This window comes from Streptomyces sp. NPDC046862 (assembly GCF_040704615.1).
Classification (GTDB): Bacteria; Actinomycetota; Actinomycetes; order Streptomycetales; family Streptomycetaceae; genus Streptomyces.
In genome coordinates, this window is record NZ_JBEYXP010000026.1 from 1 (window position 1) to 57,671 (window position 57,671).

General features: G+C 72.8%; 25 protein-coding genes (1 of these 25 running past the window's edge). 19 read left to right on the top strand and 6 right to left on the bottom strand.

Going from position 1 to position 57,671, the window contains the following annotated elements; genetic code table 11:
• The 10 genes from AB0959_RS27180 to AB0959_RS27225 form a co-directional block, all read left to right on the top strand.
• Positions 1–9,098: SDR family NAD(P)-dependent oxidoreductase (locus AB0959_RS27180; protein WP_366829194.1), on the top strand; the 9,098-nt coding region annotated here is incomplete at its 5' end.
• A gap of 323 nt (positions 9,099–9,421) precedes the next feature.
• Complete coding sequence (locus AB0959_RS27185) at positions 9,422–10,483, top strand: ABC transporter substrate-binding protein (protein WP_366829195.1); 1,062 nt, start codon at positions 9,422–9,424, stop codon at positions 10,481–10,483.
• A gap of 11 nt (positions 10,484–10,494) precedes the next feature.
• Positions 10,495–12,129 carry a sugar ABC transporter ATP-binding protein gene (locus tag AB0959_RS27190; RefSeq protein WP_366829196.1) on the top strand — a complete coding sequence of 545 codons (1,635 nt, stop codon included), beginning with the start codon at positions 10,495–10,497 and terminating at the stop codon, positions 12,127–12,129.
• Positions 12,122–13,075: an ABC transporter permease gene (locus tag AB0959_RS27195; protein WP_366829198.1), complete on the top strand. Its 954-nt coding sequence runs from the start codon at positions 12,122–12,124 to the stop codon at positions 13,073–13,075. The genes AB0959_RS27190 and AB0959_RS27195 overlap by 8 nt, the downstream gene beginning before the upstream one ends.
• Complete coding sequence (locus AB0959_RS27200) at positions 13,072–14,019, top strand: ABC transporter permease (protein WP_366829199.1); 948 nt, start codon at positions 13,072–13,074, stop codon at positions 14,017–14,019. Before AB0959_RS27195 ends, AB0959_RS27200 begins: the two co-directional genes overlap by 4 nt.
• Positions 14,016–15,224 (top strand): M20 family metallopeptidase, encoded by a 1,209-nt coding sequence (locus AB0959_RS27205; protein WP_366829200.1) that lies wholly within the window; start codon positions 14,016–14,018, stop codon positions 15,222–15,224. Before AB0959_RS27200 ends, AB0959_RS27205 begins: the two co-directional genes overlap by 4 nt.
• Positions 15,215–15,952 (top strand): MBL fold metallo-hydrolase, encoded by a 738-nt coding sequence (locus AB0959_RS27210; RefSeq protein WP_366829201.1) that lies wholly within the window; start codon positions 15,215–15,217, stop codon positions 15,950–15,952. The genes AB0959_RS27205 and AB0959_RS27210 overlap by 10 nt, the downstream gene beginning before the upstream one ends.
• A gap of 36 nt (positions 15,953–15,988) precedes the next feature.
• The gene (locus tag AB0959_RS27215; RefSeq protein WP_366829202.1) at positions 15,989–16,807 is read left to right on the top strand and encodes an IclR family transcriptional regulator; all 819 of its coding nucleotides are present in this window, start codon (positions 15,989–15,991) and stop codon (positions 16,805–16,807) included.
• 55 nt (positions 16,808–16,862) lie between these two features.
• Positions 16,863–18,128: a hypothetical protein gene (locus AB0959_RS27220; RefSeq protein WP_366829203.1), complete on the top strand. Its 1,266-nt coding sequence runs from the start codon at positions 16,863–16,865 to the stop codon at positions 18,126–18,128.
• Between the two features lie 134 nt (positions 18,129–18,262).
• On the top strand, positions 18,263–19,921 hold the full coding sequence (locus AB0959_RS27225; protein WP_366829204.1) for an alpha/beta hydrolase: 1,659 nt from the start codon (positions 18,263–18,265) through the stop codon (positions 19,919–19,921).
• Between the two features lie 2 nt (positions 19,922–19,923).
• Here the strand turns inward: AB0959_RS27225 and AB0959_RS27230 are convergent, their stop codons facing one another.
• The 4 genes from AB0959_RS27230 to AB0959_RS27245 form a co-directional block, all read right to left on the bottom strand.
• A complete protein-coding gene (locus AB0959_RS27230; protein WP_366829205.1) occupies positions 19,924–21,873 on the bottom strand; it encodes an amino acid transporter in 1,950 nt (649 codons plus the stop codon).
• Positions 21,874–22,206: 333 nt separating this feature from the next.
• Positions 22,207–23,085 carry a geranyl diphosphate 2-C-methyltransferase gene (locus tag AB0959_RS27235; protein WP_366829206.1) on the bottom strand — a complete coding sequence of 293 codons (879 nt, stop codon included), beginning with the start codon at positions 23,083–23,085 and terminating at the stop codon, positions 22,207–22,209.
• A gap of 45 nt (positions 23,086–23,130) precedes the next feature.
• Entirely contained in the window at positions 23,131–24,354 is a 1,224-nt protein-coding gene (locus tag AB0959_RS27240; protein ID WP_366829311.1) for a family 2 encapsulin nanocompartment cargo protein terpene cyclase, read from the bottom strand.
• A 236-nt stretch (positions 24,355–24,590) separates the two neighbouring features.
• Complete coding sequence (locus tag AB0959_RS27245) at positions 24,591–26,009, bottom strand: family 2B encapsulin nanocompartment shell protein (RefSeq protein ID WP_366829207.1); 1,419 nt, start codon at positions 26,007–26,009, stop codon at positions 24,591–24,593.
• 736 nt (positions 26,010–26,745) lie between these two features.
• Here AB0959_RS27245 and AB0959_RS27250 point away from each other — a divergent pair.
• The 7 genes from AB0959_RS27250 to AB0959_RS27280 all read left to right on the top strand — a co-directional run bounded on the left by AB0959_RS27250 (position 26,746) and on the right by AB0959_RS27280 (position 36,529).
• Positions 26,746–28,257, top strand: a complete 1,512-nt coding sequence (locus tag AB0959_RS27250; protein ID WP_366829208.1) for a Y4yA family PLP-dependent enzyme — start codon at positions 26,746–26,748, stop codon at positions 28,255–28,257.
• Entirely contained in the window at positions 28,254–29,582 is a 1,329-nt protein-coding gene (locus AB0959_RS27255; protein WP_366829209.1) for a pyridoxal-phosphate dependent enzyme, read from the top strand. The genes AB0959_RS27250 and AB0959_RS27255 overlap by 4 nt, the downstream gene beginning before the upstream one ends.
• A gap of 2 nt (positions 29,583–29,584) precedes the next feature.
• A complete protein-coding gene (locus AB0959_RS27260; protein ID WP_366829210.1) occupies positions 29,585–30,820 on the top strand; it encodes an aminotransferase class V-fold PLP-dependent enzyme in 1,236 nt (411 codons plus the stop codon).
• 129 nt (positions 30,821–30,949) lie between these two features.
• Positions 30,950–31,720: a class I SAM-dependent methyltransferase gene (locus AB0959_RS27265; RefSeq protein ID WP_366829211.1), complete on the top strand. Its 771-nt coding sequence runs from the start codon at positions 30,950–30,952 to the stop codon at positions 31,718–31,720.
• Positions 31,721–31,824: 104 nt separating this feature from the next.
• The gene (locus AB0959_RS27270; RefSeq protein WP_366829212.1) at positions 31,825–33,558 is read left to right on the top strand and encodes an ABC transporter ATP-binding protein; all 1,734 of its coding nucleotides are present in this window, start codon (positions 31,825–31,827) and stop codon (positions 33,556–33,558) included.
• Positions 33,555–35,375: an ABC transporter ATP-binding protein gene (locus AB0959_RS27275; protein ID WP_366829213.1), complete on the top strand. Its 1,821-nt coding sequence runs from the start codon at positions 33,555–33,557 to the stop codon at positions 35,373–35,375. The genes AB0959_RS27270 and AB0959_RS27275 overlap by 4 nt, the downstream gene beginning before the upstream one ends.
• 83 nt (positions 35,376–35,458) lie before the next feature.
• Positions 35,459–36,529 carry an iron-siderophore ABC transporter substrate-binding protein gene (locus tag AB0959_RS27280; RefSeq protein WP_366829214.1) on the top strand — a complete coding sequence of 357 codons (1,071 nt, stop codon included), beginning with the start codon at positions 35,459–35,461 and terminating at the stop codon, positions 36,527–36,529.
• Between the two features lie 117 nt (positions 36,530–36,646).
• On the opposite strand, the gene AB0959_RS27285 is transcribed toward AB0959_RS27280, so the two are convergent.
• On the bottom strand, positions 36,647–36,856 hold the full coding sequence (locus AB0959_RS27285; RefSeq protein ID WP_366829215.1) for an MbtH family protein: 210 nt from the start codon (positions 36,854–36,856) through the stop codon (positions 36,647–36,649).
• 54 nt (positions 36,857–36,910) lie between these two features.
• Positions 36,911–55,849, bottom strand: a complete 18,939-nt coding sequence (locus tag AB0959_RS27290; RefSeq protein ID WP_366829216.1) for an amino acid adenylation domain-containing protein — start codon at positions 55,847–55,849, stop codon at positions 36,911–36,913.
• Positions 55,850–56,020: 171 nt separating this feature from the next.
• On the opposite strand from AB0959_RS27290, the gene AB0959_RS27295 reads away from it, so the two are divergent.
• Positions 56,021–57,061, top strand: coding sequence for an iron chelate uptake ABC transporter family permease subunit (locus AB0959_RS27295; protein WP_366829217.1), 1,041 nt, complete (start codon positions 56,021–56,023; stop codon positions 57,059–57,061).
• 4 nt (positions 57,062–57,065) lie between these two features.
• Positions 57,066–57,671, top strand: the 5' portion of a protein-coding gene (locus AB0959_RS27300; RefSeq protein WP_366829218.1) for an iron ABC transporter permease. It continues 519 nt past the right edge of the window; the window shows 606 of its 1,125 coding nt (coding positions 1–606); it begins with the start codon at positions 57,066–57,068; its stop codon lies beyond the right edge, outside the window.

The following is a 57,671-nucleotide window of genomic DNA, read 5'->3' on the forward strand; positions in this document are numbered from 1 at the left end:
GGCACTCCCAGGGCGAGATCGCCGCCGCGGTGGTCGCGGGCGCGCTGTCGCTCGCGGACGGCGCGAAGGTGGTGGCGCTGCGGTCGAAGGCGATCCTGGCGCTGTCCGGCAAGGGCGGCATGGTGTCGGTGCCACTGCCCGCCGATGAGGCTCAGAACACTCTCGAACGCTGGCACGGCCGGATCGACCTCGCTGCGGTGAACGGTCCGTCCTCGGTCGTCGTCGCGGGTGAGGCGGACGCGCTGGAGGAACTGCTCGCGTGGGCCGGGGAACAGGGCGTACGGGCCAAGCGCATCGCTGTCGACTACGCCTCCCACTCCGCCCAGATCGACGGCCTGCGGGAGGAGTTGGCGGAGCTCCTGGCGGACGTCGTGCCGATGCCGTCACAGGTGGCGTTCCACTCGTCCGTGACCGGCGGCCGGCTGGAGACGGCCGGGCTGGACGGGGCGTACTGGTTCCGCAACCTGCGGCAGCCGGTGGAGTTCGAGTCGGCGACGAGGGCGCTGCTGGAGCAGGGACACGGGCTGTTCGTCGAGGTCAGCCCGCACCCCGTCCTCACCGGCGCGGTGCAGGACACGGCGGAGTCGGCCGGGCGGGAGGTCGCCGTCACCGGGACCCTGAGGCGGGCCGAGGGGGGCCGGGAGCGGCTGCTGCTCTCGCTCGGTGAGGCGTACGTCCACGGAGCCGCCGTCGACTGGAAGGAATGGTTCGCCGGTACCGGTGCCCGCGCCGTGGATCTGCCGACGTACGCCTTCCAGCACCAGCGCTTCTGGATGGAGATGCCCGTCGGTTCAGGAGCCGCGTCCGCCGCCGGCCGGGTCGTCGACGCCTGGCGCTATCGCGTGACCTGGCGGCGCATCACGCCCTCCGCCCGCGCGGCCGAGGGCGCGGTGCTGCAAGGGAGGTGGCTGCTGGTCGTACCCGAGGCGGACGGAGGAGACGAGTCCGCAGCAGGAGACGGGGCTGCCGCAGGAGACGCCCTCGCAGGAGAAGACGAGGTCGCGACGGCCCTGCGCGCTGCCGGCGCCGAAGTGGACGTCACCACGGGCAGCGTGCCCGCGGCCTCCGGCGCGTACGCGGGTGTCGTCTCCCTCCTGGAAACCCCCGCCGACGCCCTGACCCTGGCCCGGAATCTGCGCGCGGCGGGGATCCGGGCCCCGCTGTGGTGGCTGACGCGAGGCGGTGCCGCCGTGGCCACCGGCGACGCCGTCCGGTCGCGGGCCACCCAGCTGTGGGGCCTCGGCCAGGTGCTGGGCCTGGAGCACCCCGACTGGTGGGGCGGGATCGTGGACCTGCCACGAGCCTGGAGCGAGAGCACCGGCACCGTGCTGACGGCGCTGTTGTCCGGCGCCGCCCCGGGCGAGGACCAGTTGGCGATCCGGGGACCCGTCGCCTACGCGCGGCGGCTCGTACGCGCCCCCCTCACCGACCGCGGCCCGGTCCGGCCGTGGAAGCCGCGCGGAACCGTTCTCATCACCGGAGGCACCGGAGGCATAGCCGCCCACCTGGCCCGTTGGCTGGCCGCCGAGGGAGCCGAGCACCTCCTGCTGGTCAGCCGCCGCGGCGACCGGGCGCCCGGAGCCGACGGGCTTGCGGAGGAACTGCGAGCACTCGGAGCCGAGGTGACGTTCGCGGCCTGCGACGTCGCCGACCGGGACGCCTTGGCCGCCGTACTGGCCGGCGTACCGGAGCCATGGCCCCTGACCGCCGTCGTCCATGCCGCGAGCTCCACCAGCTACGGCCCGGCGCTCGACGTCGAGCCGCGGGAACTGGCGGACGGCATGGCGGCCAAGGTGGAGGGCGCCCGTCACCTCGACGAACTCACCGCGCACCTGGACCTGGACGCGTTCGTGCTCTTCTCGTCCGGCGCGGCCGTCTGGGGCAGCGCCGGCAACGCCACGTACGCCGCCGCGAACGCCTTCCTCGACGGACTCGCCCACGAACGGCGAACCCGTGGACTCACCGCGACCTCCCTCGCCTGGGGCGGCTGGGCCGACGGCGGCATGCTGGAGGGTTTCGCGGCACTCGCCGGCCAGCTGGACCGGATGGGTGTACGGCAGATGCGGCCCGACCTCGCCATCGGGGTCATGCGGGAGGCGATCGAGCACGGCGAGATCACCCTCACCGTCAGCGACATGGACTGGGAGCGGTTCGCGCCGGTGTACGCGCTGTCCCGGCGCCGCCCCCTGATCGAGGAGATCCCCGAGGCGGCCCGCGCCCTGCGCGGCGACAGGGCGGGCGACGACCGGGACAGTGGTGACGGCAGCGCCGCCGACAGGCTCAGGACCACCCTCGCCTCACTCCCCGCCTCCGACCAGCGCGCCCACCTGCTGGATCTGGTCCGGACACGGGCCGGCGCCGTGATCGGCCACTCGGACGCGGCGCAGATCGCGGCCAACCGGCCTTTCAAGGACCTCGGTTTCGACTCGCTCACGGCGACCGAACTCCGCAACCGACTGAACGCCGCCACCGGCCTGCGCCTGCCCGCCACCCTCGTCTTCGACCAGCCCACCCCCACCGCCCTCGCCACCCACCTGCACGACGAACTGCTCGGCGGCTCGGAAGCGGCGTGGCCCGCACGGCCGGCGACCCCGCAGCCGGTGGACGACGACCCGCTCGTCGTGGTCGGCATGGCCTGCCGCTACCCGGGCGGCGTCCGCGGCCCCGAGGACCTGTGGCGACTCGTCACCGAGGGCCGGGACGAGATGGCGGACTTCCCCACCGACCGCGGCTGGGACGCCCTCGCCCTCTACGACCCAGGACGGCAGACCGCCCTCTCCGGGCAGGGCGCCTTCCTCTACGACGCGGGCGACTTCGACGCCGAGTTCTTCGGCATCTCGCCGCGCGAGGCGCTCTCCATGGACCCCCAGCAGCGCCTGCTGCTGGAGGTGTCGTGGGAGGCGATCGAGCGGACCGGCCTCGACCCGCTGTCGCTGCGCGGCAGCCGCACGGGCGTCTTCGTCGGCGGCACCCCTCAGGAGTACGGTGCCCTGCTCATGAACTCCGCCTCCTTGGCGAGCGGTTACGCCCTGACCAGCTCGTCCGGCAGCGTCATGTCCGGCCGTGTCGCGTACGTGCTCGGGCTGGAGGGCCCGGCGGTCACCGTGGACACCGCCTGCTCCTCCTCCCTGGTCTCCCTGCACCTGGCAGGGCAGGCGCTGCGCGCGGGGGAGTGCGACCTGGCCCTCGCGGGAGGCGTCACCGTCATGGCCACTCCGGGGGCGTTCGCCGAGTTCGCCAACCAGGGCGGCCTCTCCTCCGACGGCCGCTGCAAGGCGTTCGCCGACTCGGCCGACGGTACGGGCTGGGGTGAGGGCGTCGGTGTCGTCGTACTGGAGCGGCTGTCGGACGCGAGGCGGGGCGGGCACCGTGTGCTCGCGGTCGTCCGAGGGTCGGCCGTGAACCAGGACGGCGCGTCCAACGGCCTCACCGCGCCCAACGGCCCCTCCCAGCAGCGCGTGATCCGTGCCGCCCTGGACGCCGCCGGGCTGAGGGCCCCGGACGTCGACGCGGTCGAGGCACACGGTACCGGTACCCGGCTCGGGGACCCCATCGAGGCGCAGGCACTGCTGGCGACATACGGCCGTGACCGCGCCGCGGACACCGCCCTGTGGCTGGGCTCGGTCAAGTCCAACATCGGGCACACGCAGTACGCCGCCGGGGTCGCCGGCGTCATCAAGACGGTGATGGCGCTGCGCCACGGGGTGCTGCCGCGCACCCTGCACGTCGACGAACCCACCCGCCAGGTCGACTGGTCCGCCGGTGCGGTCCGGCTGCTGACGCGGAACCAGCCGTGGCCGGAGACCGGGCGGCCGCGCCGGGCGGGCGTGTCGTCGTTCGGCATCAGCGGGACCAACGCCCACCTGATCCTGGAACAGGCCCCGGAGCAGTCGGCGATCCATACCCGGAACCAGGCCACCGTGCCGGACGCGGATCCCGAACCCTTGGCCACCGCGCTCCCGGCGGACCGTACTCGGGACCAGGCCCCCGTGCCGGAGACGGACTCCGGAGCCGAGGCCGCGACGCCCCCGGCGACCGTGCCCTGGCTGCTGACCGGCCACACCGAAGCGGCCCTGCGCGACCAGGCCGCCCGGCTCCTCGCGGCCCTGCGCGACCGGCAGGACGACACCTCCCTCGACCCGCGCACCGCACCCCGCGACCTCGCGTTCTCGCTGGCCACCACCCGCAGCGCGCTCACGCACCGCGCGGCCGTCGTCGCCGACACCCTGCCCGCCCTGCTGTCGGGGCTGGAGTCCCTCGCGGAGGGCGCCCCGGCCGCCGACGTGATCTGGGGGACCAGCCGTGAGGCACCGCTCGCCCTGGTCTTTCCCGGCCAGGGATCCCAGCGACCGGGCATGGGGCGCGAACTGTACGAGCGTCACCCGGTGTTCGCGGCCGCCTTCGACGAGGTGTGTGCCGCCTTCGACGGGCTGCTGCCCCGTCCCCTGCGCGACGTCGTCCTCGCCGAGGCGGCCCCCGGGCCGTCCGCGGCAGCCGACCGCACGGAACTGGACCGCACCGAGTTCACCCAGCCCGCGCTCTTCGCCGTGGAGGTGGCGCTGTACCGGCTGCTGGAAAGCTGGGGCATACGGCCCGACGTCCTGATCGGCCACTCCGTCGGAGAGCTCGTCGCCGCCCACATCGCCGGGGTCTGGTCGCTCGCCGACGCCTGCCGCGTGGTCGCCGCGCGCGGCCGGCTCATGCAGGCCCTGCCGGCCGGCGGTGCCATGCTGGCCGCGCAGGCCCCCGAGACCGAGGTGGTCGGTGTGCTCGCCGCCCACTCGGACCACAGCGTCGGCATCGCCGCCGTCAACGGGCCGTCCTCGGTGGTCGTCTCCGGCCCGGAGAGCGCGATCCTGGAGGCCGCGGCCGAGTTCGTCGGGCGCGGCTACCGCACGAAGACGCTGGCCGTCAGCCACGCCTTCCACTCCCCGCTCATGGAGCCCATGCTGTCCGACTTCGCCGCGGCCCTGGCCCGCGTCGAGTTCCACGAGCCCACCCTCACCGTCATCTCCAACGTCACCGGAACCCCTGCATCCCCGGACCAGCTGTGTGCCCCCGGCTACTGGGTGCGGCACGTGCGGGACACCGTCCGGTTCGCCGACGGCGTCCGCACCCTGCTCGACCGTGGTGTGCGCACCTTCCTGGAGGCCGGTCCCGGCGGCGCGCTGACCTCGATGGCCGAGGAGACCGCGCTCGAACACACCGGGGACGACGTGACCTGCCTCGCCGCCCTGCGCGGCGGCGACCGCGGGGAGGCCGACGCCCTCGCCGCGGCGGTCGCGCGGCTCGCCGTGGAGGGCACGGCCGTCGACTGGGACGCGTACTACGCGGGCACCGGAGCCGACACGGTCCCGCTGCCCACCTACGCCTTCCAGCACCGCCGTTTCTGGCTGCGTGTCCTCGGCGGCGGCGGGGGCGGCGGCACGGACGCGTCGTCCGTCGGTCTGAGCACGTCCGGCCACCCGCTCCTCGGCGCCCTCACCACACTGCCCGGCTCCGGGGGAGTGCTCCTCACGGGCCGTCTGGACCTCACCGGCCACCCCTGGCTGGCGGACCACGCGCTGGGCGGCACGCCCCTGCTGCCCGGCACGGCCTTCGTGGAACTGGCCCTGCACGCCGGCGGTCACGTGGGCTGCGACCGGCTCGACGAACTGGTCATCCACGCACCGCTGCCCTTGCCGCGGGCCGGCCAGGGGGGCACAGCCCTCCATGTGTCCTTGGCCGCCGAGGACGACAGCGGACGACGGCCCTTCACGGTCCACGCCCGGCCCGAGGACAGGCCCGCCGCCGGCCCCGACCAGCCGTGGATCCTGCACGCCGCCGGGGTGCTCGCCCCGGACGACCGTGCCGAGGCGCCGGCCACCTCTTCCGCCCCCTGGCCGCCGGCCTCCGGGCAGCCCGTCCCCCTGGACGACTTCTACGCCACGACCGCCGCGGCCGGCCTTGAGTACGGCCCCGCCTTCCACGGTCTGACCGACCTGTGGCAGACGGACGGCGAACTGCACGCGCGGGTCGTGCTGCCCACCGGAACGGATCCGGGCGACTCCACGGACACCGGCGCGGACGATCCCACCGACGGTTACGCGGTCCACCCCGCCCTGCTCGACGCTGCCCTCCAGCCCCTCGCGCTCGGCATCCTGGGCGCGGACGGGCCCGACGGCGCCGCCGTTCCCGCGGGACTGCCCTTCTCCTGGGCGGGCGTACGGCTGCACGCGACCGGGGCGACAGAGCTCCACGCCCGGCTCGCACCGACGCGGGACGGGGCGGTCTCCGTGCGGCTCACCACCCCCGCCGGGCAACCAGTCCTGACCGTCGACGAGTTGACCCTGCGCATGCCCACGGCGGCCCCGGCCCTCACCGCCGCCCCGCCGCAGCCGGGTCCTCTGCACCGGCTGGAGTGGCCGACCGTCCCGCTCACCGTCCCTCCCGGGCCGGAAGGCGGGGACTGGGGCGTGCTCGGCCTCGATCCGCGGGAACTACGGCCCCGGCTGGCCGCCGCCACCGGCCGGGCCGTCGTCCCGTACCTGGACCGCCAGTCCCTCACCGACACCCTCGACAGCGGTGCCCAAGGGCCCGCCGCCGTCGTCGCGTTCTGCGACACGGCCGAGACAGTCGAGACGGCGGAGGCCGCGGGGGTCGCCGGGACCGCCGGGCCGGCCGGGACGCCCACGCGTAACGACCAGGCCGCAGAGGCCCGCGCGCTCACCCACCAGGCACTCGACGTCCTGGGCCCCTGGCTCGCCGACTCCCGGCTGATCGATGTCCCGCTGGTCCTCGTCACGCACGGTGCGGTCGTCGCCCGCCCGGGCGACGAGGGACCGCGGCCGGCCTCCGCCGCCGTATGGGGACTGGCACGAGCCGCGCAGGCCGAACACCCGGGCCGGGTGGTCCTGCTCGACCTGGACGGCACCGACGCCTCGCTCGCGGCCGTGCCGAGCGCCCTGGCCACGGGCGAACCGCAACTCGCCCTGCGTTCCGGAACCGCCCACATACCACGGCTCACGCAGGTGCACGCGCCCCCCGCGGACGATCCCGAGACGTCCGCGGTTCCTGAGGGACCCGCCGACTCTCGCGGGCGGTTCGACGCTCATGGAACCGTCCTCGTCACCGGAGCCACCGGCGCCCTGGGCGCCCTGGTGGCCCGTCACCTGGTGGCCCGTCACGGCGTACGGCACCTGCTGCTGGCCGGACGGCGCGGACCGGACGCCCCCGGCGCGGACGCCCTGGCCGCCGAGCTCACGGAGGCCGGCGCACGGGTCACGCTCGCCGCGTGCGACGTGGCCGACCGCGAGGCCCTCGCCCGGCTGCTCGCGGGCGTTCCCGCCGAACATCCCCTCACCGGGGTCGTCCACCTGGCCGGGGTCGTGGACGACGGACTGATCGGGGACCTCACCCCCGAACGGCTCGACACGGTCCTGCGTCCCAAGGCCGACGCGGCCTGGCACCTGCACGAACTGACGGCCGGACAGGACCTGGGCGCCTTCGTGCTGTTCTCGTCCGCCGCCGGCGTGCTGGGCAGCCCGGGACAGGTCAACTACGCTGCCGCCAACACCTTCCTGGACGCCCTGGCACAGCACCGCCGCTCCCTCGGGCTGCCCGCGGTCTCCCTCGCGTGGGGCCCTTGGCACGGCATCGGGGGCATGGCCGACGCCCTCGACACCGCCGAGCGGGCCCGGCCGGCGGGCAGTGGGCTACTCCCCTTCACCGCCGAATCAGGACCGGCCGCGCTCGACCAGGCCCTCGCGATGCCGGACGAGGCGTTGTCCGTCCTGCTCCTCCTCGACCCCCGGGCCGCCGACGCGACGCCCGCGGAGCGGGTCCCCGCCGTCCTGCGCGGGCTGATCCGGGGCACCGCCTCTCGCCGCACCGTCAGGACCGTCGTCCGGTCCGACGACGGAGCGGCGGGGCTGGCCGGGCTGGACCCCGCCGCGCGCGAGACCGCCCTGCTGGACCTGGTGTGCGCCGAGGCGTCCCGCGTGCTCGGGCACGGTGACACCGTGGGCGTGGACGCCGACCGGGCCTTCGGCGAGCTGGGATTCGACTCGCTCACCTCCGTCGAACTGCGCAACCGGCTCGCCGCCGCCACCGGCCTGAGGCTCCAGCCCACTCTGGTCTTCGACCACCCGACCCCGGGTGCGCTGGCCACGGCGCTGAACCAGCAGATCACCACCCCCACCGCCGGGGCCGCGCGGAACACGAACCCGGCCGCGGCCGGACCGGCCGAGCCCACCGCGCTCGTCGCGGACGCGGTCGAGAAGCTCTACCGCCACGCCCTCGGCGCCGGACGATACGACCAGGCCGCCAAGGTCCTCATGAACTCGGCGGGCCTGCGCCCCGCGTTCACCTCGGCCGACGAGGTCGGCAAGGCGCCGGGACTGGTGAAACTCGGGGAGGGAAAGGCAAAGGGCCACGGCGATGCCCTTCCGGCCCTCATCGGCCTGCCGTCCACCTCCGTATGGGCCAGCGACCAGGAGTTCGTCAGCCTCGCCCGGCCGTTGCGCGGACTGCGCGACACCTACTCCCTGATGATGCCGGGGTTCACCGGCGGCCAACTCGTCGCGGGCAGCGTCGAAGCGGCCGTCGACCACGCGGCCCGCACCGTCGCTCGCGGCACGGACGGCGCCCCGTTCGCGTTGGCGGGACGGTCCTCCGGGGGATCACTCGCGTACGCGGTGGCCACCCGCCTGGAGGAACTCGGAACCCCCGCCGTCGGCGTGATCATGCTGGACGCCTATCTGGCCGGCACCCCCCAGACCGACTACATCGTCCACGTCATGGAGTCGCGCTCCCTCGAACGGGAGGCCGAGTTCGGGCGGATGACCGGCCTGCGGCTCACCGCGATGGCGTCGTACTTCTCCCTGTTCGAGACATGGCAGCCGCGTCCCATCGCCACCCCCGCGCTGCTGGTCCGGGCCACCGAACTGATCCCGGCCGACCCCGAACACCCGCAGGACGTCCCCGGCGAGTGGCAGACCGTCTGGCCCGTGCCCCTGACCGTCGTGGACGTCCCCGGTGATCACCACTCCATGATCGAGGAACACGGGGAGGTGACCGCGCGCACCGTGCACGACTGGCTCAGGAGCCTGGGTGGTTGACGGCCTGCCCGGACTGATCGCCCGTGGCGCGGGGCACGTTACGGTAACGGTTCCGTGCCGTCCCGATGACGCCGAAACCCGCCGCGGAAGTCCGCATGAGCTGCCGTGTTGTGCAATGCGAAATTCTGTGGTGCAGACGTGGTGCGCGGCCACGCGCGCCTCTACGTTGCCCTCTCAACAGGCCGGTCCTCACCGGACGAAGCGCCCCCCACCCCGACCAGTGATGTCGGGGCGCGGCTTCGGTGAACAGTCCGCTTGCTACGCACCGTCGCCCGGGCCACGTGCCCGGCCCGGGCGCCTCACGAGGGAACCGAGGAGCAACGATGAACACACGCCCCGTACGTGGTGTGGTGGCAGTGGCAGCATGCGTGTGCGCGCTGATGGCTGTCAGCGCGTGCGACGTCCAGTCCGACAGCGACACCGCCAAGAGCGGCGAGAGCGCCTCGGCCGCGAAGGACCTCAAGGTCGGCTGGTCGACCATCTACCTGACTCCCTCGTGGATGCAGCAGACCCTCAAGATGCTGCAGACCGACGTCACCAAGCTGAAGTCGGCGGGCAAGGTCTCCTCGTTCAAGACCTTCAACGCCAACGGCGACACCTCGCAGCAGATCTCGCAGATCCGGGCGATGATCCAGCAGAAGTACGACGTGATCCTCGTGGACGCCGGCTCCGCCACCGCGCTCAACCCGGCGCTCGAACAGGCCGTGGCCGCGGGCATCACCGTCGTGGCGTTCGACTCGCTGCCGACCAGCAAGAAGGTCGTGCGGGTCGGCACGGACCAGAAGGCCTGGGGCGCGATGATGGCCACGTGGCTGGCCAAGAAGCTGGACGGCAAGGGCAGCATCATCGCCATGAACGGCCCGGCCGGCGTGGCCGTCAGCGAGGACCGCTGGGCCGGTGCCGACGCGGTCTTCAAGAAGTACCCGGACATCAAGATCGTCAGCAACGTGCACAGCGAGTACAACATCGCCCCCGCCGCCCAGTCCTTCGCCTCCGCGTACTCCGCCAACCCGGACATCGACGGTGTGTTCTCGCAAGGAGGCGCGCTGTCCGCCGCCGCGCTGCAGACCCTGATCAAGCAGGACAAGAAGCTCGTCCCCATCACCGGTGAGAACTACAACGGCTTTTTGAAGATGTGGAAGTCCAAGCAGAAGGCCGGCTTCTCCTCCATCGCCACCGCCCAGCCCAACTACCTCGGTGTGATCGCCCTGGAGGCGGCCATAGCGAAGGAGGAGGGCGTGAAGGTGCCGCAGGACGTCACCGTCCCGCTGCCCGAGATCACCGACGCCAACCTCTCCGAGTACGTGAAGACGGACCAGCCGGACGACTCGTACCCGATCAACGACATTCCGCAGTCCCAGATCGACAAGCTCATCGGTAAGTGAGACACGTGACCATGGCACCGCTGCTGAGCGTGGAACAGGTGTCGAAGTCGTTCGCGGGGAACCAGGTGCTCAAGGAGGTGAGCTTCACGGTCGAGCCCGGCGAGGTGCTGGCGCTCGTCGGCGAGAACGGCGCCGGCAAGTCGACCGTGCTCTCCCTCGTCACCGGGCTCCTCGCGCCCGACTCCGGCCGGGTCGTCCACGACGGCGCTCCCGTACCCCGGGCGTGGTCGCCGCACCGCGCCCGGGCGGCCGGGATCGGCTCCGTACACCAGGAGTTGAGCCTCAACCCGCACCAGAGCGTCGCGGAGAACGTCTTCCTCGGCGCCTGGCCCAGCCGGCGCGGACTGGTGCGGACCCGGGACCTCGTCGCGCGGGCCCGGCCGCTGCTGGAGCGGGTCGGCCTCGACGTCGACCCGCGCACCCGGGCCGGACGCCTGCCGCTGGGCCGCCAGCAACTGGTCGAACTGGCCAAGGCGCTGGCGGGCGAGCCCCGCCTCCTCATCCTCGACGAGGCCACCTCGGCACTCGACGAGGACCAGGTGGGCGCCGTCTTCCGTGTCGTGCGCGAACTGCGCGACCAGGGCGGCTCCGTGATCCTCGTCAGCCACCGCATGGCCGAACTCTTCGAGGTCAGCGACCGGTTGACGGTCCTGAAGGACGGGGCCGTCATGGCGACCCGGGAGCGGGAGCGGACGGACCACGACGACATCGTGCGCCTGATGGTGGGCCGGGAACTGTCGGACCTGTTCCCCGGGAAGGCCGCCGCCGACCCGGTGGCCGACCCCGTCGCCCCCCTCCTCCAGGCACGCGACCTGACCGTCCCCCGCTCGTGCTCCTCCGTCGACCTGGACCTCGTACCCGGCCGCATCCTCGGCCTCGGAGGACTGCAGGGCCAGGGCCAACGCGAAGTGCTGCGCGCCCTGTTCGGCCTGGCCCGGCACACGGGGCGGATCACGCTCGACGGGCGGCCGGTACGGATCTCCTCTCCCCGTGACGCGATCCGGCACCGCATCGCGTACGTCCCCGAGGACCGCAAGACCGAGGGCGTGCACACCGCGCGCAGCGTGCGCGACAACCTCGCGCTGCCCAGTCTGCGCACTTTGGCCCCCGCGGGCCGCCTCACCACCGTCTCGCGCTCGGCCGAGACGCGGCTGGTCGCCGACCTGACCGAGCGGCTGCGCGTCAAGGCCGCCTCACCGGCGCAGGAGGCACGCCGGCTCTCCGGCGGCAACCAGCAGAAGGTGGCCCTGGCCAAGTGGCTGCCCACCGAGCCCCGCGTCCTCCTGCTCGCCGAACCCACCCGCGGCATCGACATCGGCACCAAACGCGAGATCTACCACCTCCTGCGCCGCCTCGCCGACGACGGGCTGGCGGTCCTCGTCACCTCCGGAGACACCATGGAACTCGTCGGCCTCTGCGACGAGGTGGCCGTCCTGTACGAGGGCAGGATCGTCGACCGCCTTACCGGCCCGGCCCTGACGGAAGAGCGCCTCGTACGGGCCTCGGTGATGGGCACGGCGACGGACACCGATGAGCGGCCCGACGAGCAGAGCATTGACAAAACGGTTCTGCTCGCGGAGGAACTCGCCCACGAAACCGACGACAGCGACCGTCCCGACCCCTCCGGGAGCGTGACCCATGCGTGAGCGGATCACCGTCGCGGCCCGGGCCAACACGGATCTCCTCGGGCTGCTCGCCCTGTTGCTGGTGCTGCTCGTCGCCTACCAGCACTACGACTCCAGCCTTCTCACCCCGGCCTCCGTCACCATCCTGTCCGCGCAGTTCCTGCCCCTGATCCTGGCCGCCGCGGGGCAGACCACCGTGATGCTGCTCGGCGGGATCGACCTCTCACTGGGAGCCGTGCTCGGCCTCGCCATGGCCGTCTTCGCCACCTACGAGGCGCAGGGCGCCGGAGACGTGGTGACGGCCATGGTGCTCGCCCTGTGCGTGGCCGTCGCGGCCGGCGCCGTCAACGGAACCCTGGTGGCGTACGCCGGTCTGCCCCCGATCGTCGTGACGCTCGCCGCCTCGTTCCTGTGGAGCGGTGTCACGCTTGTCGTCCTGCCGCAGCCCGGCGGACACGTCCCTGGCGGACTCGTGGAGGCGTACAACAACGGCTGGTACGGCATCGCCCTGCCCGCGGTCGCCGTCGCCTTCACCCTCGCCCTCTGGAAACTCCTGCGCACCACCCGCCACGGCCTCGCCCTCTACGCCGTGGGCGGCAACGAACACGGCGCCTACGCCAGCGGACTCCACACCCGAGGGGTGAAGATCGGCGGATACGCGCTGGCGGGCGTGTTCACCGGGCTCGCCGGGATCGGGCTCGCCATCCAGACCGGTTCGGCGGATCCGACGATCGGCACGCCCTACACGCTCAACTCCATCGCCGCCTCCGTCCTCGGCGGCATCAGCTTCTTCGGCGGCGTCGGGAAGATGCGCGGCACGGTCCTGGGCGCGCTCGTCATCGGCCTGCTCACCAACCTGCTGCTGTTCACCGGGATCTCGCCCTTCTACCAGCTCGTCGTGCAGGGAGTGATCCTCGTGGTGGCGCTCGCCCTGAAGACGTACCTCACGAGGGAGGCGGCCGAATGAGCGGCCTTGTGTCAGTGGCCGCGCTGCGCGGCAGCCGGCCCGTCTGGGCGTTCGGCGTGCTCGCGGTCACCTGGCTCGCGGCGATCCTCTTCGCCCACGGCTTCGACAGTGTCTCCAACTTCCGCTACCTCGTGCAGACGGCGTCGTTCCTCGGCATCGTCGCCGTCGGCCAGACCCTGGTCGTCATGATGAGCGGCATCGACCTGTCGGTGTCCGGTGTCGTCGCCCTGTCCGCGGTCGTCTGCGCCAAGGTCGCCTCCGGTACGGGAGGCGGCGCGGCCGGCATCACGGCGGCCCTCGGCTTGTGCGCGCTCGTCGGGGCCGTGAACGCGGCCGGCGTGGTGTGGCTGCGGGTGCCGCCGATGGTGATGACCCTCGCCACCGGCACGATCCTCTCCGGCGCGTTGCTCGTGTACACGGACGGATCGCCCAGCTCGGCGCATGTGCCGCTGCTGGATTCGCTCGCCAACGACCGGCTGCTGGGCGTCCCTTGGGCGTTCGTGCTGTGGCTGGGTGTCACGGCCGTCGCCTTCTGGCTGCTGCACCTGTCCCGGACCGGCCGGTACGCGTTCGCGCTCGGCGCCGGGCACGGCGCCGCCCGCGCCTCCGGCGTACCGCTCGGCGCCACGGCGTTCACCGCGTACGTCTCCTGCGCCCTGCTCGCCGGAGTGGCGGGACTGGTACTGCTCGGCTTCACCGGCACCAGCTCGCTGACCATGGGCAACCCCTACCAACTGCTGTCCATCGCCTCCGTCGTGCTCGGCGGCACCTCCATCCTCGGCGGCCGCGGCCACCTCCTCGGCACGGTCGGCGGCGCCCTGCTGCTCACCCTCCTCACCGCGCTGCTGACCTCCTGGAACCTCTCGGAGGGCGTACGCCAGGTCGTCCTCGGCATCCTGATCATCGGCCTGCTGCTGGTCTACGCGAGGGAGCGTCGCACATGAAGGACCAGGTTGCCCCGCTCCTCCGTGACCTCGTACGGATCCCCAGCGTCAACCCCCGGGGCGCCGCCGGTGACGGGGGCGAGACGGCGGTCGCGGAGTACGTACGCGACTGGCTGGCGCGGCACGGCGTCCACGCCGAGCTGCACGAGGTGCTGCCGGGGCGGTGCAACGTGGTCGCCGTGGTACCCGGCCGCAGCGCGGCGGCCGTGCTCCTCGAAACCCATCTCGACACGGTGGAGACGGACGGCATGACCGTGCCGCCGTACGACGGCGAGGTCCGCGGCGGGAGGCTGTACGGGCGGGGCGCCTGTGACGCCAAGGGGCCACTGGCCGTGTTCATGCTGGCCGCCGCCGAACTCGCCCGTGGCGAGCCGCCGCCGTACACGGTCGTCCTGGCCGGGGTCGTCGACGAGGAGCACGCCTACCGTGGCGTCCTGCACCTGCTGGACGCTCTGGGCGACCGCCCGGTCGCCGGCGCGCTGGTCGGTGAGCCCACCGGGCTGGTCCCGGCCACCGCCCACAAGGGCGTCGTGCGCTACACCGTGCGCACCCGCGGGCGGGCCGGGCACAGTTCGCGCCCCGAGGACGCGGTCAACGCCATCTCGCTGATGGCCCCCGTCCTCGCCCACCTCGCCGTCACACCCCCGGCCGTCGCCCCGCACCCGCTCCTGGGCCCCGCCACCCGCACGGTCACCCGCATCCGGGGCGGCACCGGGCCCAACACCATCCCCGGCACCTGTGAGGCGGACGTCGACCGCCGTACGCTCCCCGGTGAGGACCCGGACGCCGTCTGGCAGCAGGACCACGCCGAACTCGCCGCGCTCGGCGCCGAACTGGATCCTCCCTTCACCGTCGACCCGGCCCTGGACACCCCGCCCGGCACCCCCGTCGTCACCGCCCTGCGCCGCGCGCTCACCGCCCAGGGCCGCCCGTCCGCCGTCCAGGGCATGCCCTTCGGCACGGACGCCAGCAAACTGGCCCGCGCCGGCATCCCCTCGGTGGTGTTCGGCCCCGGCTCCGTCGCGGACGCCCACGCCGCCGCGGAATCGGTGGAGTTGGCGGAGGTGGAGTTGGCTGCGAAGATCGTCGTCGCAACGGTCCGGGGGACGGCGGAGCGGCTCGACGAGGGCGAGAGCGGCCAGGCGGCCGGACAGGGAACGCATCGTGACCGCCCCGGGGAACCAACGGAGCCATCGTGCAGCTGACCGACCATGTCACCCTCGTCGCCAGCGGCGCCGCCGGGTTCGATCTCAGCGACCCGCTGGACTGCCATGTCTACCTCGTACGCGGCAGCCGCCGCAGTGTCCTCGTGGACGCCGGGGCGGGGCGGTCGGTCCACACCATCCTGCGCAACGTGGCCGACGCGGCCACCGAGCCGGACCACCTCCTCCTCACCCACGGCCACGCCGACCACGCGGGCGGGGCGGCGGCCCTCGCCGAGCACCTGCCAGGACTGCGCGTGCTGGCCGGAGCGGAGGCCGTGCGCTGGATCGCCGAAGGGGACGAGCGGGGCCTCAGCGTGGACAAGGGCAGGGCGGCCGGGGTCTACCCGGACGACTACGCCTTCCCGCCCTGCCCTCGCGTCGAGCCCGTCGCCGACGGCACCGAGATCGACCTCGGCGGCCAAGTCGTCCTCCAGGCCGTCGCCACCCCCGGTCACGCCGACGGCCACATCTGCTACCACCTGCGCACGCCCGCCTACCGGGCCCTCTTCTCCGGCGACTGTGTCTTCACCGGAGGGCGCATCTCCCTGCAGAATCTGCACGACTGCCGTGTGCCCGAGTACGCGGACAGCCTCACCCGGCTGGCCGCGCTTGACGTCGACGCGCTCTTCCCCGGCCACCACGAGGTGTCCCTCGCCCGGGCCGGGCGGCACCTGGACGCGGCCCGCGACACGGTCGCCCGCGGTCTGATGCCGAGGAGCACAACGTGATGGCCAGGAGCACCACCTGATGGCGAGGAGCACGACATGACCGCACCGCCCCGCCGCAACCAGGCCTCCTCGCTGCGCCGCGCCCTCAGCGTCCTCGAGTACATCCGCGACCACGCCGGCACCGGCCGCGGGGTGTCCCTGACCCGGATCGCGGAGGACCTCGGCATCAACAAGAGCACGGTGCTGCGGCTCGCCACGCCCCTCATGGAGAGCGACCTGCTCTTCCGCGACCGCGAGACCGGCTGGTTCCGCCTCGGCCACGGCACCCTGCGGCTCGGCCAGTCCTACCTCTCCTCCCTCGACCTGCGCACCGTCGCCGCGGAACCGCTCCGCCTCCTCCAGCACGCGGTGGGGGAGACCTGCCACCTGGTGGTGTACGAACCGCCGGACGTCGTCTACATCGACAAGGTCGAGAACGAGACCAGCGTCCGCATGGCCTCCCGCATCGGCAGCCGGATCCCCGCCTACCGCACCGCCGTCGGCAAGGCCATCCTCGCCTGGCACGGTGAGGAGGCGTTCCGCGCCGCCGTGGCCGCCGGGATGCCGCCGGTCACCCCGCACACGGTGACCGACCCCGACCGTCTGCGCGCCGAACTCGAGCGCGTCCGCCGCCAGGGCTACGCCATCGACGACCGCGAGAACGAGCCGGAGGTACGGTGCGTGGCCGCGCCCGTCTTCGACCACACCGACGCGGCCGTCGGCGCCCTCAGCGTCTCGGGCCTCACCACCCGGATGACTCCGGCCCGGGTCCGCGAGGTCGGCCCCATGGTCGTCCGCACCGGTCTGGAGATCTCCCACGTCCTCGGCTCTCCCCGGGCCCGGGACGTCGTCCAGCACCGTGCGGCAGGCCGCTGAAGCCCAACCCCCTCCGAGCACCACACGAGTACGACTGGACCGCGACAGGAGCGCCATGTCCACCAACCCCCGGACCGCGCCGCCGACCGCGCCGCCGTCCACGTCCTCCGTCTACACCTTCGTCGAGGACCTGCGCGCGGAGGGTGTGGAGCCCGTTCTCGACCGGGTTCTCGGAACGTACGGCTGCGACACGCTCACCGTCGCCGCCGCGTACCACCGGGCCCGTGACGTCACCCCGCACGGCCCCGCCCGGGTCACCCTGCGCCGGGACGGCACCCATGTCCCGCCTCCCGCCGACCTGTTCCAGGGCGCTCGCCTGGTCCCGCCGGCACAGCCCGGAGCGGAACGCGAACCCCTCCGCGAACTGCGCCTGCGCACGGCCGAACGAGGCGCCGCCCTGCACGGCTGGACGGTCTTCCTGCACAACACCACCCTCGGCCTCGCCCACCCCGACGTCACCCAGGAGAACTGCTTCGGCGACCGGGCCGCCCCCGCCGACCTGTGCCCCGCCCACCCGGACGTACGGGCGTACGCCGTCGCGCTGGCCCGATCCGTGGCCCGCCAGGGCGTGGACGCGGTGGTGGCCGAATCGCTGCACTTCGGCACGTTCGGCCACGGCTACCACCACGAGCGCAGCTTCGTGCCCCTCGGCCCGGTCGAGGAGTTCCTGCTGGGCCTGTGCTTCTGCCCGTACTGCGTCGGGCGCGCCGAGACCGCCGGGGTCGACGCCGCGGCCGCGCGCGCCGCGGCCACGCTCACCGTGGGTCGGCTGCTCGACGGCGCGGACCCCCGGCCCGGCACCCTCACCCTCGCCGAACTGGCCGAGAAGGCGGGGGAGCCGGTCGCCGCGTACGCACGCGCCCGCCGTGACACGGTCACCTCGCTCGCCGCGACCGTGGCCGACGCCGTGGCGGCCGAGGGCTCCCGGCTGGTCTTCCTGGATCTGACGGGTGCGGTCAAGGGCTACGCGGACGGCCGCCCGGCCGGCGCGCTCGCGGCCGACGAGGCCTGGCGGATCGGAGTCGACCCGGCGGCGGTCGGCGCCGTCGTCCCCGCCTACGGCCTGCTCGCCTACGCCCGCGACCCCGCACGCGTCGCGGCCGACACCGCCGCCTACCGGACCGCCCTGCCGGACGACTGCACGCTACGGGCCGTACTGCGGCCGGGAGCCCCCGACACCGACTCCGCCGACGGATTGGCCGAGAAGACGGCGGCGGCCACCGGGCCCGGCGGCGCGGACGCCGTCGACTTCTACCACTACGGCCTCGTCCCCTTCCCGGTGCTCGAGCGCATCCCCACGGCCCTGAAGGCACGCCGCTGACACCGCGTCGTACCAGTGGATCTCCGGCCGGACCAACCGGTCCGGCCGCCTCCTGGTCCGGGGGACAACCCCACGTCCTCCCCTGGGGCGTCCCGGATTGCCGGGCCGGCGGGGCGACGGAAGGCTGGTGAGCCATGACGATCTTTCATCCGGCTCCGTCCAGCGCCGCCCGGCCTCCCGAGTTATCGCCCCTCGCCCGGCCGTCCACCGCCAGACGCGGAGGCTTCCGCCGCGCCACACGCACCCTCGCGGCCGGCGCGCTCGCCGCCGCCATGGTGGTCACCGCGAGCCCCGCCCTCGCCCAGCCGTCACCCGAGCGGACAGTGGGCCATACGACGGCCGTGACCGGCGACGACCCCGCCTCCCTGCGCCGCTTCACCGAACAGCGCCCCCGCTGGACGGCGTGCGACCACAAGGAACTGGACGAGGCCGGAGCCCGATGCGCCACGATCCGCGTGCCGCTGGACTACCGGCACCCCGAGGGACGCACCCTCACCATCGGCTTCTCGCGCATCAAGGCCACCGACACCAGGAACCGCATCGGGCTGATGATGCACAACTCCGGCGGCCCCGGCGGGATCACACTCGACATGCCGCTGATGGACGCGCCCGCGATGGGCAAGGAGCTGGCCGCCCGCTACGACCTGATCGGCATGGACCCGCGCGGCGTCGGCCGCAGCAGTCCGCTGCGCTGCGGTACCTCCGGGCACTGGCTGCGCTCCGCCGGGTACGACGACGAAGGGTTCCGGGCCCAGGCGCGCTACGAGGCGGACCTCGTGAAGAGCTGTCAGCGAACGTACGGCAAGGATCTGTCGTACCTGGGGCACTTCACCACCCGGAACACCGCCCGTGACATGGACCTGCTCCGGGCGGTGCTGGGCGAGCGGAAGACCTCGTACTTCGGCGTCTCGTACGGCACCTACCTCGGAGCGGTCTACGCGCGGATGTTCCCGAGCCGTGTCGACCGGCTGCTGCTGGACAGCGCGATCGACCCGGCCCGGTGGCACGTCCCGTTGATCCGCGACGTGACCGTGGCCAATGAGGAGTACCTCGACGCGGTGGCGGCGTGGGCGGCCAGCCGCCACGGCACCTACGGCCTCGGAGACACGGCCGCGAAGGTCCGGGCGACCGTCGAGAGCGTCGCCCGGCAGGCCGCCCGCACCCCGCTCGAGGTGGGCCCGTACACCGCCGACGGCCAGCAGGTGCCGATGGCGCTGGGGATGACCATGGCGGACGACCGGGAGTTCGCACGGACCGCCGAGACCATCCGGGTCTTGTACGACGCGGCGCGCGGACGCACCGTCGAGCCGACGGAGACGCTTCAGGCGGCCCTCGGCGCGCCGGACGACGAGGCGGAGGTCCAGAACTCCCTCCAGATGGCCCTGCAGTGCGCGGACCGGGCCGCACCGCGCGACCTGTCCTGGTACCGGCGCAACGTCGAGCGCAGCCGGGCCACGGCGCCGCTCTTCGGCCCGGTGTTCAACGGTGTGCATCCGTGCGCGTTCTGGCCCGGCAAGCCGGTCGAGCCGCCCATGACCGACGGCAACGACGTGCCCGGCCTGATCGTCCAGGCCACCGGTGACACGCGCACCAGCTACGCCAACGGCCAGGGTCTCCACCGGAAGATGCCGAACTCGCGCCTGATCACCTTGAAGGCGCAGGTGCACGGCGTCTACGGCCTGTACCCCAACCGCTGCGTCTACCAGCAGGTCAACGACTACCTCCGCACGGGCGAACTGCCCGCACGGGACACGGTCTGCGAGAAGGACCCGGTGGCCGCCACCGGCCGCTGACCTCAGCCGACATGGACGCGAGGCCGGCGCGAGCGGTCGGGCTCGGCCTCGCGGAGGACCTCCCGGGTGACGGGTGCGACCTCGCCCTGACCGAAGAGGAAGAACCGGAGGAAGTTGGCGAAGGGGCTGCCCTCGGTCCACTCGAAGTAGATGTGCGGGATCTGGCCGGTGGTGTCCCGGACGTGCAGGAGCAGGGCCCCCAGTCCGTTCGGGATCGAGGAGCACTCCAGGGTCAGGATCCGGTAGCGGCCGTGCAGGACCTCGCCCCGCACGGTGAGGCCCGCCTCGAACTCCGACGGGTCCGTGACCGTGACCTCGACGAAAACGAAGTCCTCCGCCGTCGGGACGTCGTTGTCGTGACGGATCTGCTCGATCTTCTCGCGGTACTCGGCGAGATCGCGGTTGTCCGGCTCGTTGGCGATGAACCGGATCCTGCGGCTGGCGACGTCCCGGACGAAGCGCTGGGCCATGTCGTCCAGCTCGACGCTGGTGACACGGAGCTCGAAGGCGCGGGCGAGCCGGGAGAGCAGGGAGACCAGGATGATGCCGGCGATGAAGCAGGCGCCGATCTTCACACCGTCGGGACGCTCGATGACGTTGAGGACCGTGGTGTAGAGGAACACTGCGGAGATGACCGCGAAGCCGATGGTCCAGCCCCGCTGCCGGGCCTTGCGCGCGGCGATGGTCACGGCGATGGCCGCCGAGGAGATCAGGACCAGTACACCGGTGGCGTAGGCGCCGCCCTGGGCGTCCACGTTCGCGTCGAAGATCCAGGTGACGAGGAAGCCGATCAGGGTGAAGACGATCACCATGGGGCGGACGGCGCGGGCCCAGTGCGGGGCCATGCCGTAGCGGGGCAGATAGCGCGGCATCAGGTTCAGCAGCCCGGCCATCGCGGAGGCGCCGGCGAACCAGAGGATGGCGATCGTCGAGATGTCGTAGACGGTGCCGAACGTGTTGCCCAGGTACTCGTGCGCGAGGTACGCGAGGGCACGGCCGTTGGCGTCGCCGCCCGATTTGAACTCCTTCTCCGGGATGAGCAGGGTGGTGATGAAGCTCGTGGTGATCAGGAACACGCTCATGATCACGGCGGCGGCGGTCAGGAGCTTCTTGGTGTCGCGGATCCGTCCGGTCGGTTTCTGCTCCGTGTCGGCGGGATCGCCCTGGACGTGCGGCATCACGGCCACGCCGGTCTCGAACCCGGACAGGCCCAGCGCCAGCTTCGGGAAGACCAGCAGGGCCACCCCGACCATTGCAAAAACGTTTCCGTGCTCGGCGGTCAGGGCGGAGGACCAGTCCGTGACCACATGCCCCGCGCTCGCCACGTGCCACAGGCCCGTCACCACGACGACCGCGTTGAGTACGAGGTAGACGCCCACCAGGACCACGGCGACCCCGATCGCCTCCAGGAAGCCCTTGAGGAACACCGCGCCCAGCAGCGCCACCAGTACCAGGGTGATCAGCATCTGCTTGTCGTGCAGGGCGTCGGTCAGATGGGGGTTCTCCACCAGGTGCGTGGAGGCGTCGGCCGCCGACAGGGTGATGGTGATCAGGAAGTCGGTCGCGGCGAACCCGAGGAGGGTGAGGACGAACAGCTTGCCCTTCCAGAACGTGAGCAGCCGTTCCAGCATCGAGATCGAGCCCTGCCCGTGCGGACTCTCCTCGGCCACCCGCCGGTAGACGGGCAGGGCGCCCGCCAGGGTGACGATCACCAGCACGATGGTGGCCACGGGCGAGAGCAGGCCGGCGGCGAGGGCGGCGATGCCCGGCTGGTAGCCCAGGGTGGAGAAGTAGTCGACACCGGTCAGGCACATCACGCGCCACCACCGCTGGCCCTTGTGCGCGGCCTCGGGCTGGGCGTGCGGTCCCTGCTGGTTCCCCGCCATGTCGGAGAGGCCTTCCAGCATCCACGTCCGCAACCGGCTCGGCGGCGGGTGTTCGGTGGTGGCCATCGACGTGCTCTCCTGAGGTGCGGCTCGGTGACGGGTACGGCCGTCACGCGGACGGCGCCCCCAGCGTAAGCGGAGAGTGACGCATGGGCCTGCGGATGAGGCCCTCGATGGCGTCAAGCTTGCGTTAAGACTGCGCGATCGCATACCGACGGCTGCCCAGGGCAGGTACGTTCAGGCACAAACCCCGGCGAATCGATCCGGCCGGGAACCCGGGCCGCGCCGTCACCCGGCAGAGCCGGATACGCAGCGTCATGCCGTCCGCCGTGACGTCGCCGTCCCGGTGCCACCCGGAACGACTCCGCTCACGGCGGACGCGTGACGCCGCCCGGCGGGTCAGACGCGGTCGGCCACGATCAGCAGGTACTGGAAGCTGCCGTTCCCGTAGGCGTCCAGGAAGGTGTCCTCGATGCCCGTGACCAGGTGGTCGGCCTGCTTGCGCAGCTCCCAGTAGGGGACCGTCGCCGCGGTCAGGTCCTCGACGTGGACCGGCACGAGGCGGTTGCGGGCCATGGCGCGGAAGTACTCGGAGCGTGGGTGGATGTCGCAGATGTAGTGCGCGTTGATGAGGGACACCTCGCGCGAGGCGCGCCCGTAGGTGTCGTTGTAGCAGCCGGTGATCGTCACATAGCGGCCCCCTCGGCGCAGCAGCCGGGCGTGCTCGGCGAACAGCAGGTCCAGCTCCACGTACATGGTCGACTCGTTGTTCCAGGACGCCGCGTAAGCGCCGGACTCCAGGCCCGTGTCGAGCATGTTGCGGTGGTGGTAGCGCACCCGGCCGTCGATGCCGCGCTTGCGGGCCTGCTCATTGGCGAAGTCCGCCTGCTTCCGGGAGATCGTGACGCCGTCGGCGTGGCAGCCGTACCGCAGATGGGCCACCACGCTGCCGCCGCCGCGCCCGCAGCCGGCGTCGAAGACACGGTCGGTGGAGGAGAGCGGGCCGAGGTGGGAGGCGAGCAGCTCGGCCTGGGCCTGCTCCAGGCGGTGCAGTTCGGCGGTGATGCGCTGCCCGCGTGCCGCCGGGTCGGTGTCGCCGTCGAGGACGGACCAGTCGACGTCCCCGACGCCGTAGTGGTGGTGGTACAGGTCGTCGATCTTGCCGAGTTCGAGGTTGACCGGGTTCTCCTCGGCGTTCCAGTAGTCCGCGACGCGGGTCTGGTACGTGGACTGGGCCGGGATCTGAGCGGCCGCCGGGGTGGCGTCGATGATGGTCAACAGTGGCTCCTCATGGGGCGATGGGACGTCGGTCATGGCCGCGCGTTACCAGTAGTCGGGCAGGTGGTAGCGGTGGGTGTTGGTGGCGTGCCACTCGTGGTTGCCGGCCACCCAGGCGGCGAGACCACCGGCGTAGCGCTCGATCAGGGGTGAGGTGGCGGACAGGGCCGCGGACTCCTCCTCGAACGCCGCCATGATCCGGTTGTGGATCTCGACGGCTTTCAGATACGCGGCCTTGAGCCCGCACCGCTCGTTGGCGGCGATCACCTGGGGCAGGTTCAGGTGATCGGGGTCGCCGGCCAGTTCCTTGGTGAAGGAGTACAGGTCGTTGACGATCGTGGTGGCGTTGCAGGCGAGGGTGGTGATCCGCTGGATCTCGGGCCGGGCGTAGAGCGCCTCGGGCAGTTCGTAGCCCTCCACGGCGTCGACGAGCGACAGACAGGGACGGAAGTTGTTGAACTGCCGCATGACCAGGTACTCCCAGACCGGCGGCACGTAGCGGATCTCGGACCAGGCGGCCTCGGCGAGATAGCCCATGTGCAGGCGGGCGATGTCGTGCACGAAGCGGTCGGTCTGGCTGGGGGTGGCGAAGGCGGCGTAGTCCCGCAGCGCGAAGTGGTACGAGCGCAGCGGCCCGTCGGCCCGCATTCCGTGCCGCCACTCCTCCTCCAGCTCGGGAGTGCCGTGGTACGGGTCGAGCGCCGCCTGGGCCATGATCAGCCGCCCGCCCAGCCCGCGCCGCGCCGCGCCCCTGCCCTCGTCCTCCTCGCAGTAGCAGCTGTCGACGAGGTTCTCGGCGAGCAGCAACTCACCGGCCACCGTGAGGCGTTCGAGGTCGGCTGCGCCCGGATGCTGCAGAACGACGGCCCGGCCGAACTGGAATCCCGAGAAGTCCCCCGTCCAGGCGGGCGGGAACAGGTCCAGCCCGCGGGCCCACGCCTCCAGCCGCCGGTCGATCTCCGCGGCCTTCGCGGGGTCGGCGGGGACCGCGGGCCGGTACCGCAGCCCCGGAATGGGCCCGCCGCGCCGACCTCGCGCCGAGCCTGCGGGGTGGGGCGGCCCGGGCAGCCGGAAGGGTGGGGGTGCGTCCGGGACTGGTGGCGACGGGACCTCTGAGCCGGGTGCCGGTCCTGGCTGGGCGAGGGTGGGCGGCCCGGGCGGCCGGAAGGACGCCGACGCGGTCCGGGCGAGGCCGCCCGGAGGGGGAACCCGGAACGGTGCCGGTGCCGGTGCCTCCGGCTGCGGAGGCGCGCTCGAAGCCCGCGGCAGTGGTGCCCCGGGGCCGGGAGCCGGGGTGGGGCGGGTGAGGCTGGGCGGCCCGGGGAGACGGAAGGGTGGCGGTGTGTCCGGTGGTGGTGCTGCGTCCGAGGACGCCGGCGACGGTGTGTCCGAGGACGGCGGTGACGGAGCCTCGGAGCCGGTAGCCGGGACGGATGGCGCGGACGACACGCATGGCGCAGACGACACGGAGGGCGCGGACGTTGCGGACGGCACGGACGGTGCGCTCATTCGGCGGTCCACCCGACCTGCACGTTCTCCAGGATCCCCGCCGCGTCGGGCACGAGGATGGCCATCGAGTAGTAGGCGGTGACCAGGTAGTTCATGATCGCCGTGGTGTCGACGTTCATGAACCGGACGTTGAGAGAGGGCTCGTACTCCTCGGGGATGCCGGTCTGGTGGAGGCCGACGACCCCTTGGTCCTTCTCGCCGGTGCGCAGCGCGATGATGCTGCTGGTGTGCTGCGGACTGACCGGGATCTTGCCGCACGGAAAGATCGGAACGCCGCGCCACGCGGGCACCTCGTGCCCGTCGACGTTCACCGTGCCGGGCACCAGACCACGCCGGTTGCACTGCCGGAAGAACGCCGCGATCGCCTTCGGATGGGCCAGGAACAGCCGGGTCTTGCGCCGCATCGACAGCAGCTCGTCCATGTCGTCCGGCGTCGGGGGACCCGAGAAGGTACTGATGCGCTGGCCGTAGTCGACGTTGTGCAGCAGCCCGAACTCGCGGTTGTTGACCAGCTCCCACTCCTGGCGTTCGCGGATCTCCTCGATGGTCAGCCGGAGTTGCTGCTCGGTCTGGTTCATCGGGTTGTTGTAGAGGTCGGCCACCCGGGTGTGGACGCGCAGCACCGTCTGGGTGAGCGACAGTTCGTACTCGCGCGGCACGAGGTCGTAGTCGACGAAGCCGCCCGGGAGGGTCGGCTCGCCCACGTGCCCGGCCTGCACGGGGACGTCGGCCTCACCCTTGCGGTTCATGGGCCGGCTCTGCTGCTCCGCGAAGGCGTCCAGATGCGCGGCGAGGGACGGCGTACGCTCGACGAACGCCGTGAGCGCGTCCCAGTTGAGGGCCAGCACCACGCCCGCGGTCTCGGCGCGCACCGAACTCAGCCACAGCGGGTCGTCCCGGCCGACGGCCTCGTCCCCGAGGCCCTCCCCGTCGGTGATGACCCCGATGACCTCCTCCTCGCCGTACTTGCCTGTCGTGTAGCGGGTGAACCGGCCGTGCACGACGAGATACGCTTCCGTCACGGGCTGCCCGGCGTCGACGAGGACCTGGCCGGCCCGAACCTCCCGCACCCGGAACCTCGCCGACATCTCCCGCAGGGCCGCGACGTCGGAGTACCCGCGCAGGGCCGGTAGTTCGGTCAGCGTCTCGGGGATCACCTTGATGTCGTCGGCGCCGTTCTGGTCGAACTGCACCCGCCCCCGGCCGACGCTCAGCTGAAGACGGCGGTTGACCCGGTAGGTGCCGCCCTTGATGTCCACCCACGGCAGCATCTTGAGCAGCCATCGCGAGGTGATGGCCTGCATCTGGGGTTCGGACTTGGTGGTCGTGGCGAGCTGACGCGCCGCCTGGGTACTGAGGCTGGTGAACTGTTGCTCCTCGGTGACGCTTGCCGGGGAGCTTTCCGGTGCGGACACATTCCCTCCCGTTGGGTGGGCGGACGTGGGCGTACTGAGTGGACGTGGGCGGACCTGGCGGACCTGGGCGGACATCGCCCTGGCCGTCGATGGCGATTGACGGGGCATCCGTGGGACGAGCGCGCGCCGTGACAGAGCCGCGGACGAGGGCTTCGCGATCTCCCCGGGCGGTTACGGCGCCTGCCGGTGGGGCCCGGCGGGGCGGGGCCGGGTGCGGCGGGGCCGGGTGCGTCGGGGGTGGCTGGGGTCGCGGAGGCGGTGGAGGTCGAAGACGGTTTGCGGGGAGCGGGACGCCATGACGGCAACCTCGTGACGGTGCGTGCGGCTGGGCTGTGAGCGCTGCGAGTCAAGCCAACAGCCACGGCTGGCGATCGGGAACAGCGTGAAAGGGGCGCCTTCGTGCTACGGAGGCGCGGATCCGAGGCGCGGGGTGGGCCTCCCGACGGGTATGAGCCTCCCGCGCCGGTCGCTCATGTCCTGTGCACCCGGCGCAGTGGGCGCACGCACACACGACGGCTGCCGCTAAGGCGCACACGCAGGCGCACTGGTGCGCCCCCGGCGGCCCGGAGGGGCGTTGGTGCCAGGAAGGTGCATCCCGGTGACGCCCGGGCTTAAAGCCGTATGTATTCGGAAAAGATGGCCCCGAACGGTTGTCTGGGCCGCTGTCGACGCAGGGACGACAGCGGCTCTCCAGCGCCGGGCGCCGCCGCCGGCCGTGCACGGGGAGGAGCCTGTCGTGCGTGTGCCCCTGTACCTGCAGCCACGGCTCGAACCACCGCTCAGTTCCTTACTGGAGGCCACGCCCTTCCTGCACTCGCTCGCCGACGCGCTGGGCTCACCCCTCAACGTGCTGCTGCCCGACCGGATCGCCGAGAACGCCGAGCGGTTCCGGGCCGTGTACCGCAAGCACCACCTCACGGGCCGGGTGACCTTCGCGCACAAGGCGAACCGCTCCAGCGCCCTCTTACGCCGTCTGGCCGCGGCCGACCCGGCCTCGGTCGGCGTGGACGTCGCCTCGCTGGGCGAGCTGCAACACGCCCTGAGCTGTGGGTTCACTCCGGACCGGATCACGGCCACCGGCCCCAAGGATCCCGCGTTCCTGTGGCTGGCCGCCCGCACCGGCGTGACCGTGCACCCCGACTCGGTGACCGAAGTAGAACAACTGGCCGAGCTCGTACGGAAGTTCGCCCTGCCCAGGGTCGACGTCCTGCCCCGGCTGTCCGGGTTCGAGGCGGCCACCGGCTCCGGAGTGTCCGGGGTGAAGGTGCTCTCCCGGCGCAGCCGCTTCGGCACGCCCGTGGGCGAGCTGGGCACGCTGCTGGACGCGCTGGAGCGGCACCGGGACGCCGTCGAACCGGTCGGCGTCGCGTACCACCTGGACACGACCGGGCTCGCGGAGAAGGCCGTCGCCCTGGAGAGCTGCGTCGCGGTGATGGACGAGTTCCGCGCACGGGGACTCGACCCGCGGGTCGTCGACATCGGCGGAGGGTTCGGCGTCGGCTACGTCGAGGACGCCGCACAGTGGGAGCGCTACACGACCGAGCTGACGAACGCCGTGATGGGGACCCGGCCGACGCTGACCTGGCGCGGACACGGCTACGGCCTGCGCAACGAGGGCGGCACACTCCGCGGAGCCCTGGGCCTGTACCCGGCGCACCGGCCGACGGCGGGTCCCGGATACCTCGACGACCTGCTCTCCGCGCCCGCCCCCGCCTCGGGCCGCCCACCGGCCACCCTCCTCCTGGAGCACCTCTACGACCTCGCCGTCCAGCCCGGCCGGGCGCTGGTGGACCAGTGCGGCGCGGTCCTGGCCCGGGTCCTCGACGTACGCCCCACCGGCTCGGGCGACCATCTGGTGCGCGTCGGCATGAACGCCGGGGACATGGGCCTGGAGGAGCACGGGGTCCTGGTCGACCCCCTGCTGCTGCCACGTGAGGGCGGGGAAGGGAAGGGCGGCGAGGGACCTGACGGAGGCGAGGGACCCGTGGGCGTCCACCTCGTCGGAAACCTGTGTCTGGAGGCCGACCTGATCACCCGCCGCACGGTGTACCTGCCCCGGCTGCCGCGCGCCGGCGACCTCCTCGCGTTCGCCAACACCGCCGGCTACGCGATGGACTTCCACGCCCACGCCGCACAACGGCAGCCCCTCGCCCGGACGGTCGCCGTGGTGCGGGACGGCGGTTCCTGGCGGTGGTGCCCGGACGAGGATTACTGGCCGATCACGCAGTCGGGGGGACCCGCGTCATGAGGTACGACAGCATCACCGAGGCCATCGGCAACACCCCGCTCGTCCGCATCGACCCGGCCGTGCACGGCCTGACCCACATCGACCTGTACGCCAAGCTGGAGATGCTCAACCCCTTCGGCTCGGTCAAGGACCGGCCCGCCTGGAACATGGCCCGCCCGCACCTCGCCGACGCGGCCGGGCGCGGCGCGACGGTCGTGGAGCTGTCGAGCGGGAACACCGCGAAGGCGCTCGCCCTGCTCGCGGGCGTGCACGGCCTGAAGTTCAAGAGCGTCACCAACCGGATGCGGATCCCGGAGATCAAGGAGCTGCTCCTGCTCCTCGGCGCCGAGATCGAGGAGTTGCCCGGCCGCAGCGAGTGTCTCGACCCGACGGACACCGACGACCCGCTGACCCGCTTCCACCAGGCGCTCACCGAGCCCGGCGGCACTTACCTGCACACCGACCAGTACTTCAACCCGCGCAACACCGAGGCCCACGCGGCGGGCACCGGTCCGGAGATCATCAAGGACCTCGACGGGCGGGCCCCGGACTGGTTCGTCGCCTGCGTGGGCACCGCCGGATCCTCGACCGGGGTGGCCAGGGTGCTGCGCGAGCACGACCCGGACGTACGGGTCCTCGGCCTGGTCGCCCACAAGTCGGACTTCATCCCCGGCATCCGGACCATCGACGAGGTGCACCAGGTCGGCCTCTTCGACCCGGCGACGTACGACACCATCGAGTCCGTGACGGCCGACGAGGCGATCGACGGCATGGTCACCCTGATCCGCCGTTGCGGCCTGCTGTCCGGGCCCACGGGAGGTGCCGCGTTCCACGGCGCGGTACGTCATCTCCGCACGGTGGACGCAGAGCTGACGGAACGTCGCACCGCCGTCTTCATCGTCTGCGACCGGGCCGAGAGCTACATCGGGTACGTACGGCAGCGCCGCCCCGAACTCCTCGGGCGGCCGCCCCTGAAGAACTCGGCGGCGAACCTCACCGAGGCGGAGGTGCGGGCCGAGGCCCCGGTCGTCGACACGGCGGCCGCCCGGCGCTGGATCGCCGAGGGCCGGCCGGCGCCGCTCGTCATCGACCTGCGCGGGCCGCAGGCGTACGCCGCGCTGCACATCGACGGATCGGTCAACATCGCCGACGAGCTCTTCGGCGAACTGCTGCGCGGCGGACTCCCGTTCAGCAAGCGGCAGCCGGTGCTGCTGGCCTGCCCGGTCGGCGAGAAGTCCGCCCGCTACGCCGCTCTGCTCACCCGCATGGGCCACCCCGACGTGCGCAGCCTGTCCGGCGGCGTCATCGCATGGCGCGACGCGGGCGCGCCCCTGGTCCGGGACTGACGATGCCCCACGGCGAACCGGCCCTCCCGGACGACGAGTTGAGGGAACTGACGGCCTGGCAGCAGGACATACGGGAGCAGTTCCCCATCATCACCGCCCACCCCGAGCCGGCCTACCTCGACAGCGCGGCCACCGCACAGAAGCCCCGGGCGGTGCTCGACGCCGTGCAGACGTACCTGACGACGTCGAACGCCAACGCAGGGCGGGGCGCCTACCCGTGGGCCAACCGGACGACCGCGCTGGTCGAGCGGACCCGGCGACGCGTCAAGGAGTTCCTCGGCGACCCGGATCCGGAGTCGGGCCGGTCGGCGGTCCACTTCGTCAGTGGCACCACCGAGGGGCTGCGGACCGTCGCCCGCGACTGGCTCACCACCCATCTCACCGACGGCGACGAGATCCTGGTCCCCCACGCCGACCACCGGGCCAACCTGCTGCCCTGGCTGGAGGCCGAGCGGCTGCTGGCGGAGCGCGGCGTCGGCGTACGGGTGCGCGGACTGCCGTACCAGGCGGATTCCGGCGACTACGACCACCGGGCGCTGGCGGGGGCCGTCGGTCCACGTACGCGCTTCGTCGCCGTCACCCATGTCCACCACGTCTACGGCGGCGACATGAACGTGCACCGGATCCGCGCCGCCGTGGGCCCGACGGTGCCGATCTGCCTGGACGCCGCACAGAGCGTCGGCCACCTGCCGGTGTCCGTGGCGGCGCTCGACGTGGACTTCGTGGTCTTCTCCGGGCACAAGGCGCTCGCCCTGCCCGGGACGGGAGCCGTGTGGGCGCGCAACGACCCCGCCCGCGGACCGGAGTTGCGTCCCGGCGGCTGGCAGGGCACCCCCAACACCGTGGGCATCGCCTCCCTGGAGGCCGCGCTCGACTGGCTGGACGCGGCGGGCACGGACCGCATCGGCCGCTGGGGCACGGCCCTCGCGGCCCGGCTGACCGACGGGCTCAGGCACCTCCCCTCGTACGAGATCCTGGGCTGCCAGGCGAGCCTGGCCGCCGGCTCCCCGTTGCAGCGCCGCCACGGCATCGTCACCTTCCGGCACCGGGACATCCCCTCGGACGACCTCGGGTTCATCCTGTTCAGTCACGGCTTCATGGTCCGGGCCGACAGCCTCTGCCAGGCGGGCACGGACGAGACGGACCCCAAGCACGGCTCGGTGCGGGTCAGCGTGCACGCCTACACCACGGTGGAGGAGGTCGACCGGCTGCAGTCCGTGCTCACCACGCTGGCCTGAGCCCGGCGCCGGCCCGGGTTCACCTCCTTGCTCACCCCAACGGTCCGAAAACGTGAATGGGAACCGTTTTCACCTGTAGGGTCGTGATCATCTTCGGACCATACGAGATGGTGAGGTGACACACGGCCCATGGGTGTGAGCATGGCGACGGCCAAGCTGTGGGTGGAGCGCTGGGAGCGCCAGCAGGAGCGGTACGCCCTCGGCCGCGAGGAGCGCTTCACGGTGATCGCCGACGTCGTCGAGCACGTCACGGCCGACCGCGAAAGGCCCCTGCTCCTCGACCTGGGCTGCGGGCCCGGCTCCCTGGCCGCCCGGCTCGCCGCGCGCCTGCCGGACGCCGAGATCGTCGCAGCGGACATGGACCCACTGCTCCTGGAACTCGGCCGCACCCACCACCCGTACGCCGCCCGGTACGTGGAGGCCGTGATCGGCGACGACGGCTGGACCGACACCCTCGGGCTGCGCCGCCCCCTGGACGCGGCCGTCTCGACCACCGCCCTGCACTACCTCTCCGAGCCCACCCTGCTGGGGACCTACCGCCGGCTCGCGTCGCTGCTGCGCCCGGGTGGCGTCGTCGTCAACGGGGACCACTTCGCCCAGGAGGGCCCGCCCTGTTCGGCCCTCACCGCACACGTCGCGCGCCGCCGTGCCGAACGCTCCCGCGTGCACGGTCACGAGGACTGGGATTCCTGGTGGGCGGCGGCGGCCCGGGACCCCGAACTGGCCGACCTCTTCGACCTGCGCGGCAGGCGCCGGGCGGCGCTCGGCAACCACGGCGGCAACGGCAGCGACCTGACCCTCGCCCGCCACGCCGAACTGCTGCGGCAGGCGGGCTTCCAACACGTCGGCACGGTCTGGCAGTTCGGCGACAGTCACGTCCTCGTCGCGATCAGGGACTGACGCGGCGCGGTGAAGCCTCCGCGGGGCTGGTCCATGACGAGAAACATGGTTAGCCTTACCTAAATTCTTCATGAGGATCACCTGCGTACGGTTCCGGAGGATGCGTGAGGCGAGCGGACCCGCCGGGACGGGACGTTCTGTGGGGCGCGGTCGGGGGGCAGCGCCGTGCCGTCGTGTTCGGCGCGCTCCTGGGCATGGGCCATCAGACCGGTGAGGCCCTCGTGCCGCTGCTCATCGGACTGGCCGTCGACCGGGGCGTGGTGGACGGTGACGTCACCGGACTGCTGCTGTGGCTCGGCATCCTGGCCGCCGTCTACGTCGGACTCTCCCTCAGCTTCCGCCACGGCGCCCGCATCGGCGAGCGCGCCTCCCTCACCGCCGCCCACCACCTGCGCACCGCACTTGTCGGCCGCGTCCTCGCCCAGGAGGGCGGCGCCGACGACGGACGGCTGCCCGGAGAACTCGCGAACACCGCCACCGAGGACGCACGACGGGTCGGCGCCGTCACCATGGCCCTCGTCTTCGGCGTCGCGGCCGCCACCGGTGTGCTCGTCAGCGCGATCGTGCTGCTGAGCGTGTCCCTCACCCTCGGCCTACTCGTCCTGCTGGGCACCCCGCTGCTGCTGTGGCTGGGCCACCTGCTGAGCAAGCCCCTGGAACGGCGCAGCGAGACCGAGCAGGAGCGCGCGGCACGCGCCTCCGGTGTCGCGGCCGACCTCGTGGCCGGGCTCCGCGTGCTCAAGGGCATCGGCGCCGAACCGTCGGCCGTCGCCCGCTACCGCCGCATCAGCCAGGACTCGCTGACCGCCACCCTGCGCGCGGCCCGCGCCGAGGCCTGGCAGAACGGCGTCGTCACCCTCCTCACCGGCGCCTTCCTCGCCCTGGTGGCGCTCGTCGGCGGCCGGCTCGCCGCCCGCGGCGACATCGGCCTCGGCGAACTCGTCTCGTCCGTCGCCCTCGCCCTCTTCCTCATGGGCCCCCTCTCCACGTTCTCCTGGGTCAACGCGCAGCTCGCGCAGGGCCGTGCCTCCGCCGCCCGCATCGCCGAGGTCCTCGGCGCCGAGCCCGCCGTGACGGCCGGTCCCGCGACCGACGGAACCGTGACCGATGGGGCGGCGACCGCCGGGCCCGTACTGCGCCGGGTGGAAGGCCGGCTCCGGCTGCGCGGACTGTCGTACGGGACCCTGCGCGGGCTGGACCTCGACATCGCCCCCGGCGAGACCGTCGGCGTCGTCACGAGCGACCCCGCCGACGCCACGGCGCTGCTGCGCTGCCTGGGCCGCCGCACCGACCCCGACGCCGGAGCCGTGGAACTCGACGGCACCGACCTGTCCACGCTCGGCCTGGCGGAGGGGCGCGCCGCGATCCTCGTCGCCGAGCACGACGCGGACCTCTTCGAAGGCACCCTCCTCGACAACGTCACCGCCGCCGCACCCGCCGGAGCCGACATCCGCACCGCGATGGCCGCGTCGAGCACCGACGAGGTCGCCCGCGCCCTGCCCGACGGCGCCGACACGGCCGTCACCGCGCGCGGACGCTCGCTCTCCGGAGGGCAGCGCCAACGCGTCGCCCTCGCCCGGGCACTGGCCGCCGACGCCCCCGTCCTCGTTCTCCACGAGCCCGCCACCGCCGTCGACGCCGTCACGGAGACCCGGATAGCCGCCGGGATCAAGGACGTCCGCGGGGGCCTTACGACCGTCCTGGTCACCAACAGTCCCGCCCTGCTCGCCGTGACCGACCGGGTCGTGCTCCTCGACGGCGGCCGCGTCACCGCGACCGGCGACCACGACCACCTGGTCCACGACCGCGTCGCCTACCGGACGGCGGTCCTGACGTGACCGACAGCCGGGCGGGAACCCCCACCGAGACGCCGCTGCTCCCCGTCGCCACGCCCGCCCGCACCCGCGCGGCCGTCGCCGAACTCGTGTGCCCGCACCGGCCGTTGGCGCTGGCCGCGTTCGCCGTCATGGTCGGCGCCACCGCCGTCGGTCTGCTCGTGCAACCGCTGCTGGGCCGGATCGTCGACCTGGCCGCCGACCGCGGGTCCGCCGACGCGATCACGACGACCGCGGCCCTCCTCGTGGCCGTCGCCGTGGCGCAGGGCCTCAGCACCGGGCTCGGCCTGTCGCTGATGTCCCGGCTGGGCGAGACGACCCTGGCCCGGCTGCGCGAACGGTTCGTGGAACGGGCCCTCGAACTGCCGCTGGAACGCGTCGAGAAGGCGGGCGCCGGAGACCTGACGGCCAGGGTCACCGCCGACGTGTCCCTCATCGCCGAGGCCGTACGCAGCGCCCTGCCGGAACTGGCCCGTTCCCTGCTCACCATCGTGCTCACCCTGGGCGCCCTCGCCCTGCTCGACTGGCGGTTCCTGCTGGCCGCGCTGCTCGCCGTGCCGGTGCAGGCGGCCACCGCGCGCTGGTACGTCACCCGCGCGATCCCCCTGTACGCGGAGCAGCGCTCGGCCGGCAGCGTCCAGCAGCAGCAACTCCTCGACACCGTCGGCGGCAGCTCCACCGTGCGGGCGTTCCGGCTGGAGCGTGAGCACATCGAGCGCGTCACCGGTCGGTCCTGGTCCCTGGTCGGGCTGACGATGCGCGGAGTCCGGCTCGTGCTGGGCTTCTACAGCCGGTTGCACATCGCCGAGTACATCGGACTCGCCGCCGTCCTCGGCACCGGCTACTTGCTGGTCCACGACGGTTCGGCGAGCATCGGCACGGCGACCGCCGCCGCTCTGTACTTCCACAGCCTCTTCGGCCCCGTCAACGCCGCCCTCGTCCTGCTCGACGACGCCCAGTCGGCCACGGCGGGCCTGGCCCGGCTCGTCGGCGTCACCGACGAACCGCCACCTCCGCGGCCGGCGCGTCCCGCCGTACCGGAGTCCGCCGAGGTCACCGTGCGAGGAGTCGGCCACGCCTATCGCACCGGACATCCCGTCCTGCACGACATCGACCTGACGGTCCGTCACGGCGAACGCGTGGCCCTCGTCGGCGCCAGCGGCGCGGGCAAGACGACCCTGGCCCGACTCGTCGCCGGCATCCAGCCACCCACCACCGGAACCGTCCTGATCGGCGGCGTCCCGCCGACCGAACTCGGATGGTCGAGCCGCACGGTCGCCCTGATCACCCAGGAGACCCACGTCTTCGCGGGCCCGCTCGCCGACGATCTCCGCCTCGCCACACCCGACGCCACCGACGACGAACTGCGGGCCGCCCTCGACCGCGTCGACGCCCTCGCCTGGGCCGAGGCGCTGCCCGACGGCCTCGCCACGGTGGTCGGCGACGGCGGACACCGCCTCAGCGGCGCGCAGACACAGGCCCTCGCGCTGGCCCGCCTGATCCTCGCCGATCCGCCGCTCGTCATCCTCGACGAGGCCACCGCAGAGGCCGGCAGCGCCGGAGCGCGCGCCCTGGAGAAGGCGGTCGCCCGCGCCGTCGACGGACGCACCGCGCTGATCGTCGCCCACCGCCTCAGCCAGGCGGCGGCCGCCGACCGCATCGTCGTCATGGACGCGGGCCGCGTCGTCGAGACCGGCACCCACGACGAACTCCGCGTCGCCCGAGGCCCGTACGCGGCTCTCTGGAAGGCGTGGTCGGACACCAGGGCCCCAGGCGCCGACACCCTCGACGACTCCAGCGACACCGGCGGCCCCGGCTGAGCAGAGCACGAGACCCGCTCGCCGCACCGCCACCCCCGCACCGCCCGGCACCACAGGAAACCGAACGAAGGATCACACCACCGATGTTCCGCTCCCGCAGAGCACCGCGGCTCGCCGCCGCGCTCGCCTCCGCCGCCATGCTTCTCGTCACCGCCACGGCATGCGGCGGTGACGACTCAGGTTCCGACGACACGGGCGCCGGCACGGAGGCGGGTTCCTCCGGCGAGTCGGCCTTCCCGGTCACCATCGCCCACAAGTACGGCAGCACGACCGTCAAGTCCGAGCCGAAGCGGATCGTCACGGTCGGCCTCACCGACCAGGACTCGGTGCTCGCGCTCGGCAGGACGCCGGTCGGCACCACGGAGTGGCTGGGCGGCTACAAGGGAGCCGTCGGCCCCTGGGCCGAGGACAAACTCGGCGGGGCCGCCACGCCGACCGTGCTGAAGGACACCGGCACCGGCCCCCAGGTGGAGAAGATCGCCGCGCTCAAGCCCGATCTGATCCTCGCGGTGTACGGCGGACTCACCAAGGAGCAGTACGAGTCACTGTCGAAGTTCGCGCCCGTGGTCGCCCAGCCCAAGAAGTACAACGACTACGGCGTCCCGTGGCAGGAGCAGACGGAGACGATCGGCAAGGCCCTCGGCAAGCCCGAGGAGGCCGCCAAGGCGGTCGCGGACACCGAGGACAAGATCAAGGCCGCCGCAGCGGAGCACCCCGGCTTCAAGGGCGCCACCGCGGTGATGGCCACGCCGTACGAGGGCATGTTCGTCTTCGGCAGCCAGGACCCGCGCTCGCACCTTCTGAGAGGCCTGGGCTTCTCCCTGCCCAAGGACCTCGACAAGGTGATCGGCGACCAGTTCGGCGCGAACATCAGCAAGGAGCGCACCGACCTGCTCGACCAGGACACCCTCGTGTGGCAGGTCGGCGACGTCACCAAGGACGCCGCCAAGCTGCACAAGGACGCCTCCTACAAGGACCTGAACGTCGTCAAGGAGGGACGCGAGGTCTACGTCAACGAGACCAGCGACTACGGCAACGCCCTGTCCATGGGCACCGTCCTCAGCCTGCCCTACGTGATCGAGCGCCTGGTCCCGCAGTTGGCGGCGGCCGTCGACGGCAAGACGGACACGAAGGTGGAGCAGCCCGCTTCCTGAAGCCCGTGTCCTGACGGCGTTTCAGGAAGTCATGCGGGGACACCCGCACAGCGGGGAGGGACCGTCCGCGAGCACCGCACTCGTGGCCGGTCCCTCCCACGTTCCTCACGACGGGTGTCAGCCGCCCATGGACTCCGCCAGGCTCCGGGGCCGCATGTCGGTCCAGTGCGTCTCGACGTACTCCAGGCAGGAGTGCCGTGAAGCGGGTCCGTGGACCACGCGCCAGCCGGCCGGCACGTCCACGAAGTCCGGCCACAGGCTGTGCTGGTTCTCGTCGTTGACCAGCACCGAGTAGACGCCCTCGGGGTCCTCGAACGGATTGCTCATGCTCTTCCTCTCCTCGACCCCCCGCCTCGCGTCCGGCGAGGGAGGCTTACGGCTTTACGCCCGGCCGTTCCGGCCGGCCCACGCGACCAGCCCCTGAAGCGCCCTGAACCACGTCCCGGCCAGGTCCTGGACCGCGTCGCGCGGCAACAGCCCCTCCAGGTACGCCCAGTGAGCGGCGAGCACGGGCCCGTCCGCCCGGTCCTCCGTCACCACGTTGATCTCCAGCGCGTGGCCCTGCCGCATCGCGGCCTCGGGACCGATGTCGGCCACGTCCTCCTCGGGCGCGTACGACCAGTCCGTCTCCTCCGGGATGTCGAACCGCCCCAGGTAGTTGAACTCCACGCGGGCCGGTTCGCGAGCCGCCAGCACCTCGCGCGTACGGGGGTTGAGGTGCCGCAGCATGCCGTAGCCGACACCGTTCCCCGGTAGCGACGCCAGGTGCTCGCGGACCCGCCGTACGACCTCCCGCGCCGCCGGACCACCCGCGAAGGCCTCGGCGAGATCGGCCGCCCCCGCGTCCAGCCGGACCGGGAAGACGCTCGTGAACCAGCCCACCGTGCGGGACAGGTCGAAGTCGTCCCCGGCCAGCTCCTCCTCGCGGCCGTGGCCCTCCAGATCGACCAGGACCGAGGTGTCGGACCCGCCGCCGCGCCGCCGCCAGTCGGCGAAGGCCAGCGCGAGCCCCGCCAGCAGCACGTCGTTGACGCCGGCGCCGAACGCGGCGGGCACGGACGACAACAGCGGCCCGGTGTGCTCGGCCGGCATCCTGAGGACCACCTCCCGCCGGGTCGCGGTGGTGTCGCGGTCCGGATCGACCTCCCGGGCGAGCGGGAACGGCTCGGTGCCGCCGTCGCCGTCCAGGCCGCCGTCCAGCACGGCCTTCCACACCGGCAGCTCGGCCTCCCGCGCCGGGTCCCGCGCCAGCTCGGACAGCAGCCGTGACCAGCGGGCGAACGACGTGTCCACCGGGTCGAGTCGCACCGGCCGCCCGGCGGACACGTCCCGCCAGGCCGCCGCCAGATCCGGCAGCAGCACGCGCCACGACACACCGTCCACCACCAGGTGGTGGGCCATGAGCAGCAGCCGTCCGGGAGCGTCGCCCGCGTCGAACCACACGGCCCTGACCATGGCGCCCGCGTCCGGGTCCAGCAGCGCCCTGGCCGCGTGCGCGTGCTCCCGTACGGCCTCGCTCAGCGCCTCCGCATCGAGCCCCGCCACGTCCACCCGGTCGATCCACCCGGCGGCGTCGACGGCACCGGCCGCCGGAACGTGCAGCGACCACTCCTCGGCGTCGTCCCGCGACGGCCGGACCAATGTCGCCCGCAACAGGTCGTGCCGGTCGGCCAGCGCCTGCAGCACGGCCGTCAGAGCGGGCAGGTCCAGCTCCGCCGGGGTGCGGACGAGCGCGGACTGGTGGTACGTCGCGAACGGGCCGCCCAGTTCGCGCAGCCAGTGCATCACGGGGGTGAGCGGCACGGTTCCGGTGCCGTCGTCCTCCGGACGCGGGGCAGCGGTACCCGCGGACTCGGCGACCGCACCCAGCGCCGCCACCGTACGGTGCCGGAACACCAGCCGCGGGGTGATCCGCACACCCGCCGCACGGGCCCGGCCCACGAGCTGCATGGCCACGATGCTGTCGCCGCCGAGGGCGAAGAAGTCGTCGTCCACGCCGGCCCGTTCCAGTCCCAGCACCTCGGCGAACACCGCGCAGAGCACCTTCTCGGCCGGTGTGGCGGGAGCGCGCCCGGACGACAGGGCGGAGAAGTCGGGCGCGGGCAGGGCGGCCCGGTCCAGCTTGCCGTTCGCCAGTTCCGGGAACCGGTCCAGCGCGACCACGGCGGCCGGGACCATGTGGTCCGGCAGCCGGGCGGCGACATGGCCGCGCAGCTCGCCCGGGTCCGGCAGGGCGCCCGGCGCCGGAACCACGTACGCCACGAGCAGCTTGCGGGAGCCCTGCTGACGTACTGTCACCAGGGCCTGGCCGACCGCCGGATGACCGGCGAGGACGGACTCGATCTCCGCGGGCTCGATACGGAAGCCACGGATCTTGACCTGGTCGTCGGCCCGGCCGAGGTAGTCGAGGTACCCGTCGGCGGTCCAGCGGGCCAGGTCGCCGGTGCGGTACAGCCGGGAGCCCGGTTCGCCGAACGGGTCGGCCACGAACCGCTCCGCCGTCAGCCCGGGACTGTCCAGGTACCCCCGGGCGAGACCGCCGCCTGCCAGGTACAGCTCGCCCGTGACTCCCGGCGGCACCGGCTGCAGCAGCCCGTCCAGCACATACGCCCGCGTCCCGGCCACCGGCCGTCCCACCAGCGGGCGTTCACTGTCACGGACCCTGGCCACCAGGGCGTCCACGGTCGACTCCGTCGGCCCGTACAGGTTGAACGCCTCGGTGCCACGCAGCGAGGCCAGCCGCCGCCACAGCGAGACCGGTACGGCCTCGCCGCCCACGCCGACGACCGCGAGCGGGCAGCCGTCGCCGAGCGGCAGACCGCTCTCGGCCATCTGCGCGAAGAACGACGGCGTCACCTCCAGGAAGTCGAACCGGTGCTCCACCACGGCCCCGGCGAGCAGCTCGGGATCCCGCCGCACCTCCTCCGACACGATGTGCACGCAGTGCCCGTCCAGCAGCCACAACTGGGGCTGCCAGGAGGCGTCGAAGAAGAACGACCAGGCGTGGCCCGCCCGCAGATGCCGTCGTCCCGTGGCCTCGATCGCCGGGGCGTAGAGCGTCTCGCGGTGGCTGTGGAAGAGGTTGCCAAGGGTCTCGTGGGTGACCACGACACCCTTGGGGCGGCCGGTCGAGCCGGAGGTGTAGATGACGTAGGCGGGATGACGAGGCGTCAGCGAGCCGGTGCGGTCGGCATCGGTGAGATGGTCCGGCTGCTGGGCGGCGATCCGCTCGACCGTGGCGGGCTCGTCCAGTACGAGAGGCTCGGTGCCCGTGGGCAGGGCGCCGGCGAACTCACGTGTGGTGAGGGTCAGTACCGGACCGGCGTCGTCGAGGACGTCCGCCGTACGCTCCACCGGGGCGTCCGGGTCGAGCGGCAGATACGCCGCCCCCGCCTTGTGCACCGCGAGCACGGCCACCAGGAACCGTGCGGTGCGGGGGAGTGCCAGAGCCACGAACCGCTCGGGGCCCGCACCGAGTTCGACCAGCAGACGCGCCAGCCGGTTCGCCTCGTCGTCGAGCTCGGCGAAGCTCAGCTCGATTCCGTCCGAGGCCACGGCGGGCAACTCCGGGCACCGACGCACCTGTTCCTCGAAGAGGGCGGGCACGGTGGTCGGCGCGGTGACGACCGGCCGGCCGTGCCATCCGCCGACCAGTCGTCGCCGTTCGTCCTCGTCGAGGATGTCGACGCGCCCGAGCGACAGGCCCGGGTCGGCGGTCACGGCCCGCAGGACGCGCCGCAGACGGTCCGCGAAGGACTGCGCGGTCGCGTGGTCGAACAGGTCGGCGCTGTACTCCAGCACACCGTCCACACAGCTGCCGTTGCCTCGCTCCACGAAGTCGAAGGACAGGTCGAACTTGGCGGTGGTGTTCGCGACCTCGTCGCGGCCGCCGCTCAGCCCGGGCAGCAGCCCCGCCCCGTCCCTGTCCCCGTCTGACGCCAGGTACACCACCATCACCTGGAACAACGGGTGCCGGGCAAGCGACCGGGCCGGGTTGAGTACCTCCACCAGCCGCTCGAAGGGCACGTCCTGGTGGTCGTAGGCGGCCAGGTCGGCCGCCCTCACCCGGGCCAGCAGCTCCTGGAACGTCGGATCGCCCGAGGTGTCGGTGCGCAGCACCAGCGTGTTGAGGAAGAACCCGACCAGGTTCTCCAGCGCCGCGTCCGTCCGCCCGGAGATGGGGCTGCCGATCGGGATGTCGTGGCCCGCGCCCAGCCTGCTGAGCAGTGTCGCCACGGCGGCCTGCAGCACCATGAACACGCTGACGCCGTTGTCGCGCGCCAACTGGTGCAGGGCTGCCGCCAGTTCGGCGTCGAGTGTCAGATCGGCGGAGCCGCCCCGGTAACTCGACTCCAGCGGCCGGGGCCGGTCCACGGGGAGGGCCAGCTCCTCGGGCAGCCCGGCCAGCGCCCGTTTCCAGTAGCCGAGTTGCTCCTCGCCGACCTCGGCGAGCAGTCGCTCCTGCCAGAGGGTGTAGTCGGCGTACTGGACCGGCAACGGCTCCCACTCGGGCGCCCCGCCCTCCAGCCGCGCCGCATAGGCGAGCGCCAGATCCCGGTGCAGCGGCGCCTCCGACCACTCGTCACCCGCGATGTGGTGCACCAGGAGCAACAGCGTCCACTCCTGCTCGCCGGTGCGGAACACATGGACGCGCAACGGCGGTTCGCGGTCCAGCTCGAAGCCGTACGTCCCGGCCCGCGCGAGCCGCTCGGGCAGCAGGACCGCGTCGACGTCCTCCACGTCGAAGAAGACGTCACGCGGCTCGAGAACGCGCTGGTAGGGACGCCCCTCCTCGTCGGGGAACACCGTGCGCAACGTCTCGTGCCGGGTCACCAGATCGCGCACAGCCGCCCGCAGCGCCTCGACGTCCAGGTCGCCGGTCAGTCTCCAGGCGGAGGGGATGTTGTACGTCGGGTTGGGTCCCTCCACCCGGTACAGCACCCACAGCCGCCGCTGGGCGGAGGACAGCGGGAGCCGCTCGGGACGCGTGCGCGGGGTGAGCGCCGGGCGGGCACCGGCCATGGAGCCGTCGGTCAGACGCCGGGCGAGCCGGGTCACCGTCGGCGCGTCGAACACCGTACGCAGCGACACCTCCGCCCCGAACGCCGTCCGTACCGCGGAGACCAGCCGCATCGCCAGCAGCGAGTGGCCGCCGAGGGCGAAGAAGTCGTCGTCGACACCGACCCGCTCGACGCCCAGGACGTCCGCGAACAGCCCGCAGAGGATCTCCTCGCGGGGATCGCGCCCCCGGCCGCCCGCGCCGCCACCCGCCGTGAGGTCGACGGGGGGCAGGGCCCGGCGGTCGAGCTTGCCGTTCGGCGTGAGCGGCAGGGCGCGCAGCGTGACGAACGCCGCGGGGACCATGTGTTCCGGCAGCGCGGCAGCGGCGTGGGCGCGCAGCACCGCCGCGTCCGTGATCTCTCCGGCGGCCGGTACGACGTACGCCACGAGCCGTTCGTCGTGCGGGACGACGACCGCGTGGCCGACGGAGCGGTGCCGGGCGAGGACCGTCTCGATCTCGCCGGGCTCGACGCGGACTCCGCGGATCTTGACCTGGTGGTCGGTGCGGCCGAGGAAGTCGAGTGCGCCGTCGGACCGCCATCGGGCCAGGTCGCCCGTGCGGTACATACGGGAGCCGGGTGGGCCGTACGGGTCGGCGACGAACCGCTCGGCGGTGAGTCCGGGCCGGTCGAGGTAGCCGCGGGCCAGCTGGACGCCCGCCAGGTACAGCTCTCCCGCGACACCCGGCGGAACGGGCCGCAGCCCGGCGTCCAGGACATACGCCCGCGTGTTCCACACGGGACGGCCGATCACCACACGCTCGTCGTCCGGCAGGACCTCGACGGCCGTGACGTCGACCGACGCCTCGGTGGGCCCGTACAGGTTGTGCAGTTCAGCGGACATGACCTGGTGGAAACGCCCCGCCACCGCGACCGGCAGCGCCTCGCCACTGCAGACGACGCGGCGCAAGCCGGTGCACCGGGCGGCGGCGGGCTCCTCCAGGAACACCTGGAGCATCGACGGTACGAAGTGCGCCGTCGTCACGTCCTGCTCGCGGATCAGATCGGCCAGGTACGCCGGGTCCCGGTGACCGTCCGGCCGCGCGACCACCAGCGCGGCCCCGGTGATCAGCGGCCAGAAGAACTCCCACACCGACACGTCGAAGCCGGCCGGCGTCTTCTGCAGTACCCGGTCCTCGCCCGTCAGCCCGTACGCGTCCTGCATCCACAGCAGCCGGTTCACGATGCCCTCGTGCGGGACGACCACTCCCTTGGGACGGCCCGTGGACCCGGAGGTGTAGATCACGTAGGCAGGGCTCAAAGGGTCGTAGGACGTGGGCAGTTCACCTTCCGGTCCCTCCGGCAGCGCGTCCTCGACGACGCACACCGGCCGGGCCTCCTCCAGCATGAGCGCGCGCCGCTCCCTCGGCTGGTCGGCGTCCAGCGGCAGATACGCCCCGCCCGCGCGGTGCACGGCCAGCAGGGCGACGACGAGGTCCACCGAGCGGGGGAGCGCCACGGCAACCGTGCGCTCCGGGCCCACTCCCAGACCGGCGAGCACCCGTGCGGTCCGCTCAACCCGGGCGTCCAACTCCGCGTAGGTGAACCGCTGTTCGCCGAAGACCAGAGCGAGTGCGTCCGGCGTCCGTGCCGCCTGCGCGCGGAACAGCTCCGGCAGGGTCGTGACCGCCACCTCGCGCGCGGTGTCGTTCCACCGGACGAGGACCGACTCCCGCTCGCCTTCCTCCAGCACATCCAATTCCCGTACGGCGACGCCCGGATCGGCCGCCACCTGCTCCAGCAGTCGCACCAGCCGCCCGGCCGTGTGCTCGGCGGTCGTCTCGTCGAACAGGTCGAGGGCGTACTCCAGGAGCAGCACCAGCCGGTCCCGGGCCGTCTCGTCCACGAACGTGAAGTGGAGGTCGAACTTGGCCATGCCGGTGTCCATGTCGAACCACTCCGTGGACAGCCCGAGCACGTCCGGGTCGCCGTCGGGCCGGTAGTGGTAGCCGAGCATGACCTGGAAGAGGGGGTTGCGGCCCGCCACCCGGGGCGGGTTGACCGCCTCGACGACCTGGTCGAAGGGCAGGTCCTGGTGCTCGAACGCGGCCAGGGCGGACTCCCGTACCCGGGCCAGGAGTTCGCGGAAGGAGATGCTGTCGTCCGACAGATCGGTCCGCAGGACGAGCGTGTTGACGAAGAAGCCGACCAGGTCGTTCAGCGCGTCGTCGGTGCGGCCCGCGATGGGCGAGCCCAGCGGTATGTCGTCCCCGGCGCCGAGCCGGTGCAGCAGGGCCGCGGTGGCGGCCTGGAACAGCATGAACATGCTCGTGCCGGTGGCCCCGGACAGCTCGCGCAGGGCCCGGCCCGTGTCGGCGGAGAGCTCCACGCGCACCTTGCCGCCGTGCCCCGTGGGCACCTCCGGCCGGGGCCTGTCGAGGGGGAGGGGCAGCTCCTCGGGGAGACCGAGGAGCGCCTCGGTCCAGTGCGCGAGCTGCTCCTCGCCGATCTGGTCGAGCAGTCGCTCCTGCCAGAGCGTGTAGTCGGCGTACTGGACCGGCAACGGCGCCCACTCGGGCGCCAGGCCCTCGCGCCGGGCCTCGTACGCACCGGTCAGGTCGATGAGGAACGGCCGGTCCGACCACTCGTCGGTGGCGATGTGGTGCAGGACCAGGGCCACCACCTGGTCCTGCGGCCCGAGCCTGAACACCTCGGCTCGCACCGGGAGTTCGGTACTCAGGTCGAAGGGTCGCCGCTGGGCCGCCTCGATCCGCACCGACAGCTCGTCCTCGCCGATGTCCTCCACGCGGAACTCGGGCTCGACGGCACCCGGCGCCACGATCCACTGGTACGGCTCGCCGTTCTCCTCCAGGAGTCGCGTCCGCAGCGTCTCATGACGGTCCGTCACGTCCTGTAGGGCTGCTCGCAGCGCGTCCAGATCGAGCCGTCCCCGGAGCCGGAAGACCAGCGGGAAGTTGTACGCCACCCCGCCGCCCCCGCCGCCCGTGATCCGCTCCACCAGCCACAGCCGCCGCTGGGCCGCCGACAGCGGGACACGGGCGGGCCGCTCGGTCACGGGCGCCGGTACCGGCCGGGCGGGCCGTCCGGCGTCCGCCCGCAACGCCAACGCCTCCGGCGTCGGGGCCTCGAACAGGTCACGGATGGCCAGCTCCGCGCCCAGTTCGGTGCGGGCCCGGCTGATCAGACGGGTGGCGAGCAGCGAATGACCGCCCAGGTCGAAGAAGTTGTCCTCCGCTCCGGTGCGGGGCAGCCCCAGCACCTCGGCGAAGAGCCGGCACAGCACCTCCTCGACGGGAGTGATCGGCCCGCGCCCCTCGGACAGGGCCACCGAGGGCTCCGCGTCCGGCAGCGCCCGCACGTCGAGCTTGCCGTTGTCGTTCATCGGCAGCCGCGGCAGGACCACGAAGGCGGCCGGGACCATGTAGCCGGGCAGCCGCTGCCCCAGGGCCTCCCGCAGTCGTCGTACGAGAGCCCCGTCGCCGCGCGTGGCGGTGGGAGTGTTGGCGTAGGGCGCGGTGCCTCGGTCGGTGCCCCTGTCGGCGCGCGGGAGGTGGAGGCCGGACGTGCGCACGGCTGCGGCGGCGCCGCGCACGAACACGGCGTCGAAGAAGCCCGGTTCGTCCGACCACGTGGTCAGCACCCGGTGGCTGTGGGCTTCGCCCAGGGCACGCAGCTCCTCGGGCTCCACGCCCGGCGTGACCGGGCCCGTGGACCGTCCGGCGTCCATCGCCCGCATCGCCGCGAGATCCTCCGCCGTACGGGCGTCCGGAATCCGGCGGACCCGCAGCACCTCGGCCCCGGCTGCCTCCAGGCGGGCCCGGAGCGCACTCGTCCCCGCACTCGGTCCCGGCCACTCCCACACGGGGGCGTCCCGCAGATCCAGGGCTTGGGGACGGTCGAGGCCTGCGGAACCGTCGAGGTTTTCGGGACGGTCGTACAGCACCACGTCGTAGCGGTACCGCGTCAGCTCGTTGTGGTGCCGTCCCGCCTTGGTGCGCAGATCGACGCCGACGCCGAGGGTGCTGAACCAGTCCGGGTCGACGAGCAGTTCCTTCTCCAGGGCGAGCCCTCGGTCCACGGCCCGGCGCAGCGCCTCCGGCTCGGCGTCCGCACCCGCGCGGGCGGCCTGGATGCCCGTCTGGAACACCCGGGCCTGCCGCAGGTCCCGTACATCACCGAGGAACAGGGCACCGCCCGGAGCCAGCAGCCCCATCGCTCCCTGGATCACCTTGCGCAGATGGTCCAGGCTCGGGAAGTACTGCACGACCGAGTTGATGACGATCGTGTCGAAGAATCCGATGGGCAGACCGTCCGTCACCTCGGCTGCCTGGCACCGCAGTTCGACCTTCCGCGCCAGCTCCGGGTCGGCCTTCAGGTCTTCGCCGAGCTTGCGGATGACGGGCGCCGCGAAGTCCGTGGCCCAGTACGACTCGGCGTCCGGGGCGAGCCGCGACAGCAGCAGACCGGAGCCGACACCGATCTCCAGCATCCGCCGCGGCCGCAGTTCACGGATCCGCCCGACCGTCGCCTCGCGCCACTCCCGCATGTGCGCCGCAGGGATCGGCTCACCGTCGTAGGAACTGTCCCAGCCCGCGAAGTCCTCGGTGAGGACGGCCGTGCCGATCTCGGTGTACTCGGCCGAGTAGATCTCCCGCCACTCACCGATCTGCTCCCGCTCGGCCGACTCCCGCGCCTCGGCGCCGGGTTCGGCCGGGACGACGTACCCCACCAGCCTCTGCGTACCCGGCGCGGAGGCGTCGTCGCGGGCGATCACCGCGGCCTGCGACACCTCGGGGTGCTGGGCGAGCACGGTCTCGATCTCGCCCAGCTCCACCCGGTGGCCCCGGATCTTCACCTGGTCGTCGGTGCGGCCCAGGAAGTCGAGATTGCCGTCCGGACGGCGCCGCACCAGGTCGCCGGTGCGGTACATGCGCTCACCCGGCTGCCCGTACGGGTCGGCCACGAACCGCTCGGAGGTCAGCCCCGGCCGGTCGAGATAGCCACGGGCCAGCCCGACACCGGCGATGTACAGCTCGCCCGCCACCCCGTCCGGCACGGGCCGCAGCCAGGTGTCGAGGACGCGGGCGCGGGTGGCGCGGATCGGACGCCCCACGGTCGGCGTCGCGCTGTCCTCCGTACCGCCGCCGAGGGTGTTGATCGTGTACTCGGTGGGCCCGTACAGGTTGTAGCCGTAGGTGCCCTCGGTGTCCCGCAGCGTGTTCCACACCGTCTCGGTGACCGCCTCGCCGCCGAGCAGCACCAGCGGCGGCCTGTGCCCCTCCAACAGGCCTTCCTCGATGAGGAGATGGGCGTACGTGGGCGTCACGTTGACCACGTCGACGCGGTGTTCCTCGCAGTACGCCACCAGCGCGGTCGCGTCCCGCCGCAACTCCTCGTCGCAGATGTGCACTTCGTGCCCCTCGACGAGCCACAACAGCTCCTCCCAGGACATGTCGAACGCGAACGACACGGTGTGCGCGATCCGCAGCCGCCGCCCGCCCGCGGCCGCGATCGCCGGCGCGAAGATCTCCTTCTGGTGGTTGAGCTGCATGTTCGTCAGACCAATGTAGGGCGTGACGACGCCCTTGGGGCGGCCGGTCGACCCGGATGTGTAGATCACGTACGCCGGGTGGTCCAGGCTGAAGGACCGCGAGACGGGCGATGCGGGCAGGTCCGTGAGCTCGGCCGCCACCCCCGGGTCGTCGAGCAGCACGCGCGGGGTGTCACCCGTCAGGGTCCCCGAAACCGCACGCGTCGACAGCAACAGCAGCGGACGCGCGTCGGCGAGCATCAGCGACAGCCGCTCGGCCGGGTGGTCCAGCTCCAGCGGCAGGTACGCGGCCCCCGTGCGCAGGACGGCGAACAGCGCCACCACCATGTCGATGGAGCGGGGCAGGCCGAGCGCGACGACCTTCTCCGGCCCGGCACCGCGCGCGATCAGCAGGCGGGCCATCCGGTTGCAGCGCGCGTCGAGTTCGGCGTACGTGACGGTCTGCGCGCCGAAGACGAGCGCGGTCGTGTCAGGGGTGCGGGTCGCCTGGGCGGCGAGCATGTCCGCCACCGTCTCGTGCGGCACGGGCTGCCGGTTCCCGGCCTCCTCGCGGGCCAGCGCGGCGGCCTCGGCGGGCAGCAGCGCGGTCAGCGAGCCCACGGCGGCCGACGGGTCGGACACCAGCCCGTCCACGAGCAGCACGAACCGCTCCAGCAGACTCCTCGCGTACGCGCCGTCCAGCAGATCCGGTCGGTACGCAAGCGTGACCCGGACCCGCTCGCCGGGGGTGACCACCAGGTTGGCCGGGTAGTGGGTGGCGTCCACGTTGGCGACCGCCGTGGCCCCGTGCCGTGCGCGCAGTCCGGCGAGCCGCTCGTCGGTGTCGGCGTTGCGCAGCACGAACAGCGTGTCGAACAGCCTTCGGTGACCGGTCTCGGCCTGGAGCACACCCAGGCCCAGGTACTCGTACGGCATCAGCTCCATCCGCTCGCCCTGGACGCGGCGCAGCAGGTCAAGCACCGGCTCGCGCGGGTCGAAGGCGATGCGGGCGGGCACGGTGTTGAGGAACATGCCGATGACGTTCTCGACGTCCGGCACCTCGCTCGGGCGCCCGGCGACCGTCGTACCGAAGACGATGTCCGTACGGCCCGTGGCGCTCGCGAGGACCAGCCCCCAGGCGGCGTTGAGCACCGTGTTGGGGGTCAGGCCGTGGCGGCGGGCGGTCTCGCGCAGCCGCTCGGCCGCGCCCGCGTCGAGGACCGCGTCCAGGTGCTCCGGGATGACCGGCTCCAGGCCCCGGTCGGAGACGGCGGGCAGGAGCAGCGTGGGCTCGTCGAAACCGGCCAGGGCGGTGCGCCAGGCGCGGGTCGCCTCGGTGTCGTCCTGACGCTCCAGCCAGGTCAGGTAGTCGCGGTACGAGCCGGGGCGGGCCAGCCCCGCCGGGGCGCCCCCGCTCTCGTACAGCGCGAACAGCTGGTCCAGGAACAGCCAGGCCGACCAGCCGTCCCAGAGGATCAGATGGCGGCCGACGACGAGCCGGTCGCCGCGCTCGTCGCCGAGCCGGATCAGCAGCATCCGGAAGAGGAGCGGGCGGGTGAGGTCGAAGCGGCGGGATCGCTCCTCGTCCATCAACTCCCGCAGATGCAGGTCCTGTTCGGGGGCGGACAGCATCGACAGGTCCACCTCGGTGAGGGGGATCCCGGCGTCCCCCACCTCGCGCACGATGAACTGCACCGGCTGGCGCAGCCCCTCACTGGTGAACCCGGCGCGCAGGCTGGGATTGCGGGCCAGCAGGGCGCGCGTCGCGGCCCGCAGCCGCCCCGCGTCCACGCGTTCGGCGAAGTCGAAGGACTCGTGGACCGTGTAGACGTCCAGCGAGCCCTCGTCGTACATGGAGTGGAAGAACAGGCCCTCCTGGAGCGGGGCCAGCGGCCACACGTCCTCGACGCGGCCCGGAGCGAGCCGCTCGACGCGCTCGCGCTCCTCCTCGGTGAGCACGAACGCGGACGCGGAAGCGTTCGCCTCACCGTCCTTCGTCTCCACGACGGTCGCCGCCGCCGCGAGCGCCGCCGGAGTGCGGTGCTCGAAGACGTCACGCGGGCCGAGCACCAGACCGGCGCGACGGGCCCGGCTGGAGACGGCGATGGAACTGATGCTGTCACCGCCGAGCAGGAAGAAGTCGTCGTCGGCGCCGACGTCCTCCAACTTCAGTACGGCGGCGAAGATCTCGGTGAGCAGCCGCTCCCGAGGGGTCCCCGGCGCACGGGTCGCGGCGGCCCGCCCGGCCTGCGGGGCGGGCAGCGCGGCCCGGTCCAGCTTGCCGCTCGGGGTGAGCGGCAGGGCGTCGAGGACGACCCAGGCGTCCGGGACCATGGGCGCGGGCAGGGAGTCGGCGAGCGCGCCGCGCAGCTCGGTGACGTCGAGGAGCGCGGACGCCGACGGTACGACGTACGCGACGAGGGCGTTGTCCCGTACCGTCACGGCCGCCTGGCCCACCTCGGGCAGACGCGTCAACGCGGCCTCGATCTCACCGAGTTCGACGCGGTTGCCGCGCAGTTTGACCTGCCGGTCGGTGCGGCCCAGGTACGCGATCACGCCGTCGGCGCGGCGCCGGACCAGGTCGCCGGTCCTGTACATACGGCTGCCGGGCGGCCCGTACGGATCGGCCGTGAACCGTTCGGCGGTGAGCCCCGGGCGGGCGTGGTAGCCGAGGGCGAGCTGGACGCCGGTCAGGTAGAGCTCGCCCGGGACGCCGTCGGGGACGGGCCGCAGACAGGAGTCCAGCACCCTGAGGCCCGTGTTCCACACCGGCCGGCCGATGGGCACGGCGTGGCCCGTGTCGGAGGGCTCACGCAGAGCGTTCGGGTCGTACGGGTGGTACGTGACGTCCACGGCGGCCTCGGTCGGGCCGTACAGGTTGTGCAGCGGTACCCCGGTCAGCGCGTGCCAGCTGCCCGCCGCGGTCACCGGGAGTGCCTCGCCGCTGCTCAGCACGCGGCGAAGCGACGCCGACCAGCTGGGGTCTCCGGTGACGTCCTCCGACTGGAGGAACGCCTCCAGCATGGAGGGCACGAAGTGCATCGTGGTGATGCCCTGTTCGCGCACGAGGGCCGCCAGGTAGGCGGGGTCGCGGTGGCCGTCCGGCCGGGCGAGCACCACGGCCGCGCCTTCGAGCAGCGGCCAGAAGAACTCCCACACGGACACGTCGAAGCTGGAGGGGGTCTTCTGCAGCACGCGGTCGTCAGCCGTCAGCCCGTACGCGCCCTGCATCCACGCGAGCCGGTTGATGATGGCGCGGTGGGTGACGACCACGCCCTTCGGCAGTCCGGTCGAGCCCGAGGTGTAGATGAGGTAGGCGGGGTCGTCGGGTCCGGCCGGGCGACCCGAAACTTCCTGAGGTTCGTCCTCCTCGGCGTCGAGCAGCAGCAGGGAAGGGGCGCTCTCGGGAAGCCGTCCGGCCGTGCCCGACAGCGTGACCACCGTCGTCGCACCCGAGTCGGCCAGCATGTGCGCCACTCGGCCGGCCGGATAGTCCAGGTCCACCGGCAGATAGGCCGCCCCCGACTTGAGCACGCCGAGCAGCGCGACCACGAGCTCCGCCGAGCGTGGGACGGCGACCGCGACGAACGCCCCCGGTCCTGCTCCACGGCGCCGCAGCCGGACCGCCAACGCCTCCGCGCGGACGTTCAGTTGGGCGTAGGTGAGGTGCTCGCCCTCGAAGACGACGGCCGTGGCCCCCGGCGTCCGCGCCACCTGTGCCGCGAACGCCTCGGCCAGAGTCGTCGCCGGGACGGAGCGCTCCTCGCCGGACGGGTGGGCCCGCAACCCCTCGTCGGGCGAGAGCAGTTCGACGGAGGCGGCCGGGCGGGCGGGGTCGTCGGCCATCGCTTCCAGGACGCGTGTCAGCCGGCCACCGATCGCGCGGACGGTGTCACCGTCCAGCCGTTCGCAGTGGTGCTTGAGCCGCAGATCCAGCTGTCGGCCGGGCTTGACGACGAGGGCGAGCGGATAGTGCACGGTGTCGTGGAAGGCGTCACCGGTGATCCGCACGTTGCCCGTCGCGTCCCGCGGGTCGGTGGCGCCGGGGTAGTTCTCGAACACCACGAGGGTGTCGAAGAGTTCGCCCTCGCCGGCGTGCCCGGTCAGCCGCTGGATCTCCGCCAGACCGAGGTGCTGGTGGTCGAGCAGCCGCGCCTGCTCCTCCTGGAGGCGGACCAGCAGCTTCCCGAGCGCCTCGCCCGGTGCCCAACGGAAGCGGGTGGGAAGGGTATTGATGAACAGACCCACCATCGAGGCGATACCGTCCACCTCGCTGTCCCGGCCCGAGACGGTGGTGCCGAACAGCACGTCGTCCCGGCCGGTCAGCCTGCCGAGCAGCAGACCCCAGGCGGCCTGGACCACCGTGCCCAGGGTGACGCCGTGCTCACGGGACCGCGCGGCGAGCCGCGCCGTGGTCCGCTCGGACAGCTCCACACGGACGTGCGCGGGGTGGCGAGGCGCGTCGTCGGCCGGCGTCCCGACCAGCCGGGTGGGTTCGTCGAGCCCGGCCAGCGCGGTGCGCCAGGCCTCACCGGCCGCGTCGCGGTCCTGCTCGCCCAGGCGGCGCAGGAAGGCGCGGTACGGGGTGACCTCGGGAAGTGGGGGAGCGTCCACACCGTAGAACGCCATCAGCTCGCGGTGCAGCACCGGCAACGACCATCCGTCCGCCACGATGTGATGGAACGTCAGGACCAGTCGGCTGCGCCGCTCCCCGAGACGGACCAGGGCACAGCGCACCAGCGGGGGCGCGCCCAGATCGAACCCGGCGGCCCGTTCCCCCGCGGCCACCGCATCGGCCGCCGCTTCCCTCACGCTTGCGTCCTGGGTGGAGAGATCGGTCTCCCGCCACGGCAGTTCGGCGTGCCGCGTGATGATCTGCACCGGCGTGCCGTCCGGGCGCTGCCGGAAGGCGGCCCGCAGCGGGGCGTGACGGTCGAGGAGCCGCTCGGCGGCCCGGCGCAGGGTGTCGCCGTCCACCGGGCCGGTGAGGTCGAGGACCTGCTGGACGACGTAGGTGTCGGCGTCGCCGCCCCCGGTCCCTCCAGTCCCTCCAGTCCCCCCAGCACCCCCGGTGACCGAGTGGAAGAAGAAGCCTTGCTGGAGCGGGGTGAGCGGAAGCAGTTCCTCGATCGCTAGCGGCCGGTCGCCCTGGATCTCGGCCAGTTCGCCCTCGTCGGCCTCCACCAGCGGACGTTCGACGGCGAGCCCGTCGCCACGTTCGGCGGCGCTCGCGTCCATGCGCTCGACGGCGGCCTTCGCTAGCGCCTCGACCGTGCGGTGCCGGAACACGTCGCGGGTGGTGAGCCGCAGTCCCGCCTCACGTGCCCTGATGAGCAACTGGATCGCGGTGATGCTGTCGCCGCCGAGGGCCAGGAAGTCGTCCTCCGCCGTCACCGCGTCCAGCCCGAGCACCTCGGCGTACAGGCGGCCGAGCAGCTTCTCACGGGCGGTGCGCGGGGCGCGGCCCGAGCTCATCGCCGCGTAGTCCGGGGCGGGCAGCGCCTTCTGGTCGATCTTGCCGCTCGGGGTGACCGGCAGTGCGTGCAGGGGGACGAACGCCGACGGGACCATGTAGTCGGGCAGCCACTCGGCGGCATGGGCACGCAGGGTCCGCATCAGCGCGGCCACGTCGCGGAAGGGCGCGGGGCGGTTGGCGTGGGGGTAGGCCCCGGCGGTCCGGTAGAGGCCGGTGAGCGGGCCGTCGAGGGTCAGTACGGCGTCGAAGGCGCCGTCGTCGGCGCTTCCGTTCCAGGTGAGGGCAGCCCGGTAGCCGTGCCGGGCGGCCAGGGCGTACACCTCCTCCGGGTCCGCGCCCGCGGCCGTCTCCCCGCTTGCGCCCTCCAGCCGCCACAGATCCGCCAGGTCGTCGGCGAGGCGGGCGTTGGGCACACCGGTGATCCGCAGCCGTGGTGAACGCTCGGCCAGCAGGTCGGCCGGCGATCCGACGTCCGCCCAGGAGACCTCCCGCTCCTCGGGGGGAACCGTGCGCGGCCCGGGGCGCAGGACGACGTCGTACCGGTACCGGCTCAGCTCGTTGTGGTGGACGCCCCGCTTGATCCGGATGTCGGCGTCGAAGCCGTCGAGCGCGGCGAAGTAGTCCGGGTCCAGCAGCAGTTCGCTCTCCCAGCGCACTGACCGCTCGACGGCCGCGCGCAGGCCGCTCTTGTCCTCGCCGACGGCCCGTCGTGTCTCGACGGCCGCGCGCAGGGTGCGCAGCAGCCGCAGATTGCGTACGTCACCCAGGAAGATCCGCCCGCCGGGGGCGAGCAGCCCCCTGATCCGCCGGAGTACGTCGGTGAGGTAGTCGGCGCTCGGGAAGTACTGTGCGACGGAGTTGAGGACGACGACGTCGAAGTGCCCGGTGGGCAGGCCGGTCGTGTCGTGGGCGGGCTGGGCGCGCAGTTCGAGCCTGGCCGCGAGCTCCCCGTCCAGCTGGGTGCGCAGCGCCCCGATCGCCTCGGCCGAGAGATCGGTACCCCAGTAGGTCTCGCAGTCGGGTGCGATGCGGGAGAGGATCAGGCCGCTGCCCACACCGATCTCCAGCACACGGTTGTGCGGCGCGAGTTCGAGGATGCGCTCGATGGTGGTCTCGCGCCACTCGCGCATCTCCTCGACGGGGATCGGCCGGCCGTCGTACATGCTGTTCCAGCCCGCGTAGTTCTCCTCGAACCCCTCCGAACCGGCAGCGCTGTAGAGGAGTTCGTGGACCTCCTTCCAGTCCTCCACACGGGCTTCGGGCCCGTCCAGCGCCGGAACGACATAGGCGGCCAGGCGCCGGTCGCCGGGCCGGTCCTCCCGGGCGACCACCGTGACCTGGTCGACGGCCGGATGGCCGCGCAGCACCGACTCGATCTCACCCGGCTCGATCCGGAAGCCACGGATCTTGATCTGGGCGTCCGCGCGGCCCAGGAACTCCAGCCGCCCGTCGCTTCGCCATCGCACCAGGTCACCGGTGCGGTAGAGCCGCTCGCCGGGCGAACCGAACGGGTCGGCGACGAATCGCTCGGCGGTCAGGTCCGGACGCCCCAGATAGCCGCGCGCGAGTCCCGCACCGCCCAGGTAGAGCTCGCCCGTGACTCCCGCCGGAACCGGCCGCAGGTACGCGTCGAGCACGTACGCCCGCGTGCCCGGGTCGGGAACTCCGATCGGCACGATCGCGCCCGCCGGGATGTCCGGATCGCACAGCCCGAGCGTGGAGTTGGTGGTCGCCTCCGTCGGACCGTACGCGTTGAACATCATCCGGCCGCGCGCGTAACGCCCCACCAGCTCCGGCGAGACACGTTCGGTGCCCGCCAACAGCGTCGCGCCGGGCGGGAGCCGGACGTCGTCGGGCATCGCGGCGAGCAGCGCGGGCGGCAGGATCATGAACGTGATGGCGTGCGCGTTCGCGTAGTCGGCGAGCGGCGCGCCGGGTACCCGCAGCTCGGCCGGTACGACGACGAGACGGCCGCCGGACAGCAGCCCGAGGCACAGGTCCCAGAAGGCGACGTCGAAACTCGGCGAGGCGAACTGCAGCACCCGGCTGTGCGGACCGATGCCGAACCGCTCGCTCTGCGTGGCCACGAGCTTCGCCACACCACTGTGCGCGAGCACGACACCCTTGGGGCGGCCGGTCGACCCCGAGGTGTAGATCACGTACGCGGCACTCTGCACGCCGAGGGGCGCGCCACGGTCCGCCTCCGTGGGGTCGTGGACGGGCCGGTCCGCCAACTCGGCGGCCACACCCGGTGAGTCGAGCTCCAGCAGCACCATGCCGTCCTGCTCGGGCAGGTCGCGTGCGGTCTCCTGTGTCGTCACCATGCACACGGGTGCGGCGTCGCCCAGCATGTAGGCGATGCGGTCCGCCGGGTAGTCGTGGTCGATCGGGAGGTAGGCCGCACCGGACTTGAGGACGGCGACCTCGGCGACGATCAGGTCCGTGGAACGCGGCAACGCCAGCGCCACGATGCGTTCGGGACCGGCACCGCGCTCGATCAGGGCGTGCGCCAGGCGGTTGGCGCGCTCGTCGAGTTCGGCGTAGGTGAGGTGCTCGTCCTCGAAGACGAGGGCGATGGAGCCGGGGCGCCGGCGAACCTGCTCGGCGAACATGGCGGGCCAGGTGTCCGAGGGGACCGTGTGCTCGGTGGCGTTCCAGTCGAGCACGACCTGCCGGTACTCGTCCGGGCCCATCAGGGCGAGGCGGGCCACGGGCGCGTCGGGCCGGGCCAGAGCGTCGGTGAGCAGGGTCCGGTAGTGGACGAGCAGCCGCTCGGCGGTCTCCGCGTCGAACAGACCCGGGTGGTACGTCACCCGTGCCGTGCCCTCGCTCGCCTCCAGCAACACGTCGACGGGGCCGGGCAGTTCGCCGACGGGCCGGTCGGCCGTGCCGAACCCCGTGTTGACGAACAGGCCCCCGCCACGCGTCGGCCGGGGACGCAGCTCGTCGATCAGGACACCGACGGGGATCCGGTGGGTCGTGGCCTCCTCCCACGCCTGGGCGACCCGCCTCACCAGTTCCCGGAACGTGGGCTCGTGATCGACCGACACCCTTACGAGTAGCCCGTCATGACCGACCGTCAGGTCCACGGCGCCGCTGTAACGGTGCAACAGGGCGACGAACGCGGCGAGGAGGACGGGGGAGGGGGCGTGGGGGACGCCGGACAGCGTGCGGATCTCCCCCTCCGCGACGGGCTCGGACGGATGGGGGCGGTCGGCGGGGAGCGACACCTCTGGCGGGAGGGGGGTGAGCAACCGCCGCCAGTAGGTCAGGACTTCCTCGGAACCGCACACAGCAGTGAGCCTCCCCGGCCGATCGGTCCCGGCCCTGGGCCGGGGATCGGCGTCATACTAAGGTAAGGGTTACCTAATTCACAGGGTGCTCATGGAAGGTGCCCAAGGGGATGCGACGCCAAGCGGCCACGTCCTACAGTTAAGGCAAGCCTCATCAAAGGAAGTTCACACGTGGGGACCTCGGCGGTCCGGGCGGCGAAAGGCCCCCGCGCAGTACTCCTGCTCGCCCTCTCGGGTACGGCGCTGCTCGCACTCTGTGCCCTGTCGATGGCGTACGGAGCGCTCGGCGTCCCCCTCGACCAGGTGTGGCACACGCTGCTCGGCGACCCGCCCAACTCCCGTATCGACAACGTGATCTGGTCCGTACGGCTGCCGCGCACCCTCCTCGCCCTCGCCACCGGGGCCGCCTTGGGCCTCGCGGGCGCGCTGATGCAGGCCCTGACCCGCAACCCCCTGGCCGACCCGGGCATCCTGGGTGTCAGCGCGGGCGCCGCCTTCGCGGTCGTGCTCTCCGTGGGCGTCCTCGGCATCGGCTCCGTCTACGGCTACATCTGGTTCGCCCTGGCCGGGGCGCTGGCCGCCAGCGTGCTGGTCTACGTCCTCGGCGGGCTCGGACGGTCGGGCACCACACCGGTCAAACTCGCCCTGGCCGGCGTCGCCGTGACCTCCCTGCTGTTCTCGCTGACCAGCGCCATCGCCCTCACCGACCCGGACGCCCTGAACCGCTACCGCTTCTGGAACGCGGGCTCGCTGGCCAACCAGGACGGCCAGGTCCTGCTGCGCGTCCTGCCGTTCCTCGCCGTGGGAGCGCTCCTCGCCCTGGCCTGCGCGCCCGCCCTCAACGGCCTCGCGCTCGGCGACGACGTCGCGAAGTCGCTCGGGCTCAGGCTCGGACTGGTCCGCGTCCAGGGCGTCGTGGCCGTCACGCTGCTCACCGGCGGTGCCGTCGCGGTCATCGGGCCCGTGGTCTTCGTCGGCCTGGTCGTGCCGCACATCGCCCGCGTCCTCGCCCAGGCAGCCGGCCTCGGCCCCGACCACCGCTGGCTGCTGCCGCTGTCGGCCGTGCTCGCCCCCTGCCTGCTGCTGGCCGCGGACATCGCGGGGCGGCTGGTCGCCCGGCCCGCGGAGGTCCAGGCCGGCATCCTCGTCGCCTTCATCGGCGGCCCGTTCTTCATCGCGCTGGTCCGCCGCCGACGACTCGCGGAGCTGTGAGCCCATGACCACCCACCTCGCGCCCGGCCCGGGTGAACGGGCCTCCGCGGACCGGACACCCGCCCGCCGCGGCGCCGTCCATCGCACCGGCGGCCGCGTCACCTTCCGGCTGCCCTTCCCGCCCGCGTCCGGAGTGCTGCGGCCCCGGCTGGTGGCCGCCTGCCTGGGGCTCGCGGCCGCCGCCTTCCTGGCGTTCTGCGTGGAGACCTCCATCGGCGACATCCCGCTCCCGCTCACCGATGTCATGAAGGCCCTGGTGGGCACGGGCGACCCCGCCACCGAACTCATCGTCCACGAACTCCGCCTGCCGCGCGCCCTGGCCGGACTCCTCGTCGGCATCGCCTTCGGCGTCTCGGGCGCCCTGCTCCAGACCATGACGCTCAACCCGCTCGCCAGCCCCGACATGATGGGCATCACCCAGGGCGCGGGCACGGCCGTGGTCGCCGGCATCGTGCTCGGCTGGGACGCGGGCCTGAGCACCCAGGCCCTCGGCCTGCTCGGCGCGCTGACCGCGGCCCTGCTCGTCTACGTCCTGGCCTGGAAGCGGGGCACCACCGGCTACCGGATCGTCCTCGTCGGCGTCGGCGTCGCGTGGATCTGCACCAGCGCC

Coding starts and splice junctions, on each gene's coding strand:
- AB0959_RS27205 (WP_366829200.1), top strand. CDS start 14,016: ATGAAGGACCAGGTTGCCCCGCTCCTCCGTGACCTCGTACGGATCCCC.
- AB0959_RS27280 (WP_366829214.1), top strand. CDS start 35,459: ATGTTCCGCTCCCGCAGAGCACCGCGGCTCGCCGCCGCGCTCGCCTCC.
- AB0959_RS27220 (WP_366829203.1), top strand. CDS start 16,863: ATGTCCACCAACCCCCGGACCGCGCCGCCGACCGCGCCGCCGTCCACG.
- AB0959_RS27190 (WP_366829196.1), top strand. CDS start 10,495: ATGGCACCGCTGCTGAGCGTGGAACAGGTGTCGAAGTCGTTCGCGGGG.
- AB0959_RS27185 (WP_366829195.1), top strand. CDS start 9,422: ATGAACACACGCCCCGTACGTGGTGTGGTGGCAGTGGCAGCATGCGTG.
- AB0959_RS27285 (WP_366829215.1), bottom strand. CDS start 36,856: ATGAGCAATCCGTTCGAGGACCCCGAGGGCGTCTACTCGGTGCTGGTC.
- AB0959_RS27195 (WP_366829198.1), top strand. CDS start 12,122: ATGCGTGAGCGGATCACCGTCGCGGCCCGGGCCAACACGGATCTCCTC.
- AB0959_RS27260 (WP_366829210.1), top strand. CDS start 29,585: ATGCCCCACGGCGAACCGGCCCTCCCGGACGACGAGTTGAGGGAACTG.
- AB0959_RS27230 (WP_366829205.1), bottom strand. CDS start 21,873: ATGGCCACCACCGAACACCCGCCGCCGAGCCGGTTGCGGACGTGGATG.
- AB0959_RS27225 (WP_366829204.1), top strand. CDS start 18,263: ATGACGATCTTTCATCCGGCTCCGTCCAGCGCCGCCCGGCCTCCCGAG.
- AB0959_RS27255 (WP_366829209.1), top strand. CDS start 28,254: ATGAGGTACGACAGCATCACCGAGGCCATCGGCAACACCCCGCTCGTC.
- AB0959_RS27265 (WP_366829211.1), top strand. CDS start 30,950: ATGGGTGTGAGCATGGCGACGGCCAAGCTGTGGGTGGAGCGCTGGGAG.
- AB0959_RS27215 (WP_366829202.1), top strand. CDS start 15,989: ATGACCGCACCGCCCCGCCGCAACCAGGCCTCCTCGCTGCGCCGCGCC.
- AB0959_RS27200 (WP_366829199.1), top strand. CDS start 13,072: ATGAGCGGCCTTGTGTCAGTGGCCGCGCTGCGCGGCAGCCGGCCCGTC.